Source organism: Caballeronia sordidicola, assembly GCF_000729995.1.
GTDB classification, from domain to species: Bacteria; Pseudomonadota; Gammaproteobacteria; order Burkholderiales; family Burkholderiaceae; genus Caballeronia; species Caballeronia sordidicola_A.
Genome location: NZ_JNFG01000011.1, coordinates 115343 through 173013, shown reverse-complemented (window position 1 = coordinate 173013; position 57671 = coordinate 115343). Strand labels below are relative to the sequence as shown.

Below are 57671 nucleotides of genomic sequence, written 5' to 3'. Positions count from 1 at the left end.
GTCTGAACGCTATACCAGTCGCCGAACTCCCAGGTTAAGTCATCGCAGGAAACAAAGCTCCCCAGACCAGGATGGAACGGCGCGACGTGGTAATCCTCGAGGTACACCTCGATAAAGCTCTTCCAGTTGTAATTGCACTCGTGCACTTCGACGTGATCGAACATGAAGCCCGAAAAGTCGAAATGTTTCGACGGACCCAGCCGGGCCAGATCGGCTGCAACGTCGCGACCGCTGGACTCGAACAACAGCCCTTGCCAGTTCTGCAACTGGGATTTGCCAAGGTTGAGGCAGGGGTTATCGGCGAAATGGGGCGCGCCCAGCAACTGGCCGTCGAGGTCGTAGGTCCACCGATGCAGCGGACACACGATGTTCTCCGCCGTGCCACGGCCGTTGAGCATGATGGCTTGGCGGTGGCGGCACACGTTCGAGAGCAACTCGATTTCGTCTTGCTTGTTACGGACGAGCACACGCCCTTCGCCTTCGCCGGGCAAAGCAAAATAACTTCCCGCCTCGGGCACCATGAGTTCATGCCCGATATAGCGGGGACCGCGTTTGAACAGCGTGTCGATTTCGCGCTTGAGAAGCGCTTCGTCAAAGTAAGCCGTGACTGGCAACTGACTGTGAATAGCGTTCAGTTGCAATGCATTGCTCAGATTGGACATTCCCACTCCCGTGAAGACGTGAAAGCAGTGAACAACCCAACCATCGAAAATTCGATTTAGGGAGCCCGCGATTATACCGAAAACCCTTTCAAAGGGGCGCTTGAGGCCTTGATTTGGGTCAATTCCCGGTGAGGAGTTCCGCGAGCCAACGCCCTTTCTCCCCTTTTCAGAGATAGGCAGTAATGGCCTGAGACGGGCCACAGGCATGGGTGAGAGCACGCTGAAGGTCGGAAAAGCCGCTTTTGCCGTAGAATGTCGGACTTGTTTCCCAAAATCCGACATTACACCCACGATTCATGGCGAAGACCGCAACGCAGGAAGGCTCGGCTGAAGGCTCGGCTAGCGCGGAAAACGCGCCGCTCCCGGACAATTACGAAACGGCGCTGGCCGAACTGGAGGGGCTCGTGGCGCGCATGGAGGGCGGCGCGCTGAGCCTTGAAGAATCGCTGGCGGCTTATCGGCGCGGCGCCGCGCTCGTCGGCTTTTGCCAACAACAACTAGAGAAGGTCGAGCAGCAAGTTCGCGTGCTCGACGGCGACACACTAAAACCGCTGCCCGCCGAGGTCCAGCGCGCCACTCAGGGCGCCGGCACAACGGCAGATAACGGGGACGACTTATGACTTTCGATCAATGGATGCGCGCGAGTCTTGACCGCGTGGAAACGGCGCTGGAGCATTATTTGCCGGGAACGGACGTCGCGCCCGCCAAACTGCATGAAGCCATGCGCTACGCGGTGCTCGGCGGCGGCAAACGGGTTCGCCCGCTGTTGTGCCACGCAGCCGGCGAGCTGACCGGCGCCGGTTCGCAGCAACTGGAAGCGGCGAGCGCGGCGCTCGAGATGATTCATGTGTATTCGCTGGTGCATGACGACATGCCGGCCATGGACGACGACGCCTTGCGTCGCGGAAAACCAACGGTACACGTGCAATATGACGAAGCCACGGCATTATTGGTGGGTGACGCTTTGCAATCGCAGGCTTTCGTTGCGCTGACGGCGGACAACGGCCTGAGCGCGGCGCAACAGGCGTCGCTCACGCGCGAACTGGCGCTCGCAAGCGGTTCGGTCGGCATGGCGGGCGGTCAGGCAATCGATCTGGAAAGCGTGGGTCGCAAGCTGTCGCGACCGGAACTTGAAACCATGCATCGCAAGAAAACCGGTGCATTGCTGCGCGCGGCCGTGCGAATGGGTGCACTCTGTGGCGAAGCCCCGGATGCAGCTGCCATGAACGCGCTGGACGCTTACGCCGCCGCAATCGGACTTGCGTTCCAGGTGGTGGACGACATTCTCGACGTCACGGCCGACTCGGCTACGCTGGGCAAAACGGCAGGCAAGGACGCGAAAGATGACAAGCCGACCTACGTGTCGATCATCGGACTCGATGCATCGCGCGAACTGGCGGCACAACTGGGCCGCGATGCGCACGCCGCGCTCGCGCCTTTCGGCCCGCGTGCCGGTCGGCTCGGGGAATTGGCTGACCTGGTTGTAAACCGGGTGCACTGAAACATACGATAAAACGCGGGACCGGCGGGCGTGCCTATGCAATTTATGCACCTTACGCATGCTGCCTCGAGCAGCGCCGGGTAACAACCGAACGGCTTCCGCCAGTTTTCCTAAATGGGACGACGATGTACGACTTGCTGAAAACCATCGACGATCCGGCCGCCTTGCGCGCCCTGGACCGCCACGAACTAAAACCGCTGGCCGAAGAGCTGCGTGCCTACGTGCTCGACAGCGTGTCGCAGACGGGCGGGCATTTGTCGTCGAATCTCGGAACGGTCGAACTGACGATCGCGCTCCATTACGTCTTCGATACCCCGCACGACCGCATTGTCTGGGACGTGGGTCATCAGACTTATCCGCACAAGATCCTGACCGGCCGTCGCGATCAGATGAAGACGCTGCGCCAGGCCGGCGGCATTTCCGGCTTCCCGCGCCGTAGCGAATCGAAATACGACACCTTCGGCACCGCGCATTCCAGCACGTCCATTTCGGCGGCGCTCGGCATGGCGATGGCCAGCAAACTGCAGGGCGACAACCGTTATTCGATCGCCGTGATCGGCGATGGCGCGATGACTGCCGGCATGGCGTTCGAGGCCATGAACAATGCAGGTGTGGCTGACGATGTGCCGCTGCTCGTGATCCTGAACGACAACGACATGTCGATCTCGCCGCCGGTCGGCGCGCTGAATCGCCATCTGGCGCGCCTGATGTCGGGGCGTTTCTACGCGGCAGCGCGTGCCGGTGTGGAACGCGTGCTGCGTGTCGCACCGCCCATGCTGGACCTCGCGCGCAAGCTCGAGGAACACGCGAAGGGCATGATTGTTCCGGCCACGTTGTTCGAGGAATTCGGCTTTAACTATATCGGTCCGATCGATGGGCATGATCTGGAATCGCTGATTCCCACGCTGCAAAACATCAAGGAATTGCGCGGCCCGCAGTTCCTGCACGTCGTGACGAAGAAGGGGCAGGGCTACAAGCTCGCTGAAGCCGATCCGGTCCTCTATCACGGTCCCGGCAAGTTCAATCCGGCAGAAGGAATCAAGCCGTCGACGGCACCATCGAAGAAGACTTACACGCAAGTATTCGGCGAATGGCTGTGCGACGCCGCCGAGCAGGATTCGCGGGTCGTCGGCATTACGCCGGCCATGCGCGAAGGCTCGGGCATGGTGGAGTTCGAGAAGCGTTTCCCGGATCGTTATTTCGATGTGGGTATTGCAGAACAACACGCAGTGACGTTCGCGGGCGGTCTCGCCGCCGACGGCATGCGCCCGGTGGTCGCAATCTATTCCACGTTCTTGCAGCGCGCCTACGACCAGTTGATCCATGACGTTGCGTTGCAGAACCTGCCGGTGGTATTCGCTATCGATCGTGCCGGTCTGGTGGGCGCGGACGGCGCGACGCACGCGGGCAACTACGATCTCGCGTTCCTGCGCTGCATTCCGAACATGACGGTGATGGCGGCTTCAGACGAAGACGAATGCCGTCAGATGCTGTACACCGGCTTGCAGCAGCCCAATCCGTCCGCTGTGCGTTATCCGCGTGGCGCCGGCACGGGCGTGAAAATCGTCAAGAAGATGACTGCAATTCCGCTTGGCAAGGGCGAAATCCGTCGCGAGTCGTCGCAGAAAGTGGGTTCGGGCAAGCGTATCGCGATCCTTGCATTCGGGACCATGGTCGCGCCTTCGCTGGCGGCTGCCGAGGAACTGGACGCCACCGTCGCGAACATGCGCTTCGTGAAGCCGATCGATGCCGAATTGCTGCGTGAACTTGCCGCCACGCACGACGCGCTCGTGACCGTGGAAGAAGGCGCGATCATGGGCGGCGCGGGCTCGGCATGCGTGGAAAGCCTGTTGGCGAACTCGGTCATCAAGCCCGTACTGCAACTGGGCTTGCCCGATGTATTCATCGATCACGGCGATCCGGTCAAGCTGCTGGCATCGTGCGGGCTGGATGGCGCAGGCATTGCCAAGTCGATACGCGAGCGCTTTCTGAGCAACGCCGTCGAAGCCGATGCGGGCAAGCTGACGAAACGCGTCGCCTGACGCGAAGAACGTGTGGTGAAAAAGGGCGTCGGGGACGCCCTTTTTGGTTTTATCCGTGGGCGCTCAAGGTTCGCGCGACGCGATTGACCCCATGGACAAGGAAAAAGAATGAATCAGATGAATCCCGCCTTTGCGATGCCCGATGTCCAGAGTTCGCTCGACGTCCGACAGATTCCAATTCAGCGCGTGGGCGTAAAAGCAGTTCGATATCCGCTGACCATCCGGACTTCGAACGGCGAATTGCAGCCGGGCGTGGGCGTCTGGAATCTCGACGTTCATCTTCCCGCCGATCAAAAAGGCACGCACATGTCGCGCTTCGTCGCTTTACTCGACGAACATCGCGCGCCGCTCGACCAGGCCGCATTCCGGACCATGCTTGCGTCGATGCTGGCGAAGCTTGAGGCGCATTCGGGGCGTATCGAAGTGTCGTTTCCGTACTTCATCATGAAGACGGCGCCAGTGTCTGGCGTGCAAAGTTTGATGGATTACGAGGTCACGCTAACCGGTGAAGTGCGTAATGGCGAGACTCGCATCTCGCTGAAAGTGCTCGTGCCGGTGACCAGCCTGTGCCCGTGCTCGAAGCAGATTTCGCAATACGGCGCGCATAACCAGCGCTCGCATGTGACTATCGCGGCGGAGTTGGAGGGTGATGTCGCGATCGAGGATTTGATCCGGATTGCTGAGGAAGAGGCGTCGTGCGAGTTGTGGGGTTTGCTGAAGCGGCCCGACGAGAAGTTCGTGACCGAGCGTGCTTACGAGAACCCGAAATTCGTTGAAGACCTGGTTCGCGATGTCGCCACGCGACTAAATGCCGACGAACGAATTGTGGCCTATGTGCTGGAAGCCGAGAACTTCGAGTCGATACACAATCACAGCGCGTATGCCGTGATCGAACGTGACAAGCGGGTTTCAGCCGCAGTTGCCTGAACATGCAGCAGCCACTTACGCAGCTGCCAGCGATGTCAAATCCCAGCGCGGTTTCACCGTGAACGCATAGTCGCGCACGGCCTGATCGGGCCAGCGCGCGAGGCGCAATGCTCCGGCGAGAGCGATCATGGCGCCGTTATCGGTACACAGCGATAAGTCCGGGTAATGCACTTCGAAGCGACGCTTTTTCGCGGCCGCGGACAGCGCCTCGCGCAATTGCCGGTTCGCGCCCACGCCACCCGCCACGACCAGCCGGTTCAGGCCTGTCTGCTTTAACGCAGCGATTGACTTCGTGGTCAGCACATCGACGGCTGCATCGACAAAACCCCGCGCCAGATCCGCTTTCGATTGCTCGCAGACGTTCGCGCCAAGCTTGCGGCTGTGCGTGAGTACCGCGGTTTTCAACCCGCTGAAACTGAAATCCAGGTCGCCGGAATGCAGCATCGGGCGCGGCAGTTTTACTGCGCCGGAGGTACCGAATTCGGCGAGCCGCGAGACTTCCGGGCCACCCGGATAACCGAGGCCGAGCAGTTTTGCGGTTTTATCGAAGGCTTCGCCGGCGGCGTCGTCCAGCGTCTCGCCGAGCGTTTCATACTCGCCGACATCGGTCACGCGCATCAATTGCGTATGGCCGCCCGACACCAATAACGCGACGAACGGAAACGGCGGCGGCTCGCTCACCAGCAGCGGCGACAGCAAATGCCCTTCCAGATGATGAATCCCGACAGTCGGCAAGTCCCACGCCATGGCGAGTGAATTGGCGATGCTCGCGCCAACCAGAAGCGCCCCGGCGAGACCAGGGCCTTGCGTGAACGCGATAGCGTCGATATCCGTTGGCACCGTGCCGGCTTCTGCCATGACTTGCTCGAGAAGAGGCAGTGCCCGGCGGATGTGATCGCGGGAGGCCAGTTCCGGCACGACACCGCCATATTCCCGATGCATGGCGATTTGCGAATGCAGCGCGTGCGAAAGCAGGCCTCGCTCGGTGTCGTAGAGCGCAACGCCGGTTTCGTCGCAGGAACTTTCGATGCCTAGAACAAGCATGGGATGGGGGTATTTGGAGTAACAAATGAGTATAGCAGTGGCCAGGTGTCGGTTCGTTCGTCCAAAGACGTTTGCTCATGGACGGTCACGGCAGGCCAATGCGAGTCACGGCCCTCGCACCGTCGTCCGCAGCCCAACCGCGCCTCGAACCCAGGCGCACCACCCGTTACAATGCGCGCCATGGAAACCTACGATATCGCAGTGATCGGCGCGGGCGCGGCGGGCATGATGTGCGCCGCGGTAGCCGCGCAAAACGGCCGCCGGGTGGTCCTGATCGACCATGCCGAACGGCTCGCGGAAAAAATCCGGATCTCGGGCGGCGGCCGCTGCAACTTCACGAATATCAATGCCGGGCCGGCCAACTTCCTCTCGGCGAATCCGCATTTTTGTCGCTCTGCGCTTGCTCGCTATACGCCGCAGGACTTCCTCGCACTGCTCAAGCGTTATCGCGTGGATTGGCATGAGAAACACAAAGGCCAGCTTTTCTGCGATGACTCCAGCGAATCCATCATCCAGCTCCTGAAAAGCGAATGCGATGCGGGCGGCGTGACCTGGCGCCGGCCCGTGACCGTCGAAACGATCCGCCACGACGGCACCCGGTTTTCACTCGACAGCAACGCCGGCACGATCTCGAGCGCGGCACTCGTCGTAGCAACCGGCGGCTTGTCGATCCCGAAAATCGGTGCGACGGATTTTGCGTATCGGCTGGCGAAGCAGTTCGGCCACAAGCTCATCGATACCCGTCCCGCCCTGGTGCCGTTGACCTTCGCTCCTGCCGACTGGGAACCGTTCGCGGCGTTATCCGGCTTGTCAGTGCCCGTGGAACTCAGTGCGGGTGCAGGCCGCGGCCGAGGAGAATTCAGCGAGGACCTGCTGCTCACGCATCGCGGGTTATCGGGGCCGGGCGTGCTGCAGATTTCGAGCTACTGGAATCCCTCGGAGCCGATTTGCATCGACTTGTTGCCCGGCGTCGATGCCACCAGCGAACTGATCGCGGCCAAGCGGGAAACGCGCAAACAAGTCGGCACGTTTCTCGCCGAGCGCGTGCCGGCACGGCTCGCTCAAACCTGGCTCGACGTGCAGCGCGTGCCCACCGACGCCCGTCTCGCCGATCTCCCCGACAAAACGCTGCGACAGATCGGCGAATCACTGTCGCGCTGGACGCTCACGCCGAACGGCACGGAAGGGTATCGGAAGGCCGAGGTCACGCGCGGCGGAGTGGACACGCGCGAGCTTTCATCGACCACGATGATGAGTTCGCGTGTCGCGGGTTTATATTTCATCGGCGAGGCGGTCGATGTCACTGGCTGGCTCGGCGGCTACAACTTCCAGTGGGCATGGGCGTCGGGCGTGGCGGCGGGCGAAGCGGCGGCTGAGTTGGTTCGGGCGTAGAGCCGCAAAGGCATGACCAGCATGGCTTTCACCCGTAAGGACCGGTATCCGCGTAGCGCTGCTAACCCCTGGGAAATCATGGTTTCGACCTGCTATACTGCTTTGTCGTAGCGGCAATCGGCACGAGCGGGCGCGAGCACATAATGAGTGAAAACCGGGGGTGATCCATGAAGATAGAAGACGATCCCTGCTGCGAGTGGCCACTCGACCTGTCTCGGGACCGTGCCTCGGCGTCGCTCCGGCCAGCTTCAAAGGTACCCGAATCACCCCGTTCATGATCCCGCTTGAGGAAACGTCCCAAGCGGGTTTTTGCTTTAGCGCCATGAACGGCTGACGTCTGCATTCTCATGTCTGCAATCTATTAACACAGCACCAGCAGAGTTCTTAAGCAATGAGCCTCAAAGATCAGATCACCGACGACATGAAAACTGCGATGCGCGCCCGCGAAACCGAGCGCCTCGGCACCATCCGGCTGCTGCTCTCGGCAATCAAGCAGCGCGAAGTCGACGAGCGCGTGACGCTGGACGATGCAGCCATCACGGCCGTCATCGACAAAATGATCAAGCAACGCAAGGACTCGATCAGCCAGTTCCAGACGGCCGGACGCGACGACCTCGTGGCGAAGGAGCAAGCCGAGCTGGGCGTCCTGGCGGCCTACATGCCCGAGCAACTGTCCGATGACGACATCAACGCCGAGATCCAGGCTGCTGTGGCGGCAACCGGTGCAGCCGGACCGCAGGACATGGGCAAGGTGATGGGCGTGCTGAAACCGAAGCTGGCGGGGCGTGCAGATATGACGGCGGTGTCGGGCCTGGTCAAAGCGGCGCTCGCCAAATAAGCTTGTTCAAGAGAAGTTAAGAGAAACGAGCTTGGCTTCAAGTGCTTAAGAAAGTCTGACCCAGAAAACTCACTAAGTGATTCCGCATTCGTTTCTTCAGGACTTGCTGAACCGCGTCGATATCGTCGACGTGGTGGGCAAGTTCGTCCAGTTGAAGAAGGGCGGCGCGAACTTCATGGGCCTGTGCCCATTCCATAACGAGAAGAGCCCGTCGTTCACGGTCAGCCCGACGAAGCAGTTCTATCACTGCTTCGGCTGCGGCGCGCACGGCACGGCGATCAGCTTTCTCATGGAGCACACCGGGCTCACATTCCCGGAAGCCGTCAAGGACCTCGCCCAGTCTTGCGGCTTGACCGTGCCGCAGGAACAGTCGATGCGCGTCGGCGGATCGGGTGGCGAAGGTTACGCACCCGCGCCGAGCAAAGCGGTCAGCGTCGCGTTGACCGAAGTCATGCAGACTGCTTGCGAGTTCTATCGCAAGCAATTGCGGGGCGCGCCCAACGCTATCGAATATTTGAAAAAGCGTGGCCTGACGGGCGAGATCGCGTTGCGCTTCGGACTCGGCTACGCGCCCGACGGCTGGCAGAGCCTGGAAACGGCATTCCCGGATTACAAGAACGACAATCTGGTGGAAGCGGGTCTGGTGATCGTCAGCGAGAAAAGCGACAACCAGGGCCAGTCTCGCCGATACGACCGCTTCCGCGAACGCGTCATGTTCCCCATCCGCAATGTGAAGGGCAACGTGATCGGCTTTGGCGGACGCGTGCTCGACGGCGGCGAACCGAAGTACCTGAATTCGCCCGAAACGCCGTTGTTCAGCAAAGGCAGCGAGTTATACGGCCTTTTCGAAGCGCGGCTGGCCATTCGCGAACTCGGGTACGCGCTGGTCGTCGAAGGGTACATGGACGTCGTCGCGCTGGCGCAACTGGGTTTTGCGAACGCCGTTGCGACGCTTGGCACGGCTTGCACGGCAATCCACGTCCAGAAGTTGTTTCGTCAGACAGATACCGTCGTTTTCAGTTTCGACGGCGATTCGGCCGGCCGCCGCGCCGCGCGCCGTGCACTGGACGCCTGCTTGCCGCACGCCGCCGACAACCGCACGATCCGTTTCCTGTTCTTGCCGAAGGAACACGACCCGGACAGCTACGTTCGGGAATTCGGCACCGATGGTTTCGGCGAGCAGGTCGATCGTGCGATGCCGCTGTCGCAGTTCCTGCTGAACGAGGTCCTGAACGACAAGGAACTCGACCAGCCGGAAGGCCGCGCCAAGGCGCTTTTCGATGCAAAGCCGCTGCTTCAGGCATTACCGGCGAACGCGTTGCGCGTGCAGATCCTGCACATGCTGGCCGATCGGCTGAATACACCTTTCGGCGAAATCGCGGCATTGTGTGACATCGATTCGCGCGCGGCGGCCGTCGCCCGCGCTGCGCTGCCGAAGAGCGAGCGTCGTCGCGTAAAGGGCCATGAGCAGCGCGCGCTGCGCAACCTGGTGATGTACCCGGGCATCTACGCCACGCTCGATCACGAGAGCGAGCAGACGCTGGTCACCATGACCGAGCACGGCGAGTTGTTCAGCGAGGTGATCGGGCACGCGCGGGAACTAGGTGAAACGGCGGAGTTCCAGATGTTGTCGGATCTGTTGCGCAACGCTGCAAACGCTCCGACCTACGAGGATATCTTCCAGGAAATTCTCGCCTATGATGAAAATGTACGGGATCTGTTGATGCGTGATCCGGATGACGAAAGCGCCAACGAACGCGTGCAGGAACAGAAAAAGCTGCTCGCGGAAGAGTTGCATGCGACGGTTGTCAAGTTGCGTCACGACAGCTATAGGAATCGGCTGGATCAACTGGCGCAGCAATCGAGCTTGACTGCGGAAGAAATTGCCGAATTTTCGGATTTATCGGTTAAAGCTGCTCAAATTAAGGCGTCGCGTGGGGTGAGTCGGGACATTTAAGACGCGCATGCTACAATTAAAGGTTTTCAGCAAGTTGTTTTTTTGACTTTTGTGCTCATTTGCGTTTGAGGTGAGGATTGAGATGGGGCAGGCATGGTTAAGACTGCTAGCGGGAAGAGAACGACGGTACGCGGCTCGATCGAGTCGAAACGGGCAGTGGCCCATAACCGGTCAGTTCCTTCCCCCGGAGTGTCGAAAGCCAGGGCGATCGCCATTCCCTCTCTGCCAGCGGGTGCAAAGAATAAAAACTCGGTTGGGTCGGTACTGAGTAGAGGGCTCAAAGCGGGGCCCAAATACAGGGTCCAAAGGGTCGGCCGGAACGGCGAAAGCCGCGAGGCCGGTGGGCAGGAAGAAGCCGGGTCAGTCGAAGGATCAGGTTGGCCTGGTGTCGGGCGAGACTGGCAGGAGTGGCAAGGCCGGAAATTCGGCCGGCAAGCAAGCGAGTGCAACGGAAGCGGCTGCCAATGCGGGCCGGAAACGCAACACGAAGCAGGGGTCGAAGCTGGCTCGCGTGCGCGTCGTGAAGCGGGGGCCGGCGCAGGACTCGGGGCGACGCACTGCCAAGGGGACGCAGGACAAGGCAGCGCGCGCATATTCTGTATCCACGGTTCCATCGGCTGTCGTCCAGCAGCCGCGAGTCGAGACTAATGCCGGTACGGCGAACTCCATGACGAAAAAGCTGAACGAAGTACCCGTCGATGACGACGCAACGCAAAACGCGCAAAACGTGCAGGCCGACCCGGCCGCGGCTCCCGGTACGGCTCCTGCTGCGGATGCTGTAGCCGCGCCTCCGGCCAAGGTCGAAAAGGTCAAGGCGCGCGACCGGCGTGCGAAGGAAAAAGCGCTGTTGAAGGACGCGTTCGCCTCGAGCGCGCCCGGCACGGTTGAAGAGCTCGAGGAGCGGCGTGCGAAGCTGCGCGCGCTGATCAAGCTCGGCAAGGAACGCGGCTTCCTGACCTACGCGGAAATCAACGACCATCTGCCCGATAACTTCACGGAAACGGAAGCTATCGAAGGGATCATCAGCACGTTCAACGACATGGGCGTGGCGGTCTACGAGCAAGCGCCCGACGCGGAAACGCTGCTGCTCAACGACAACGCCCCGGCGGCGTCCTCGGACGATGAAGTCGAAGAGGAAGCTGAAGTTGCGCTTTCTACTGTCGACTCAGAATTCGGCCGCACGACTGATCCGGTCCGCATGTACATGCGCGAAATGGGCACGGTCGAACTGCTGACGCGCGAAGGCGAAATCGAGATCGCGAAGCGGATTGAAGACGGCCTCAAGCACATGGTCATGGCCATTTCTGCTTGCCCGACGACTATCGCTGACATTCTGGCCATGGCCGAGCGCGTGCAGAACGAAGAAACGCGCGTGGACGAGCTGGTCGACGGCCTGATCGACCCGAACGCGGCCGACGCCGATGGTTTCTCCGAGCAGGAAGCGGAAGCTATCGAAAGCGAGGACGAAGAGGAAACCGAGGAAAGCAGCGAGGACGAGGAAGAAGTCGACGAAACCACCGCTCAGGCCAACGCCAACGCAGCGCAGCTGGAAGCGCTCAAGCGTGCGTCGCTCGAGAAGTTCTCGCTGATCAGCGAGTGGTTCGACAAGATGCGTCGCGCTTACGAGAAGGAAGGTTATAAGTCGAAGGCTTATCTGAAGGCGCAGGAAGCCATTCAGAGCGAGCTCATGACCATTCGCTTCACTGCGCGAACCGTCGAGCGCCTGTGCGACACGTTGCGCGCGCAAGTGGACGAAGTGCGTCAAGTGGAACGTCAGATCTTGCATACCGTCGTCGATAAATGCGGCATGCCGCGTGCCGAATTTATCGCGCGCTTTCCGGGTAGCGAAACGGATCTCGAGTGGTCGGAGAAGGTTGTTGCCGAGAACCACGGCTATAGCGTGATCCTGGCCCGTAACGTTCCGGCGATTCGCGAACAGCAGCAACGTCTGCTCGACTTGCAGGCGCGTGTTGTGTTGCCGTTGAAGGACCTGAAGGAAACCAACCGCCAGATGGCGGCCGGTGAACTGAAGGCGCGGCAAGCGAAGCGCGAAATGACGGAAGCGAACTTACGTCTCGTGATTTCGATTGCGAAGAAGTACACGAACCGCGGTCTGCAATTCCTGGATCTGATCCAGGAAGGCAACATCGGTTTGATGAAGGCGGTGGACAAGTTCGAATATCGTCGTGGTTATAAGTTCTCGACGTACGCCACGTGGTGGATTCGTCAGGCCATCACACGTTCGATCGCCGACCAGGCGCGCACTATCCGGATTCCGGTTCACATGATCGAAACGATCAACAAGATGAACCGTATTTCGAGGCAGATCCTGCAGGAAACCGGTCTTGAGCCGGATCCGGCAACGCTCGCTGAAAAGATGGAAATGCCGGAAGACAAGATCCGCAAGATCATGAAGATCGCGAAAGAGCCGATCTCCATGGAAACGCCGATCGGTGATGACGACGATTCGCATCTTGGCGACTTTATCGAAGATACGAACACGGTGGCCCCGGCCGATGCCGCACTGCACGCCAGCATGCGCGACGTGGTGAAGGACGTGCTCGATTCACTGACGCCGCGCGAGGCGAAGGTGTTGCGCATGCGCTTCGGTATTGAGATGAGCACGGACCACACGCTCGAGGAAGTGGGCAAGCAGTTCGACGTGACGCGCGAGCGGATTCGCCAGATCGAGGCGAAGGCGCTGCGTAAGCTTCGTCACCCGAGCCGCTCGGACAAGCTGAAGTCGTTCCTGGAAGGGAATTGATGTCGGGATGGTGATGTCAAAGCGCGGCGGGCCGAATGGGTCCGCCGCGCTTGTTTTATAGAGCGTTTCAAGGCAAACTCGCAGACCTTCGTGAGTGCAGCCGAATAGAATTCGATGCCGAATTCGTTGCGTGCGGGAAGCGTCGCTCGACGACTTCCACTGGCTTGGTTACTCGCGGCAGGGCGTTTTCCTGCAAAAGGGCCGGAAGCTTAATTGGTATAAGCTGTCGACTCATAATCGACCGATAGTGGGTTCGAATCCCACCCGGCCCACCACACTGCTGTTTCAGGAAGCCCGCGCTCAGTGTGCCGTTAAGCAAAAGGTGTCCGGGCGGACACTTCATGCTTTATCGCAGAACGGTGGTAGCTTAAAGGGTCTTGCTCAGGAAACCCAAAACAACAGGCCAAAGGAACCGACCATCGTGTCGGTTTTTTTGCGCCCGCAGAAAGCAGTCGATACGTCGGTCCTGCGTCAGCTTGTCCCTGAATTCCTGTAACAGATAGATGGCGCCCCTGAAAGCATTGGCTCCGGTAGGCGGTAGTTGGGTCGTCTCATGATGCGGTGGCTACCAGGTAGCAGAGTTGGACCTCGGTATAGCGTTGTCGCACATGCGTCTTGCACTCGGGGTCTCAAAACATTTTCCCGCTCAAACTACCAAAAATCATTACTTAATGAAGAAAAATGTGTGACCAATGCCAATATTTAAGACCTTTCCGGGGGATGGCTGTGGTATCTTTTTTCTCTATTAGCTCAATTATATGCGTACTTTTGAAAGTAAAAAGTGTCCGAAACCACTACTCCAAGGACCGCTGAAGAAGCGTTGGCCGAGCTGCAGAGTCGCGCCAGGTATGTCTTCGACGTGGAAACGTTCGCGGACCTGACGGGGCGCCAGGACAATGCTCATGGAATCCGCATCACCTTGAAAAGGTTTGAGAAGCGGGGCATCGTCACACCTCTGCACAAGCGGCCGATGGTCTATCTCATCGTGCCCGCGGAGTATCGCGCGTACGGCGCGCCGCCGCTCTCCTGGTGGCTGCACGACGCCATGCAGTTCATCGAGCCGGGGTACTACGCCTGTCTGCACTCTGCGGCACGCTACTGGGGCTCATCCCATTACGCCCTGCAGGCAGACCAGGTGATGGTCAGCGGCTACCGCGCACCCCTGACCGCAGGTAAGCGACAGATCGTGTTCACCGCTCGCACGGATATCGCAGCTGCGCCCACGGTGCGCACGCGAGGCGAAAAAGGCGCGTATGTGGTTTCGACCCGGGAAGCCACGCTTCTCGATTTGATGCGTCACCGCTCAAAGGTAGGCGGACTGGAATCCATCGCCCGGGTGGCGAGAGATTTCGGGCCACATCTGACACAATCTGACCTCGTGCGCGCGCTGGACGCCATGGGCCAAGTAGCCGTGGCCCAACGCATCGGGTTTCTCTTCGACGAGCTCAAGCTCGAGGAGATGGCGACGGTTGTCGAAAAGTGGCTGTCTCCGCGTACGCGAACGGCACGATTACTTGCTGAGCCGGTGCCCGACACCCTGGCAAGCATGACTACCTCAAAGTGGGGAATTATCTATTCCGCGCGGGATATCAACGAAATTACGGAGGGTCAATGATTGAGGCGCAGAAGCTTGCGACCTGGCAACCAAACGCCAACTGGTCGCAACAATGGATGGTCGAGCAGGATTACATCATCAGTCGCGCCGTGAAGCTTATATTTTCTGACAAGTTTCTTTCCGGTCAGGTGGCCATGCGCGGCGGCACCATCTTGCACAAAGGACACTTGGCGCCAGCGTCCCGCTACTCTGAGGACATTGATCTCGTGAAGGTCGGCACCCGCCCGCCCGGAGACATCAAGAAGGCCCTCAAGCGCGTGCTTAAGCCGCTGTTCCCGTCTGGCCCGTCCGAAAACATCCTGACAACGATGGTGCTGGCCGTCCGCAATGTCACCCAGAGCTCCAAAATCATCCGCCAGACCTACGTGTTCGACCCGGTCGACCAGCACAGCGCGCTCGGGAAGCTGAAGGTCGAGGTCAACGTTAATGAGGTCGAGCCATTTGCGCCCGTCGTCACGGTTCCCATGAAAATACCAGACGATAACGGCGGGGTTATCGTCATGGACGTGCCGTCCTACGACCTCAATGAGATGCTCGGTACGAAACTTCGCGCGCTGCTACAGCGCGAACATGGCCGGGACCTCTATGACCTCTGGCGTGCATGGGAAGTTGCGCAGGCCGGCGGTGCAGTTGTGGACCCGGTAAAGGTGGGCGAGGCATTCCGGTTCTATATGGACCGCGAGGGGTCTCCGATTCCACAAGGCTGGGTGGCCTCCGAAGTCGCGCGGCGCATGAAATCGTCCAAATTCCGGAACGACATGAACGGCTATCTGCCGCTCAACGTCAGCTATTCGCCAGATGAGGCTTACGACGTCTTCCAGAGCTTCTACTTTCCGCATCCGCCCTGAGCGATGGGCCGAACAGAGGCGCCGCACTGTGACAAGCTCGATGAGTGGCCCTCGCCGGGAATCTGGACACACTTTGGCTGTGTGCGGGACGCGGCTCCACGCCAAAGTGCTCTCGGGAAATCATCGGGTACGACATGCAGGTCCATGGTCACTGCCCTCTCGAATCGAGTACATCAGGGCACCCATGCTAGCGCTGGCAACACGCCCTCAGCATCACAAAAAATGGGGTTGTTGCACAGGGAGATTTTCTTTTGGACAGGTTATACTTTTTCAGTAGGTATCCTAACTGGCGCAAGGTCTTTTAATACGGATAGCTTATGCTTTATTTTGCGGACAGGATTTGCTTAACGGCACGCTCAGCGGGCTTTTTGCTATCTGCGTCACCCCCTTAATTCCAAACAGCTTGGTGGAGCAGCGTCTCGATCTCATCGGAAGAAACAGGCCGGCTAAAAAGATACCCCTGCGCTTCATCGCACTCGTTCTCGCGCAGGAAAGCAAGTTGCTGTTCAGTCTCAACCCCTTCCGCGATGACCTTCAGGTTAAGCATATGCCCCAGCGATATCACTGCCATCGCAATCGCCTTGTCGTCCGCGTTTGCCGGAACGTCACGAATGAAGGACTGATCAATCTTGAGCCGACATACAGGAAATTGCTTCAACGCGCTGAGGCTGGAATAGCCCGTTCCAAAGTCGTCGATGGACATCTGAACGCCCATGGTCTGCAGCGCCTCCATCTTTACAATCGCCTGCGGCACATCTTGCATGATGAGACTTTCGGTCAGTTCCAACTCCAGATAGCAAGCATCCAGACCGCTATCCGCCAGGGCTCTGGCGACACGATGAATCAGGTTTTTTTCGGCGAACTGACGCGCGGATACATTGACCGACAAGCGAATCAACGGCATCCCCGCGTCCTGCCAAGCCTTATTTTGCATACACGCCGTCCGAAGCACCCATTCGCCGATAGGCACGATCAGCCCGGTTTCTTCGGCTAACGGAATGAACCTGTTCGGCGAAATCACGCCTAGCTCGGGATGCTGCCAACGTAGCAACGCTTCCACGCCAATGATCCGGCCAGAGAGCAGATCGATCTGCGGCTGATACAGCAACAGGAACTCACTGTGCTCAATGGCTCTCCGCAATCCATCCTGCAGCACGAGCTTTTCCTGAACTTTCGCGTTCATCTCGCTCGCGTAGAACTGATAGTTGTTTCGCCCCATGTCCTTGGCGGAATACATCGCGGCATCCGCATTCATGAGCAATGTATCGATGTCGGTCCCATTTTCCGGGTATGTCGATACCCCCATGCTGCATGTCACCTGAAGTTTCTGAGCGCCGATCTGGAGGGGCTGCGCGATCACGTGCTGAATCCTCTGCAAGGTGTGCGCGATGCCTTCCATGTTGTCAGGCGCATCGAACAGAACGATCACAAATTCATCGCCTCCCAGGCGCGCGACCGTGTCGATACTTCGCACACACTGCACCATCCGGTCCGCCACCGTTTTAAGCAGCTCGTCGCCTGCGCTATGGCCCAGGCTGTCATTGATGAGTTTGAACTGGTCGAGATCGAGAAACACCACCGCTACCCAGCGGCCGTCGCGATCGCTGTGAAGCAAGGCTTGCTGGATACGCTCTTCCAGCAGTACGCGGTTTGGCAAGCCAGTCAGCGCATCATGAAGCGCCATGTGCCGAATGCTGTCTTCTGTGTTTTTACGCTCTATCGCTATGCCCGCAATGCGAGTGGCAATATCAATCATCTGGGTCTCGATTTGGGCCGGCTGGCGCACCTCCTTGGCATACAACGCAAACGTCCCCATGACCTTGCCGTGATGCGACAGAATGGGCGTCGACCAGCACGCACGAAACCCGTAAGTATCAGCCAGGGTCCGGTAATCCTCCCAAAGCGGATCCTGCGAAATATCCGCAACGATGACAGGCTCGCCTCGATATATTGCCGTACCGCAAGAGCCGACATTCGGGCCGACTGAGGCGCCATCGAGGATCTGCACATAAGCGTCTGGGAGGCTGGGTGCCGCACCATGGCGCATATGTACACCGTCCACGTCGAGAAGCAGAATGGACGCGGCCATTCCGGTCAATTGCGCTTCGACAAGCCGCGCCAGGCTGTCCAGGACCTTGTTGAGCGGCGTGCTCATCGCGATCATCTCAAGGACCCGGCCTTGTTCTTCGCGCAGGACCCCGGCCCTCTTGCGTTGATCGATATCGTGCACCACCCAGATTGCGCCTTTGGACAAGTTGGGACGATCGACCGAGATCAGGGTCCGCTCTACCCAGAAAACCGTCCCATCCCGGCGCTTGAGTTGTATGTCGCCGGCGTGTACGCCTTCGAGTTCGATCGCTGCATAGGCCGAATCGCCATTCTCCAGATAGTGCTTATTCGACGGATGCAATCGATCGGTCGAGACGCCCGTCAGATCATCGACTTCATAGCCGAACATGGTGGCAAACGAATGGTTGCACCGGACAATGCGACGATCCACGAGAAAAGCAATGCCGACGCCAATGTTGTCGAGAATGATCTTCTGTTCCGTCATCAAGGCAACAATTTCCTGCTCTGCTTGCGAGCGAACAATTGCCTCATGCTGCAAGTGAGTATTCTGTGTGCCCAGTCTTTCCTTGATAACGCTTAACTCAGTTGTTCTCTGCTTGAGCTGATTGCGGTCCTTCAGCAATTGCTCGACCGCGTTCGCCATCTCGTCTATTTCATCGACGCCGGTCAACTGCTCCGTCACGATCGTAGTTTCTTTCGACTCCTGACGAAGATGCCAGCTAATGCCGCGCAGCCGCGCAAGTACATGCCGCCCCATAAACAAGTACGCGATCAGCCATGCCAACGTCAGGCTGCAGGCGAGTATGGCCAGCACCCAGCGTTGATTGCGATCCGAGACGTCGACAAGCCCCTGCACGGCCTCCCGGTAGTCCAGCGTAAAGGAGCTCGATTGCCGGCGGGCAGCTAAAGCCAGTGCGATCGATTGCGTCTGCAGTTCATCGTGAAATCGCAGCAGCGTTTCGTACTCGTTGACAAGCTTCATACGCAGCGAGAATGGATCCTGCGGACCGGGGTCAATACCGTCTGCGGGTGTTGAAGGCAGACCATCCAGTTCGGCTCGCAAAGGTTCAGGCAAGCTGCCTGCCGTCCTGAGCTCCGTCTCGAACTGCCGCTGCAGTTGCTTCACGTCCTCTATGCGGTTTGCGCTGTCGAGACGGTAGAGCACGTTCGCCAGTGCATAAGCCTTTTTCGAGTGGGCCGCCTGAAGGCTCGCAATGCGAGCCTTCAGCGTCTGCGTGAAAACGACTTCGGTTCTCAAGGTGCTCTCGCGCAGTTGCGCCACAATATTGGCGGTACTGCGAAACAACTGACTCGATTGCTGCAAGTCGAGCACGCCCAAATCAACGCTTGATGCACCTACGCGCCCCACCAGGCGATCAAGCGTGTTCAACTGCTCGACGATATCGGCGTAATTCGAATGCACCGCTTCGAGCGATCCGGTGGTGAGCAACTGATAGGTCGAGCGTTCTATGAGTACCGTGTGCTCGAGGAGGTCCTGTACGTCCTGCATGCGCACAAGCCGTTCTTCTGTCAGCTGGCGCGCAATCCGGTTAGACGAACGCAGCGTGTAGACAGCCGTCATGGCGCCCGCAAGGATCAGCAGCGCCAACACTGAGAGCGCGAGGGCGAACTGGCCGCGTAGCGATCTCGGCATCACGCGGCGAAGTAGGCTTGCGACCCTTTCAGTCAAGGCCATCCCTAAGGTTTCCATATGCGCCGATAGATGTCCCTATAGCCATTCTCAGGATCGTACTGCAAGCGGTTGCCGCCATCGAATGCGATATTGCCGGCGTTCACAAGGTGAACCGGCGCCACGAAGCCGCTGACTGGCTGGCCTGCAAACAGGCGGTTCAACTCATCCACCAGTTGCCACCCTTGCTGGTTCAGCGGCTCGGCCACGGTAGCGGTTTGATAAGTGCCTGCCTGAATACGTAGAAATGCGGTGGCGCTGCCGTCCCCGGCCGACAACAAACTTAGCGCGCTGCTGGGTACGCCTGCCTTGGTCAGCTGCGGCGCGGCATAGTCGAAATAGATGTCGTTGATGGCAAGCGCGACGGTCCAGCGCTTCCCATATCGCGCAAGTAGCTCCTTTGTTATCGCCGGCACCTTCTCGCCGCTTTCCGAAATGGCCACGTCGCGCACCTCAAGCAAGGTGCATCCTTTACAGGCGTGGATGACGGCGGCCATGGCATTCGATTTGGTCATCGCTATTTCAAATCTGGAATCAGTCAAGATTACGACACCTGCATGACCGTTTGACTGAGCCACCGCCCCCAAGGCAGTCACGCGAGCGACCTCCACCGGGTCCGTCGTCACATTCATTGCGACGGGGGTGCCGGTGATAGGACCCGGCATTGACCCTGCATGCCACGCAACGATCGGAATTCCCCGGCTTGCGAACCGTGCCAGCTCCGCGTTGCTGTTTTGCGCATCGGCGCCGCACAGAATGAGCCCATCCGGGTTGGAAGCCATTGCTCGTTCGAACGCCATCAGGCGGCCCGCTGACGTACCGCCTGCATCGAATATCTTGAGCGTCCAGCCCATTGTCAGTACAGCCTCGCGCACCCCCTGGGCGACCCCGATGATCCCGCCGTTGCGCAAATCTTCCGCGATGAAAGCAATACGCTTTCCCGACTGAGCGGCCGGCCCCGATTCAGGCCCGGCCCACTTGACGCCGTGCAACGTCGCTTTGGCGATGATCTGCTGCGTTTGGGCGAAGGATAAGGGTGTGGCGGTAACGGGTTGTCCTGCAGGCGCCGGCGGCGTACTCCGGGCAAGCTGCGGTATGCACACGAACAGGCAAATGCCTGCGATTGCAAGTACGGGTAGAAGAGTCAGACTGCGTCGAGCGCGGTTGAACAGGCTTCGAAACGATATCAACCCATCGATATTTCTGCATGCTGGTTCAAATGGCATCAAACCACCTTTAGCTTGCTTCACCTATCAGGTCGCCGACCGTGGGGGCGGCTCCAAGCTTCTTATTCGAGAAAACTACTCCTGAAAGACTTAATCGATATCACCTGGGCATTCGAATTGACCGATACAAGCCAGCTTTCCGCCACGAAGCGCCAGGATCAGCTCAAGAACTCCAACATCCGCTAATCGTGTTTACGGCATCGCCGGCATTTACCTTAGAACCACTTTCGAATCGGAGTTGCTGAAAGAGATCTGCGGACGCCGCTGGGGAGTATCGGTCATATTGAAAATGAAAACCCTTGGTAGACCTGCGGCATTTCCATTTAACGTCGTTAATACGAGGATACCTAAGAAGAACCATACCTGGAGCGCTTAAGAGCTTCAAAGCATCAACAAGCTGATATCCGGCAAGTTGAGATTAACCCTTATTTGCATCGCGCGATTTTTATTTAAGTATTTTTCGCCATTATTCATTGCAGCAAGCAGTAAATAGAAAAGGTGTGCAGACAATGGCCGCCCTTAAAAAATTTCACAATTTCGGATTCGTTATGACTATCAGAAAACGGCTCATACTTACCCTGGGTGTCGCACTTCTCGCTTTGATTGTGGTGGGCGGCTTCGGTCTTTGGCGGCTCAGTCAGGCGCAGCAGCGCTTCGAGCTTGTCCAGACTAATATTATTCCCAGCACCAAAGAGCTCACCGACGCCAAGGATAACGTCAGCAATCTGCGCCGACTGGCTTACGGATATCTGGTAAGTGCGGATAACGCCACGCGCGCGGCGACAGCGCAGGAAATAGCCGAGATGGACAAGAGTGTCGACCGGCATCTCGCGACCTATGAACGGGACGACATCGCGGACGAAACCGACCGGAAATTCCTGCAGGCAGACAAGGCGGCATTCGCAGCTTACCAGTCGGTGCGGCAAGGTTTCTTCGACAAGATCAAGGCAGGCGATCAGGATGGTGCGAAGTCCATGCTTGCGAATGGAGGCACACAGTTCGAAGCGGCCAAAGCTCTCAAGGCGGCGTTCGATAATCATAACGTGTACAACGAGAAACTCAGTCACGATCTCCACGAAACGAACAATGCAGCCAGCTCGAACGCATTCTCGCTGATGCTTTCGTGCATTGTGATTGCGGTGGTGCTGAGTGCAGGTTTGGGCGTCCTGCTCCTGCGTACGTTGATGCGTGCTTTGGGGGCCGAGCCCGATGTCTTGAGCGAGGTGACGCAACGCGTCGCCAGCGGCGACTTGAGCCCTGTGCCGGGCGCGCACGAGGCACCTGCCGGCAGCGTGCTGGCTTCGATGGGTGAGATGCAAGGTAGTCTGGTCAAGCTGATCGGTCAGGTCCGCATTGCCGCTGAAAGCATTGCAAGCGGGTCGAGCCAGATCGCGGCGGGCAACGTGGATTTATCCTCGCGCACTGAAGAGCAAGCGGCTTCGCTGGAAGAAACGGCAGCCAGCATGGAAGAGCTGACATCAACAGTGAAGCAGAATTCCGACAGCGCGCAACAAGCGAGCGGGCTGGCGGCTACCGCTTCGAGCGTGGCTCAAAAAGGCCACGCAGTCGTCATGCAGGTCGTATCGACAATGGAGGACATCAGCCAAAGCTCGACCAAGATTGCTGATATCACCGGGCTTATCGAAGGGATCGCTTTTCAAACCAACATCCTGGCGTTGAATGCAGCGGTAGAAGCGGCACGCGCCGGTGAGCAGGGACGGGGTTTCGCCGTCGTGGCAAGCGAAGTACGCAGCCTGGCACAACGTTCGTCGAGCGCGGCCAAGGAAATCAAGGAGTTGATCGCGACGTCGGGGCAAAAGGTTCGGGATGGTTCCGTGCTGGCCGAGGACGCCGGCGAGACGATGGCGGAAGTGACGCAGGCAGTCGCACGCGTCACCGACATCATGCAAGAGATCGCGGCTGCCTCCGGGGAACAAAGCCGCGGAATCGAGCAGGTCAATCAGGCCATCACGCAGATGGACGAAGTGACGCAACAAAATGCAGCGCTCGTGGAAGAAGCGGCGGCTGCCTCGCAATCCCTGGAAGATCAGGGACGGCGGTTAAACGAATCGATATCCTTCTTTCGTCTTGACGCCGCAGCGTCGCTCGGGCGCGCTCCCAGCGTACCGGCACGCACGGCGCTAGCCAAACGCCCGGCCCCACGGAGCGCGCTCAAGCGGCCCGCAGCACCTGCACGCCTCGCTCTTGCCGCGAAAATCCACGCCTGAGACGGCCGCGTGGGAGACGCTTTGCACCCGGGTTTTGAACCCGGGTTTTGCACCCGGCCCACATAACGCACGCGGAGGATTTGACTACCAAATCCCAACCGTGGCGCCCCTCTCGCTCACAAGTATTCGCCAAGCGTTTCAGCTGTCTTTCCTGAACTCATCGGTGGAAATCCGCAGCTTGCGAAGCTTGTCGTACAAGGTTTGCTTGGGTAGCCCAAGCGTCGTGGCCGTACGCAGCACATCACCGTGATGGCGTCTTAGTTCTTCGGTGATCATGGTGCGCTCGAAGTGCTCGACCTGTTGCGGCAAGCCGGTCAGCATGTCGTGGCCGCCTGTTGCCGAAGTGAGGTTATCGCGGAACAGGCCCAGCACGAAGCGGTCGGCCACATTGCGCAATTCGCGCACATTGCCGGGCCACGCATGGGCCATCAGCTCGGCCAGTTGAGATCGGTTGAGCAAAGGGGCCGTGCGTTGGTGGCGGCTCGCTGCCAACAGCGTGAAGTGCTCGAACAGCAGCGGGATATCTTCCCGCCGCTCGCGCAAGGGGGGTAGTTCAATGAAGGCCACGCCGATGCGGTAATACAGGTCCGAACGGAATTTCTGCTGGTCGCTCAGCACCTTCAGGTCGTCCTTCGCGGCGGCGATCACGCGGCAATCGACGTGGATCGCCTTGTTCGATCCTATCCGCTCAATACTCCGTTCCTGCAGGGCCCGCAGGAACTTGATCTGCACGGCCATCGGCATGCTCTCTATTTCGTCGAGAAACAGTGTGCCTCCGTGCGCATGCTCGAATTTGCCGATGCGCACGCGCGAGGCGCCGGTGAACGAGCCCACTTCGTGGCCGAACAGTTCGCTCTCCGCCAGTGCCTCGGACAAGCCTCCGCAGTTCAGCGGCACGTAGTTGGCGTGGCGCCGGTCGCTGTGATCGTGCAGGCAACGCGCCACCAGGTCCTTGCCGGTACCGGTCTCGCCGTAGATCACGACGTCAGCCGAGGTGCCCGCCAACGTCAGGACCGTTTCGCGCACGTGCTGCATCTGCGCCGAGCGTCCAAGCATCATCGCCTGGATGCCGTGAGTGTTCTCGATCCGGTCGCGCAGTGCCTGCACCTGTAGCGTCAGATAACGTTTTTCGGCCGCGCGGCGAACGACAGCGACCAGATGTTCCGAGGGAAAAGGCTTTTCGATGAAATCGTAAGCACCCTGGCGCATGGCCTGCACGGCCATCGCAATGTCGCCATGGCCCGTGACCAGGATCACCGGCAGATCGGGGTCGATGGTGCGGATCTCGTTCAGCCATTGCGTGCCCGGCATGCCGGGCAGCTTGACATCGCATAGCACGACGGCCGGCACGCCGGCCTTGATGTGCGAACGGGCCTCCTCGACGCTGGCAAAGCCGTCGACCTCGAGCCCGGCCAGCTCCAAAGCCTGCGTACTGCCCATGCGTACATCGGGCTCGTCCTCGACGAAGATCACCCGGATGGCTTGTTGGTCACTCATTAGCTTCAACCTTCAGTGTGGCCGCAAGCGGCAATTCGATCACGAAACAGGCGCCGCCTCCATCGATGCCGCCTCCTTCAATATTCCGGGCGCGCAGGCTGCCGCCCAGCTCGCGCACGATGTGCGCCGAGATCATCAGGCCCAACCCCAGTCCGGCGCCGGCCGGTTTGCTGGTGGTGAAGGGCTCGAACAGGCGCGGCAGGATGTCGGCGCGTATGCCGGGACCGGTGTCACTGACCTGGATGACACAGCGCTCCCCGGCCGCGTCGGCCACGCTCGCGGCGACGAGCAAGCGGCGCTGCGGCGAGGCCGCCATGGCGTCAATGGCGTTGCCCAGCAGGTTGACCAGCACCTGCTCGAGCCGAGCCTCCTCGGCGAGCGCAGCGAGGCCGGCGGGCTCCACTTGCACCACCAGTTCCACGCGGTTGTCGCGCAGCCGTTCCGCCACCAGGAACTGCGCGTTGGCGATCATTTGCTGCAATGGCACGGGTACGCGCGTGGGACTGGTCTTATGCGCAAAGGCCTTGAGCTGATAGGTCAGGCGACCGAGGCGATCCACAAGATACGCGATGCGCTGCAGATTGCCGCGCACGTCGCCTAGCCGATCCTTCTCCAGCAGCACGCAGGCGTTGTCCGAGAGCGTGCGCAATGCGGCCAGCGGCTGATTCAGCTCGTGCACCATGCCGGCCGACATCTGGCCCAGCGCCGCCATCTTGCCCGTATGCACCAGCTCTCCCTGCATGACTCGCAGGTCGGCCTCGACGGCCTTGCGCACTTCCACCTCTTCGCCGAGTTGGGCGACCGCGCTGCGCAACTCGGCCGTGCGATCGACAATCTTCGCCTCGAGGCTGTCGTGGGCGGCTTGCAGCGCGGCCTGGCCGGCGAGCTTTTGGCGCAGCGCGCGCTGGCGTTGCGCGAACACCGTCGCCAGCAACAGCATTACCGCCGTGCCCAGCCCGGCGGTAATGCCCAGCACCCATGCACTCGTCCGTACGGGCGCCACGTTGTCGAGCACGACCAGATGCCAGCCGGCCTGCTGAGTCAGGGGCCGCGTCGTAGCCAAATAAGGGCTGCCATTCAAGCGGACCAGTGAGGCGCCCGCGTCAAGGCGCTGCGCCACACGCCAGTCGAGCGGCGTCAGCGCGGCATTCCCGTAGGGGCGCGTAATGGCGATATCCGCGAGCGCTTGCTGCGTCAACGGCGCGAGCGGCCGGAACTTCCACTCATCGCGGGAAGACAGGATCACCACGTCGCGTTCGTCGACCAGCATCACATTGCCGGGAAGTTTTCTCCATTCGAGCGCGGCGTCTTCCAGGTTGACCTTGACGGTGGCGATGCCGCGCAACTGGCCTTCGTGGTAGAGGGCATAGGACAGGTAATATCCGGCGCGCTTGCTGGTGAAGCCCATGCCGTAGAAACTGCCGCGTCCATGCGCCAGTGCGTCCCTCACATAGGGCCGAAACGAGAGATCCGCACCGACCGGCGTACCCGGCTGGTCCCAGTCGGAGGCAGCGATGCCTACGCCCGCCCGGTTCAGAACATAGAGGCTGGTCGCGCCGGCGGTTGCGCTGACTCCTTGCAGATAACGATCGACCTCGTCGCGCAGGGTCGGGTCGCCGGGGGTATCGAGCAGCGCGAACACGCTGGGCGTCATCTCCAGCAGCGACGGCAGGTAATCCAGACGCTTCAGATCGCCCTCGAGTCCCGCGCCCACCATGTCGAGACGGTGCTGGGCTGCGTCGCGCAGGTTGTCCAGCTCGGATTGCATGGCCACTGCATGTCCGATCAGCGCTGCGACCACGATGAGGACAAGCGCCGCGCACACGGCCAGCGCGCGCCTGACGCTTGTCCTGGGATGGCTTCGCGGTATCTGCACTTGATTCGCAGGCTGCTGGGTCACAGGCCGATGAGTCACAGGTTGATGAGTCACAGGCTGATGACTCACAGGCCGATGAAGCACAGACGGGTGACCCGGAACCCGTGTCTGATAGTGTGCGCGAGCCGCAGCGCAGCCCTGAACGTCGACCGGGTCATGTTGTGTCTCCTCTTGGGCCTGGCGCCCCATGCGACACGGCGCGTGACCCTTGGAATGGAGGCCTGAGCGCGGTTGCGGATGCCTGGGCGGCACCCGACCGCGATTTGAAGCGCCCGTCAGTCTGCTCGTCGTCGAGATCGCCGAGCGCGTATGACGCTTCCAGCCATAGTGCTTAGATGATATCAACGCACGCATGCCGGAATACCCCGGGAATTCCCGTGAAATACGCCATTCATTCGCTCTTTTATACAGACGTTTACGGTGGGCTGATGGAGGGTTTACACCTGCTCTGCGCTGGTCTTCCTGACGTAGCGCCCGGGCGCGGGCTCGATCGGCTTGTACTTCGCATTGCCGAGTCGCTTGGGAGCCGCTTTCGCCTTGCCGGCTTGCGGTTTTAGCCACTCCATCCAGTGTGTCCACCAGCTGCCTGGGTTCGACTTTGCGGACGAAAGCCAAGCTTCTGGGTCGACGCCTAGTTCACCGTCGGTCCAGAAGCTGCGCTTGTTCTTCGATGCGGGATTGATCACGCCCGCAATATGACCGCTCGCGCCAAGCACGAATTGAGTCTTCCCGCCGCCGACCAGTTGCGTCGTGCGATACGCGCCTTTCCACGGCACGATGTGGTCCTCCAGCGTGGCGAGCACATAGCTCGGCATGTCGATGCGCCCCAGGTCCACTGGCGTGCCGCATATCGTGAGATGCGCCGGCTTGCACAGGTTGTTCTCGAGGTACATGTTGCGCAGGTACCAGGCGTACATGGGCCCGGGCAGGTTGGTGCCGTCCGCATTCCAGTACAGCAGGTCGAACGCCTGCGGCGCGCCACCCTTGAGGTAGTTGTTGACGACGTAAGGCCATATCAGGTCGTTGGCGCGCAGCGTCTGGAACACGAAGCCGAGTTCCTGACCCGGGTAGATGCCGCCGCGACCGATGGACTGTTCGCGCTGCGACACCCCCTGTTCATCGATGAACACGCCCAGGTCGCCCGGGTCGCCGAAATCCAGCATGGTCGTGAGAAGCGTGAGGCTCGCCACTGACTCGTCACCGCGCGTGCGCAGCACTGCAATGGCCGATGACAGGATCGTGCCGCCCACGCACCAGCCGACCGCGTTGACTTGATCGGCGCCGCTGATCGCGAGCCCGACCTCGATCGCTTTCATCGCACCTTTTTCAACGTAGTCGTCCCAGGTGATGTGTGCCTGCTCGGCGCCGGGGTTGCGCCATGACACCAGGAACACGGTCTGGCCTTTTTCGCTCGCGAAACGCACGAACGAGTTTTCCGGTTGAAGATCCAGGATGTAGAACTTGTTGATGCACGGCGGCACGATCACGAGCGGTCGCGTGGCGACCTCCTCGGTAAGCGGCGCGTACTGGATCAGCTGGAACAGCTCGTTCTCGAACACGACCGAGCCTTTGGAGACGGCGACATTACGGCCCACTTCGAAAGCGCTTTCATCGGTGATGGAGATGCGGCCACGCTTCAGGTCTTCGAGCAGGTTGGCAAAACCGGCCCTGACGCTTTCTCCTTTCGATTCGAGCGCGGCTGTCATGACCTCGGGGTTAGTCGCCGCGAAGTTGGCCGGACTCATCGAGTCGATGAACTGGCGCATGTAGAAGCGCAGCTTGTGCTTTTCTTTCTCCTCGATACCGGCCGCTTCGACCATGTCGTCAAGCAGGCGCGCGTTGAGCAGATACGTCTGCTTGAGCAGGCTGTACCAGGGATTGTCCCGCCAGGCGTTCGCATTGAACCGGCGGTCGCCGCGCTCGGGAACTACCGTCGGCTCCGCAGGGTTGCCGGTGGTGCTCCCAACAATGCCCATATACAGCGCCATCTGCTGTTGCCAGTAGTGGGCCTGCGCCTGCGCGAGCGCGAGGGCCGGCGGCTGGGCCGCCTTGGCGGATGCATCACCGGGCACGCCTGGGAATGCCTGCATCAGCGTCTGTGCCGATTTGAAAAAACCCTGGACGAACTCGTCCGGCATGTTGAACGGCGAGGTCATGCTGTCTCCTGTAGGTTTGGAACTGAAGATTCGCAGCTTACTGTCTGCGTTGATCTGCCCGAACGCGTATGAGGTCTCCAGCCATAACGCGTTGATGATGGCGAAAGCCAGCGTCAGCCCTGGACCGAGGATCCAGGTGAAGTGCCACATAAGATAGCCGCTCCGTGTTTCAGTATAGTTTTGCGCCGTGACTTTGAATATCTTCCACGGTGAACGGACCGCACAGCAGGCGATAAACCCAGAAGGTGTAGAGCACGACCAACGCCACCACCATCAGCATGATCCTCCGCGTTTTGGGACTTGAACTGCCGTTCCACAATGTGATGCTGCTTGCCGGATCGATCGATGAAGCCGGCAGTGGAGATGCCCGGGCTAGTGTCGCCAGGGCCCCAAGCGAGTACGCACTGCGGCAGCCGCGCATGGCGGTTGGCCGCAGCCGCAGCCAAGTGCTCCCCGAGAGGGCGGAGGTGTCACTGCATATGCTGACCGCCGTTGATGGCAATGTTGGCGCCGGTTACGAAGGCGGCCTCCTCGGAGGCCAGGTAAATGATCAGCCCGGCGACTTCCTCGGGCTTGCCGAGCCGGCCGACCGGGATGTTCGGCAGGATCTTGGAGTCTAGTATTTCCTGCGGAATGGCCGTGACCATCTTCGTGCCGATGTAACCCGGCGAGATGGTGTTGACAGTGACTCCCTTCCGGGCCACTTCGAGCGCTAGTGCTTTCGTGAAACCGTGTACCCCGGACTTGGCTGCCGAGTAATTGGTCTGGCCGAATGCGCCTTTGGAACCGTTGACGGAAGACACGTTGATGACGCGGCCCCAGTTGCGCTCGACCATGCCGTCGGCGACCTGCTTGGTCATGTTGAACAGGCTGTCGAGGTTGGTACGCAGCACCGCGTCCCAGTTGACCTTGTCCATCTTCTTGAAAGTCATGTCGCGTGTGATGCCCGCATTGTTGACCAGTACGTCGATGGCTCCAAGCTTGTCCTGCACGAGAGCGACAGCGCTCGCGCAAGAGTCGATGTCGGTCACGTCGCAGGGCACGGCGAGAATGTCATAGCCATTCTCCTTCATCTGCGCCACCCATTCGCCGTGACGGTTGTTGCCGGGCGAGTAGGTCACGGCCACCTTGTAGCCGGCATCGACCATCTTGGTGGAAATCGTTTCGCCAAGGCCGCCCATGCCTCCCGTTACCAGTACCACGCGTGCTTGTGTCATGTTCCGTCTCCTTGTTGGTGCTACGTTCAGTTGTGCTCACGCACGTCAGGCCCATTCACGCGCGTTCATGCACGTTCGACGGCCAGCGCCACGCCCATGCCGCCGCCGATGCACAGCGACGCCAGCCCCTTGTTCGCGCCGCGGCGCTTCATTTCATGCAGCAGTGTCACGAGGATCCGGCAGCCGGACGCGCCGATCGGATGACCGATGGCAATGGCGCCGCCGTTGACGTTGATCTTGCTCGTGTCCCAGTCCATTTCCTTGTTCACCGCGCAGGCCTGCGCGGCGAAGGCTTCGTTGATCTCCATTAGGTCCAGGTCTTGCGCTGACCAGCCTGCGCGTTGCAGGCACAATCGCGAGGCCGGCACCGGACCCATGCCCATGATGGTCGGGTCCAGTCCCGCCGACGCATACCCGCGGATCACAGCCAGTGGACGCAGGCCAAGCGCCGCGGCGCGCTGTGCGCTCATCACCAGCACGGCGGCAGCGCCGTCGTTGAGCCCCGATGCATTGCCCGCTGTCACACTTCCCGTTTTGTCGAAGGCCGGACGCAAACCGGCCAGCACGTCGGCACTTGTCTTGCGGTTGACGAACTCGTCGGCGGAAAAGACGATCGGTTCGCCTTTCTTCTGCGCGATGGAAAACGGCAGGATCTCGTCGGCGAACCGGCCGGCGTCCTGCGCCGCGGCGGCCTTTTGCTGCGAGGCGAGCGCGAGCGCATCCTGCAGGTCGCGCGTGATGCCGTACTGCTTCGCGACGTTCTCGGCCGTGATGCCCATGTGGTACTGGTTAAAGACGTCCCACAGGCCGTCGACGATCATGCTGTCGATCAGCTTCGCGTCGCCCATGCGAAAGCCATCGCGTGAACCGGGCAGCACGTGGGGCGCCGCGCTCATGTTTTCCTGACCACCAGCGACGACGATTTCGGCATCGCCGCACTTGACCGCTTGCGCCGCGAGCATGACGGCCTTGAGGCCCGAACCGCACACCTTGTTGATGGTCATCCCCGGAACGCTTTGCGGCAACCCGGCCTTGATGACGGTCTGGCGCGCCGGGTTCTGTCCTGCACCAGCGGTCAACACCTGGCCCATGATGACTTCGCTGACCGCGTCGGCGGGCACGCCCGCTTGCGCCAGCAGGCCCTTGACGACATGGGCGCCAAGATCGACCGCGGAGGTCTTGGCGAGCGTGCCGCCGAACTTGCCCACGGCGGTGCGGGCGGCGGCGACGATGACGATATCGGACATGTTCACTCCTTCTCAGTGGATGATGCAAAAACCAAAAAATGGGCGGCTACACAACGTCTTTGCGCTGGCGTATGTCGTGGCCATGTTTGCAAGCGGGGCTCCGACGTCAATGCAGCTTCACGTGAGGCTCGGTGCGCCGCACGATCAGGCGTGCCAAGGTGTCGAGCGCCACCTTGGGGAAACCGTGCAAGGCCAGTTCATGCATCTTGTAGAGCGACAGGTACATCGCGCGTGCGAACAGGCCTTCGATCATCAGGTTGCCGCCGATCAATCCGCCCATCATGTTGCCGACAGTGCTGAACTCGCCCAGCGAAACCAGCGAGCCAAAATCCCGGTAGAGGTAGTCCTTGAGCGGTTTACCCGCCATCCGCCGCCTGATCTGCTGCATCAAATGGGAAGCCTGCTGATGGGCAGCCTGAGCGCGTGGCGGCACGAGGATGCCTTCCCCGGCTTGCGGCCACGCACAGGCTGCGCAGTCGCCGATAGCGAAGATGTCGTCGTCGCGGGTTGCCTGCAATGTGGGCCTCACCACCAACTGGTTGACCCGATTCGTCTCGAGGCCGGCCATGTCTTTCAGGAAGTCCGGCGCCTTGACGCCGGCTGCCCAGACCACGAGTTCGGCCGGCAGGAATTGGCCGTCGGCCAGGCGCACGCCGTCTGATAATACTTCGGCAACCTTAGCATTTATGCGTACCTCCACGCCAAGCTTGCCCAGCAGGATCTCGGTCGCTTGCGACAAACGCGGCGGCAAAGCAGGCAGTACACGCGGCGCGGCCTCGACGACCGTTACCCGGATGTCCTTGTTGGGATCGACGCGATCCAGCCCGAAGGCCACCACTTCACGCGTAGTGCGATGCAGTTCGGCCGCCAGCTCGACGCCCGTGGCTCCCGCACCAATGATCACCACCTGCAACTGTTCGGGCCTCAGCGGCGTGGTCTGCGCATGCGCGCGGATACAGGCATTGACCATGCGCGAATGGAAGCGCAGCGCGTCGACGGAGGACTCCAGCCGCATCGCGTATTCGCGCACGCCCGGCGTGCCGAAGTCGTTGCTCTGGCTGCCCACCGCCATGACCAGCGTGTCGTAACCGAATGCGCGCTGTGGCGTGACCAGCAGACCCTCGTCGTCGACATGCGCCGCCACCAGCACTTCGCGCCGTTCCCGATCAAGACCCGTCATCTCGCCTACGCGATAGCGGAAGTGATGCCAATGCGACTGCGCGAGATAGCCCACCTCATGAGCGCTCATGTCCATGCTGCCGGCGGCGATCTCATGCAGCTTGGGTTTCCAGACGTGGGTGCGCTTCTTTTCGATCAGCGTGATCTCGGCCTGCCTGCGCCGGCCGAGCGTGTTGCCCAGCCGGGTCGCCAGTTCGAGCCCGCCCGCACCGCCGCCGACAATCACGATGCGGTGGCGCGGGTGATCCGTTGCGGTGTTCATGGTTGTGTCCCGGTCCGGTGTTCGCGTCGAATGCTTAGGTTAGCTACTTAGTGTTTCGAGGCCACCGGCATGTGTTCTTCGACAGCGTCGAGTACCGCTTCGGGCTCGTCGGTTGCATCCCCGGATTTGTTGTTCAGCTGTTGATGCAGCCGATCGACATCCAGGTCGCCGAGCCACTTCCCGACCACCACGGTCGCCACCCCGTTGCCGATCAGGTTCGTCAGCGCGCGCGCCTCGGACATGAAGCGATCGATGCCCAGGATCAGCGCCAGCCCCGCGACCGGCACGCCGCCCACGGCCGAGAGCGTAGCCGCCAGCACGATGAAACCGCTGCCGGTCACCCCCGCTGCGCCTTTGGAGGTAAGCATCAGGACACCCAGCAGCGTGATCTGCTGCACCAGCGTCATCGGCGTGTTGGTCGCCTGGGCGATGAACACGGCGGCCATCGTGAGGTAGATCGAGGTGCCGTCCAGGTTGAACGAGTAGCCGGTGGGGATCACCAGGCCGACCACCGACTTGCGCACCCCGAGGTTTTCCATCTTGACCATCATGCGCGGCAACGCCGCTTCCGACGAACTGGTGCCGAACACGATCAGCAGTTCTTCCTTGATGTAGCGGACGAACTTCCAGATCGAGAAACCGTGCAGCCTGGCGATGGTCCCAAGGACGACGAAGATGAAGAAGAGGCAAGTGGCATAGAACGTCGCCATCAGCTTGCCGAGCGAGAGCAGCGAACCCAGCCCGTACTCGCCGATGGTGAAGGCCATCGCGCCGAACGCGCCAATTGGGGCGACCCGCATGATCATGCCGACGATCGCGAACAGCACATGCGAGCCCTTCTCGATGATGTCGAATATCAAGGTGCCGCGGCCGCCGAACTTATGCAGCGCGAAGCCGAACATCACGGAGAAGAGCAGGACTTGCAGGATCTCGCCTTTGGCGAAGGCGTCCACGACCGTGCTGGGAATGATGTTGAAGAAGAAATCGACCGTGCCCTGCATCTTGCCGGGCGCGGTGTAGGCGGCGATGGCCTTGGGGTCGAGCGAACCTGCATCGATGTTCATGCCCGCGCCGGGCCGCAAGACGTTGATGATCACGAGCCCGACCACCAGCGCGATCGCACTCACAATCTCGAAGTACATCAAAGCCAGGCCGCCCGTCTTGCCGACCTTTTTCATGTCCTCCATGCCGGCTATGCCGACCACGACAGTGCAGAAGATGATCGGTGCGATGATCATCTTGATCAGCCTGATGAAACCATCGCCGAATGGTTTCATCGCGGTGCCGGTGTGCGGGAAGAAATGGCCCACCAGCACACCAATGAGGATCGCCGTGATGACCTGGAAATACAGCGACTTGTAGAGCGGCCGGCTTTTGGGATCGTGGTCCATGGGGTGTCTCCGTCCATGCTTGTGGGGTGGTCCAGGCGTTCACATGCCCGCGGCTCGCGCCTGCCGCTCTAAGTGTCGATGGGACTGGGCGCGGTCTTGTCTGTGGTGATCATTCGGCGCTCCGTTGCGAGCCGGCATCGACAGTTGCGAGCGCGGTCATGTTGACGATGCGGCGCACGGTCGATGACGGCGTGAGGATATGCACCGGCTGCGCTGCGCCGAGCAGGATGCCGCCCACGGTGATGCCGCCGCCTGCCGCGAGCCGCAGCAGGTTGTAGGAGATGTTGGCCGCGTCGACGTTGGGCATGACCAGCACGTTCGCTTCTTCGCTCAGGCTCGAATCCGGAAACTCGTGTTCGAGGATGCTGCGCGACAACGCCGCGTCGCCTCGCATCTCGCCATCCACCGCGAGCTGCGGATCGAGCGCCTTGACCAGCGCCAGCGCTTCGCGCATCTTGACCGCGCTTTGGGCGTCCGAACTGCCGAAGCTCGAATGCGACAGCAGCGCCACGCTCGGCGTGATGCCGAAGCGGCGCACCTCCTCGGCGGCGAGCAGCGTGATTTCGGCAAGCTGCGCGGCGCTCGGATCGTGATTGACATGGGTATCGCAGATGAAGAGCTGGCGACCCGGGAGCATCAGCATCTGCATGGCCGCGAAGGTCTGGCTGCCATGCTTGAGCCCGATGACATCGCGCACATGGGCAAGGTGATCCTGGTAACGTCCGACAGTGCCGCACAGCATGGCGTCGGCGCGGCCCTCGCGCAGCATCATTGCGCCAAGCAGCGTGCCGCGGCTGCGCATCTCGGCCTGAGCCTGCACGCGCGATACGCCGCGGCGGCGCGCGAGCTGGTAGTAAGCCTCGGCCGCGTCACCATAGATCTCAGGGTCGAGCGGGTCGACACACTCGTAGTCGACTCCGGAGCGCAGGCGCAGGCCGTATTGCTCGATGCGCTCGGCGAGCGTCGCTGGGCGGCCCACGAGCAGCGGCCGGGCGATCCCTTCGTCGACTGCTACCTGTGCGGCGCGCAGCACGCGTTCGTCCTCGCCCTCCGCGAAGAGCACGCGCTTCGCGTTGAGCTTGGCGGCGGCGAACACCGGCTGCATCGCGTTGCCGGAATGGTAGACAAACTGGCCCAGGCGCTGCCGGTAGGCCGTCATGTCTTCAATAGGTCGTGTGGCGACGCCGCTGTCCATTGCCGCTTGTGCAACCGCCGGCGCCACTACTTCGATCAGGCGCGGATCGAACGGCTTCGGAATCAGGTATTGCGCGCCGAAGCGCAGGCCGGCCGCGCCATAAGCTTGCGCCACCACTTCCGGGATCTCAGCGTGCGCCAGCTCGGCGATCGCGCGCACGGTCGCCAGTTTCATCGCTTCGTTGATCGTGGTGGCGCCGACATCAAGCGCGCCACGGAAGATGAACGGGAAACACAAGACGTTGTTAACCTGGTTCGGATAGTCGGAGCGGCCCGTGCCGATGACTGCGTCGGGGCGCACTGCGAGCGCATCTTCGGGCATGATCTCCGGGTTCGGGTTGGCCATCGCCAGGATGATCGGCGCGCGCGCCATGAGCTTGACCATGTCGGCCGTGAGCACGCCGCCGGCCGACAGGCCCAGGAAGATGTCGGCTCCTTCGATGATCTCGCCGAGCTTGCGCGCCGGCGTGTCCTGCGCATAGCGCGCCTTGTTGGGATCCATCTGCTCCTTGCGGCCAACGTAGACGACACCGTTGCTGTCGGACACGAAGATCTTGTGCATGGGCAGCCCGAGGCTGACGATCAGGTCCAGGCACGCAAGCGCTGCAGCGCCCGCGCCCGAGGCCACCAGCGTGACCTCTGAGATGTCCTTGCCGACCAGGCGGAGCGCATTCAGGATGGCCGCGGCGGCTACGATCGCGGTGCCATGCTGGTCATCGTGGAAGACCGGGATCTTCATGCGCTCGCGCAGCTTCTTCTCGATGTAGAAACATTCGGGTGCCTTGATGTCCTCCAGGTTGATGCCGCCGAAGGTCGGCTCCATGCGCGCGATGGTGTCGATCAGCTTGTCGGGGTCGGCCTCGTCGAGTTCGATGTCGAATACGTCGATGCCGGCGAACTTCTTGAAGAGGCACGCCTTGCCTTCCATCACCGGCTTGCCCGCGAGCGCGCCTATGTTGCCGAGACCCAGCACCGCGGTGCCGTTGGTCACCACGGCGACCAGGTTGTTGCGCGCGGTCAGGTTGCCCGCCTCACGCGGATCCTCGACGATGGCAAGACACGCTTCAGCCACGCCCGGCGAATAGGCAAGACCCAGGTCGCGCTGGGTGGCCATGGCCTTGGTCGGCGTGACAGAAATCTTGCCCGGTGTCGGGTAGCGGTGATAGTCGAGCGCTGCTTCGCGCAGGGAGTCCGTCATGGTGTCTTGTCTCCAGGAGTTTGTTGGGGCAGCGTGGTGGAGCGAAGGCGCGTCTATTTCTTTTTCTGCGGCGGCAGGTCGGTGCAGTGACCTTCGAAGACTTCAGCGGCCATGCCGATCGACTCGCCCAGCGTTGGGTGCGGATGAATTGTCTTGCCGATGTCGGCAGGTTCACAGCCCATCTCGATTGCCAGGCACACCTCGCTGATCAAGTCGCCGGCATGGGTGCCGACAATCCCTCCGCCGATCACGCGATGCGTGGCTTCGTCGAAGATAAGCTTGGTGAAACCCTCGTCGCGGCCGTTGGCAATTGCACGTCCCGAGGCGGCCCACGGGAACACCGCGCGGCCGATCTTGATTCCCTCGGCCTTGCACTGCTCCTCGGTCTTGCCGGCCCATGCCACCTCGGGGTCGGTATAGGCCACCGAAGGGATCTGGCGTGCGTCGAAGAAGGAAGGCTCGCCATGCGCGACCTCGGCCGCTACATGCGCTTCGTGCACCGCCTTGTGCGCAAGCATCGGCTCACCGACAACGTCGCCGATCGCGAAGATGTGCGGCACATTGGTGCGCATCTGCTTGTCGACGTTGATGAAACCGCGCTCCGTGACTGCCACGCCGGCCTTGTCGGCATCGATTCTCTTGCCGTTCGGGCTGCGGCCGACTGCGACCAGCACGAGGTCGTAGACCTGCGGCTCAGCATGCGCCTTTTCCCCCTCGAAGCTGACTTCGATACCCGCGTCCGTCGCCTTCGCGCCCACGGCCCGGGTCTTCAGCATCACGTGATCAAAGCGATGGGCGTTCATCTTGTCCCACACCTTGACGAGGTCGCGGTCGGCGCCTTGCATCAGGCCGTCGAGCATCTCGACCACATCGATGCGCGTGCCGAGCGTCGAGTAGACCGTCGCCATTTCCAGCCCGATGATGCCGCCGCCCACCACCAGCATCCGCTTGGGGATGGACTTCAGTTTCAGCGCGCCGGTCGAGTCGACAACACGCTCGTCTTCGGGCATGAAGGGCAGCTTCACCGCCTGCGAACCCGCAGCGATGATCGCCTTGGCGAACTTCACGACACGCTTACCGCCGTCCGCTGTCGCAACCTCAATGTGATGTGCATCGACAAAGCTGCCGACGCCCGTAACGACCTCGACCTTGCGGGCGCGGGCCATGCCGGCGAGGCCGCCGGTAAGCTTGCCGACCACGCCGTCCTTGAACGCACGCAGCTTGTCGAGATCGATCTCGGGCGGCCCGTAGCGCACGCCGTGGTCGGGAAGGTGTTTCACCTCGTCGATCACCGACGCGGTATGCAACAACGCCTTCGACGGGATGCAACCCACGTTCAGGCACACGCCGCCCAGGGTGGGATAGCGCTCGACCAACACGGTCTTCATCCCGAGGTCGGCGCTTCGGAAGGCAGCAGAGTAGCCGCCTGGGCCTGCTCCTAACACCAGCACCTCGCATTCGACATCGGCTTTGCCGCCGTAGCTTGCGGCCACCGGTGCAGGGGTAGGGGCGGATGGCGGTGCCGCGACCGCGGGCTGCGCCGGTGGAGCAGCAGCGGCCTTGGCGGCCTCACTAGCCTCAATCACCAAAATCACCGAGCCTTCGCTAACCTGATCGTTGACCTTGACCTTGATCTCCTTGACCAAGCCAGCCTGACTCGATGGAATCTCCATGGAGGCTTTGTCGGACTCGACCATGATCAAACCGGTGTCGACGGCGATTACCTCACCGACCTTGACCATCACCTCGATCACGGCGACATCCTTGAAGTCGCCGATATCGGGCACTTTCACGTCCACAAGATTGGCCATTGCGACACATTCCTCAGAAGAGCACGCGCCGCAGATCGGCGAGCAGTTTGGCGAAATGGACGTTGAATCGCGCAGCGGCGGCGCCGTCTATTACGCGATGGTCCCAGGACAGCGACAGCGGCAGCGTCAGGCGCGACGTCCAGGTCTTGCCGTCGCCGGAGTGCTGTTTCCAGTAGCTCTTGCACACGCCCATGATGGCCACCTCGGGCGCGTTGATGATGGGCGTGAAGTAGATGCCGCCGATCCCGCCCAGCGAACTGATCGTGAACGTGCCGCCTTGCATCTGCTCGGGTTTGAGCTTGCCGTCGCGCGCCAGCTTGGCGAGTTCCCCCATCTCACGGGCGATCTCCGGCACGCTCTTTTTATCGGCATCGCGGATCACCGGCACCATCAGTCCGTTGGGCGTGTCGGCTGCAAATCCGATGTGGTAGTACTGCTTGAGGATCAGCACATCGCCGTCGGCGCTTTTCTCGAGACTTGAGTTGAACTCGGGAAACGCCTTGAGCGTGGCGACCGCCGCTTTCATCATGAACGGCAGCATGCTGAGCTTGACGCCCGATTTCTCCAGCTCCTTGTTCATCTGCACGCGGAATTGCTCGAGATCGGTAATGTCCGCCTCGTCGTGCGTGGTGACATGCGGGATAACGACCCAGTTGCGATGCAGGTTGGCCGCCGAGATCTTCTTGATCCGTGACAACTCGCGGCGTTCGACAGGACCGAATTTCGCGAAGTCTACCTTCGGCCAAGGCAGCAGATCGAGGCCTCCAATACCTGCACCGGGCGCCGCCGAGCCTTTCGCTGCCGTGCCGGAAGCGCCGGCGGATGCGCCGCCTTTGGCGAAAGCCTCCACGTCTTCACGCAGGATGCGGCCGTGATCGCCCGTGCCCTTGACCTGACCAAGATCGACACTGAGCTCGCGCGCCACCTTGCGCACTGCCGGACTCGCGTAGGCGAGGGCGAAGCGGGCTTCGTCTATGCCGCTACCCGTCGCCGTCGCGGCTGGGGATGTCGGACTCGCCGCCGGACTCGCCGCCGGCGCTGTGGCCGCTACGGGAACAGTAGCGGCAGGGCCTGCATCCGTCACGAGAGACATGATGATGCTGCCCTCGTTGACCGTATCGCCGAGTTTGATGCGTATCTCCTCGACCACGCCGCCGAGCGGCGCGGGCACGTCCATGGTGGCCTTGTCGGATTCGAGCGAGATGAGCGGATCTTCCGCTTTGACGGTGTCTCCAACCTTGACGTAGATCTCGATCACCGGCACGTCCTTGAAGTCGCCGATGTCGGGCACGCGCACCTCAGCCCGTCCAGCGGGCGCGCTCACCGGCGAAGGCGGCGCGCTGACGCTGGGCTTGACCGCCTCCGCGGGGGACGCGGCAGCATCGTCGGCGAACTGCATGATCACGCTGCCTTCGCTGACCGTGTCACCGATCTTCGCGACGATCGCCTTGACCACGCCGCCGCGCGGGGCGGGCACGTCCATGGTGGCCTTGTCGGACTCGAGCGAGACCAGCGGGTCTTCGGCCTTGACGGTGTCCCCGACATTGACGTAGATCTCGATCACCGGCACGTCCTTGAAATCGCCGATGTCGGGTACCTTGATATCGATTGCCTGGCTCATTACGGTATCCTCATCGTCTCAAACGGTCCACGGCGCGGCGCGCTCGGTGTCCAGGCCATACTTTGTAATAGCCTCGGCTACGATTTGTGGTTTGATCACGCCGTCGTCGGCCAGGGACTTAAGCGCCGCCACCGTCACGTAATAGCGATCCACCTCGAAAAAGCGCCGCAGCTTGGCGCGGTAGTCGCTGCGCCCGAAACCGTCGGTGCCTAGCACGGTGTACCGACGCCCGCCGTTCTGGACCTGCTCGCGCACCTGGTCGGCGTAGGCGCGCATGTAGTCAGTCGAGGCAACAAGGGGTCCCTCGTGGCCTTCGAGCTTGCTTTCAAGCCAGCTCTTGCGTGGCGGTTCGGTCGGATGCAGCAGGTTCCAGCGCTGCGTCGCCATGCCGTCGCGACGCAGCTCGTTGAAGCTCGTCGCACTCCAGACATCGGCTGTGATCTTGAAGTCGTTCTTGAGCAGGTCGGCTGCAGCGATCACCTCGCGCAGGATGGTGCCGCTGCCCATGAGCTGCACCCTGTGCCCTTTCTTGATGCTCTCACCACCGTCCTGCAGCTTGTACAAGCCCTTGAGGATGCCTTCCTCCGCGCCCGCGCCGGAATCGGCGAGACCGGGGTGGGGATAGTTTTCGTTCATCAGGGTGATGTAATAGAAAACATCCTCCTGTTGCTCGAACATGCGCCGCAGGCCTTCGCGCACGATGGTCACCACTTCGTAGGCGAACGTCGGGTCGTACGAGATGCAGTTCGGGATGGTGCCGGCAATGATGTGGCTATGACCGTCCTCGTGCTGCAGGCCTTCGCCATTGAGCGTGGTGCGCCCGGCGGTGCCGCCCAGCAGGAAGCCGCGCGCGCGGATATCGCCGGCCAGCCACGCAAGATCGCCCACGCGCTGGAGCCCGAACATGGAGTAGTAGATGTAGAACGGAATCATCGGCACGTTGCTCGTGCTGTACGAAGTAGCCGCGACAATCCAGCTCGACATCGCACCGCCTTCGTTGATGCCTTCCTGCAGCACCTGGCCGTCCTTCGACTCACGGTAATACATCAACTGGTCCGCATCCTGCGGCTTGTAGAGCTGTCCCACCGACGAATAAATGCCGAGCTGGCGGAACATCCCTTCCATGCCGAAGGTGCGCGATTCGTCGGGCACGATGGGCACCACGTGTTTGCCAATAGCCTTGTCGCGTACGAGGGTGCCCAGCATCTGCACGAAGGCCATGGTGGTGGATATCTCGCGCGCGCCGGTGGGTTCGAGCAGGCGCTTGAAGGTGTCGAGCGGCGGGATCTCGAGCGCGGTGGAGCGGCGCCGGCGCTGCGGCAGGTACCCGCCCAGCGCTTCGCGATGCGCGCGCAGGTACTTCATCTCGGGGCTGTCCTCCGGCAGCTTGATGAAGGGCATGTTGGCAAGATCTTCATCGGCGACCGGAATCTGGAAACGGTCGCGGAAACTGCGCAGCGCGTCCTGGGTCATCTTCTTGGCCTGGTGGGCGATCATCTGCCCCTCTCCCGATTCACCCATGCCGTAGCCCTTGACGGTCTTGGGCAGGATCAGCGTCGGCTGGCCCGTGTGCTTGACCGCTGCCGCGTAGGCGGCGAACACCTTGTCGGGATCGTGGCCGCCGCGCGTCAGGCTCCATATCTCGTCGTCACTCATGTCGGCGACCAGTGCCGTGAGTTCCTCGTACTTGCCGAAGAAATGCTCGCGAACATAGGCGCCGCTCTTGCTCTTGAAGTCCTGGTATTCGCCGTCGACGCACTCTTCCATGCGCTTGAGCAACAGGCCGCTCGTGTCTTTCGCGAGCAGCTTGTCCCAGCCGCCGCCCCACAGTACCTTGATGACGTTCCAGCCGGCGCCGCGAAAGACGGACTCGAGTTCCTGCACGATCTTGCCGTTGCCGCGCACCGGGCCGTCGAGCCGCTGCAGGTTGCAGTTGATGACGAAGATCAGGTTGTCCAGCCGCTCGCGGCCGGCCAGCGAAATCGCGCCCAGCGACTCGGGCTCGTCCATCTCGCCGTCGCCCATGAAGGCCCAGACCTTGCGCGGTGCGGTGTCGGCAAGGCTGCGGCCCTGCAGGTATTTGAGGAAGCGCGCCTGGTAGATCGCCATGAGCGGACCCAGGCCCATCGACACGGTCGGGAACTGCCAGAAGTCCGGCATCAGCCACGGATGCGGGTAAGAGGGGATGCCCTTGCCACCGGTTTCCTGACGGTAGCCGAGCAGTTGCTCTTCGCTCAGGCGCCCTTCGACAAAGGCGCGTGAATAAATGCCCGGCGCGCTGTGCCCCTGGATGTAGATCAGGTCGCCGCCATGCGTCTCTGTCGGCGCATGCCAGAAGTGGCCGAAGCCGATGTCATACAGCGTGGCCGCGGACTGGAAACTGGCGATGTGGCCGCCGAGTTCCGAGCTATCCTTGTTGGCGCGCAGGATGATGGCCATTGCGTTCCAGCGGATGATGGAGCGCAGCCGATGCTCGATCGCGCGATCCCCCGGCGAGCGCTCTTCCTCCTCGGGCGCGATGGTGTTCTTGTAGGCCGTGTTCAGCGACTGGGGCGCGTAGGTCCCTTCACGCTGCGCCTGCTCCACTACACGGGTGACGAGGTAGCGGGCTCGCGGGATTCCGCGATGCGCCTGAACCGCGCGCAGGGCATCCATCCACTCGCTGGTCTCGAGCGGGTCGAGGTCATCGTTAGCGTTCATCTTGTCTCCACTTGTCGTGTCGTGTCGCGTCCGTGGTCGCGCGGCACATTGTCCCGTCGATAATGCAATGGCCATGCCATGTGCCGCGTCAATCAAACAGGTAAATCAAGTCGTTGATTAAACTGGGGTTGCTACAAGAGAAATTGAGGCGCCAGAACGATGCATCGGAATCGCAGCACGGGTGTGGTCTGGTTTTCCGTGCAGCCGGATAAGGGTAATTGCGAAGCCTCGAAAGCTGGGGTCACCACTCAAGACGCAGCTAACCCAGGCGCGCGTAAACAATCTGCTTTCATTTCACACGAAAACGGCTCTTGAGAGCATCGACGATTAAAAACTCACGAATGCGTTTGGATGAACTCCTCAATCCTTGGACAAACCATCTCGCGCCAGCGGCGCCCCGAAAAAATGCCGAAATGCCCGCATTGCGCAGCGGTGAATTGCAGCCGCTTCGCATCGGGAATCGCAGTGCACAAATCGTGCGCCGCATGCGTCTGGCCAGAACCGGAAATATCGTCGAGCTCTCCTTCAATGGTGAACAGGGCGACCCCTTCGATGTCCTGCGGACGTACCAGTTTCCCGCCGACCCACCAGGTTCCCATCGGCAGGCTGAACTCCTGGAACACGGTTCGAATTGTTTCCAGGTAATACTCGGCCGGCATATCCAGCACCGCGTTATATTCGTTGTAGAACTTGCGATGTTCTTCGGCAAGTTCGTCCTCTCCTCTGATCAAATGCTCGTGAAATTCCCGATGACTTTGCGCATGGCGCTCGGGATTCATCGCAACGAAACCCGCATGCTGCAGGAAGCCCGGATACACCTTGCGCCCAGATCCCGGATGACTGGCCGGGACGCGATAGATCACGCTGTTTTCAAACCATGAGTAGGTTTTTTCCGTTGCCAGCGCGTTCACCTGCGTAGGCGATTTGCGCGGGTCGATAGGGCCGCCCATCATGGTCATTGTCTTCGGCAGTTTCGTGTCGCCGGCGCTCGCCATCAGCGCGATCGCCGCGAGCACCGGAACCGTCGGCTGGCAGACCGAGATGACATGCAGGTCAGGGCCGAGCAGCCGAATGAAATCCTGCACGTAATACACGTAGTCATGCAAATGGAACAAACCCTCGGACAAGGGCACCCTGCGTGCGTCGGTCCAGTCGGTAATGTAGACATCGTGGTTCGGCAGCAAGCCATGTACGGTGTCACGCAGCAAGGTCGAATGATGACCGGACAGAGGTGCCACGAGCAGCACCTTGGGGTGGTTCAGTCGAGCCAATTCCTCATCGCTTAGATCTTTCCGGAAATGCAGCAGCGCACAAAACGGCTTGTTGAGGGTCACCTCTTCTGAAATGCCGACGGTCTTGCCGCCGACCACGGTCGTGTGAATCGCGAATGGCGGTTTTTCATATGCCTTGCCGAGCCGGTACATCAACTCGTATCCAGCCGCGATGTGGCGCACAAACGGTATGCGCGCCACGGGCGAGACCGGATGGATCAGCAATTTGGCCCATGCATTCGCCCATTGCAAGAAGGGTGCTACGAGAGAGCGATTCTGTTCATGCAATTGATAAAGCATAGTTATCCAGATAAATTGCTCAGGGAGCTTATAGAAATACGAGCCGCATAAAATTCCTGGCGATCACGCCGTCAGCGACAACTGCTCCCGCTTGGCGACCGCGCTGCGCCGGTAAAGCACCAGGGTGCCAATCAGGCCGCACACCGCAGCAAAGCTCATCCACAAGCCGGGCGCGCCTTTGTTGTTCGTTACCTGGATCAGGAAGGTCAGGATGACGGGCGTGAAGCCCCCGAAGATCGCAGTCGCCAGGCTGTAGGCCAGCGAGAACCCCGAGGTCCGCACGTCGACCGGCATCACCTCGGTGAGCGCCACGACCATCGCGCCGTTATAACTGCCGTATAGGAACGACAGCCACAACTCGGCAATCAGCATCTTCGGGAAGGTCGGCCCGTCGACCAGCCAGACCATCACCGGATAAGCGGTCAGGATGGTCAGCAACGTGAAGCCGATCAGTAGCGGCTTGCGTCCAACGCGGTCGGACAAAGCGCCCATGACCGGCAACCAGAACAGGTTGGATACGCCGATGCAGAACGTGACAATCAGGCTGTCTTCCGCCGAGAGCTTCAGCACACTGCGCCCGAATGTCGGCGTGTAGATTGTGATCAGGTAGAACGACACCGTCGTCATCACAACCAGCATCATCCCGGCCAGTACGATGCCCCAGTTGCGCATCATCGAGCGGAAAATTTCGCTCGCGTTCGGCCTGTGCTTGCGAGCGGTGAACTCCTCGGTTTCCTGTAGCGAACGACGGATCACGAAGAGAAACGGCACGATCATGCAACCGATAAAGAACGGAATGCGCCAGCCCCATGCGGCAATCGCAGCCTGTCCCATGGTGGCGCTCAGCGTATAGCCAATCACGGCGGCCACGATGATCGCGGCCTGCTGGCTGGCCGACTGCCAGCTCACATAGAAGCCCTTGTGACCGGGCGTCGCCATTTCAGCGAGATAGACCGACACACCGCCCAGTTCCACGCCGGCAGAGAAACCCTGCAGCAAGCGGCCGATCAGCACCAGCAGCGGTGCGAACAGACCGATGGTCATGTAACCCGGCACGAAGGCCACCAGCACGGTGCCCATCGCCATGATCGCGAGCGTCGTGATCAGCCCCTGCCGCCGGCCTACCTTATCGATGTAAGCACCCAAAACAATCGCGCCGACAGGCCGCATGATGAAACCCGCGCCAAACGTGCCGAACGTCAGCATCAGCGAGGCGAACTCACTGTCGGCCGGGAAATAGGTCTTGGCGATATAGGTTGCGTAAAAGCCAAACAGGAAGAAATCGAACATCTCCAGGAAATTGCCGCTGGTTACCCGGACAACCATTCCGAACTTGGATTGTGTTGCGTTAGCGTTCGACATTTTCGCCGTCTCCAGAATCTGATTCTTGTGTTGGGCCGGCATGACCCGCCGCGGGCCATGCCGATCCGGACATACGGTCACGCGGTGTCAAGCGACGAACTGGCACTGCGATGCCGGCGTGCGGGTGTCCATGTTGCGGCCGCGGTTCATGTGGTCGTCGACTTCCGCTGCACAGCCAAGCATGCGCGGGTATAGGAAGATCGTAAAGGCCGCCGTCTCCAGCGCCGCGCCTGAATACTCGCCGTTACGGTAGGGCTGCCACAGCATCTTCAGCAGCAACGCTGCAATCACCGCATCGACATTGACGCAATAAACATTGCGCGACACGCCTGCGTCGAACAAGGTCTGCACCAGCGTGCCGTAGAACTCGTGGAAGACGTTATATTCCTGACGCTCGACCATGAGGTCGCGAATGAAGACCTCGCGCGGATCGTGGTTGACGGGCTTGTCCTTGAACACGGGGTGATTGACGCCGGGAATCTTCTGGATATCCAGGCTGCCGGTGTTCTTCTTGTTCGATTTGTAGCGTGCATAGGCTTCGACATATTTCAGGGCCAGCGCCTTCAGGTCCACGCCATGATCCGGGTTGCCCGGATCGACCAGCCCCGAGTCCCTGAACTGCTCGATCAGGAACGCAATGCCCTCGTAGCCGTTGCCGCCATGGGTGTAACCGGTGTGGGTCAGGAAGCCGATCAGACCTTTGTTGAGTTGCACGCGTTCGGGGTCCTCGGGGCCATCGGCGGAGACCGCGCCTTTGGCGCCCTGGGCCGAGATCGTGCCGGGTCCGTTTGACAACAGCAGCCCCACGAGCACCTGGAATGCGAACAAGTCGGCCGGCTGCGGCGTGAGGCCGAGCAGCGCGACGAAGGCCACCTCGCTGATCGGCCGCTGCTGCAGGATCTCGGCCGTTGCGATGCCGCAAAAACTGCCGGGCTGGTGCTGGTCTGCTTGCACCGAGGCGCCGATCAGCGCGCCGAACAGGCGCATCCACCATGGCAGGCTCTCGGCGGTCAGGCGCGAGACGCGCTTGCGCATCAACGGACCCCAGGCGAGGGTGGTCGTGATTGCGGCGAGCACGGCGTCGGCTGTGGGGTGGCCCGGCAATGTCTCCAGGTAATGCACGAACACTGATTTGGCGCCGCGTGCGTGCAGGCCCGCGAGCATTGCTTGTGCGTGGGCGTTGGGTTCTGTGCTGACAAATAAACCGGGGTCGTCGATGGCGATCGCGCTGGTATCAAAGCTTTCGTCCAGTGCGTCGCTCATGCCGGCCGCCGCGAAAGCGTCGATCAGAACCCGCGCTATCTGCCGCGCCTGACCCTGGCAGCGCGGCCCGAGAATGCTGGCGGCAGCGGCCAGCACGGTGTTGGGTGCGTTGCCGGCTTCGCGCGCGGCCTGTGCTGCGGCCAGCGCCGGATGACCGTGCAGGTTGAGGCCCGCACCTATCGCGACATTGATCAGGCGCCGGTCGTTCTCGCCGCCGGGTTCGTGCAGCAGCGCCAGGCTGACGTTGGCCTCCAGCGGGTACTGGGCGGCGTCGAGCATCGACACACCATACAGGCTGGTGACCTGGGTCTTCGCGTCCATCTGCGAGGCGCCTGAGGCGTCCTTCATCGTCTGGCGCGGCGATACTGCTCCGATCTGCTGGTTCAGCGCCGCGACCTGTTCGTTGTAGGGGGCGGTGGCTTCGACCACGGGCAGGTCGAGATCGGCCGGCAGGTCCAGCCCATGGCTCGCGCCGAACCAGGGTTTGAGTGCGAGATTGCCCTCGGACGCGAAGTCGGGGCGGCAGGCGTTCTCGCCCATCACCGCAGTCAGTGCAGCCGGGATGTGGGCGATATTAGTCACGAGCGCACCCTTGGCCGAGAACACGGGATTCTCCGGCGTGAAGATGCCGTCCACGCCGAATTTGTCCATGAACCAGCCTTCCTTGCTGAGCGCGTCGTCGGCGCCACCGGCCATGGCGCCGGCATGCCCGACCGAGCGGGTCAGCTGGGACTTCCAGCGCCCGACCACGCAAGCGACCACGGGCTTGGTGAAGGTCGCGTCGAGCTCGTAGTAGCCGCCGGGTTCGACGTAGAGCACAGCAGCTTTACTACGGGCGTCGTTTGACAGGGCGAACGCAAACTCGGGCGCCGCGAAGTGGACATAGACATCCTTGCCGCTGGAGATGGAAGTGGTAGTGCCCCAGCCGGCCATGCGCAGATAGGTTGCAATCGTGGTAGTGAAATTCCCTGAGTTGGAGAAGATCGCGATGGATCCTTTACGCAGCGCTTCCTCCGGATGGTCCCCACCCAGTGCACCGCCGATACGAACCTGATTCCACGCATCGGCTACACCCAGGCTGTTGCCACCGAAGATGTCGATGCCATTGGCCTGACCCATCGCGCGGATCTCGCGCGAGTCGTGCACGGCGAGCTTCTCGGTGACGATGAAGATCTTCTTCAACTCCGGATTAACCCGGATCAGTTCAGCCACACCATCACGCGCCGCTGCCGGCGGCAGGTAGATCACGCCGCAGTTGAAGCGATGGCCGGCGTTGATGCCTTCAAGTACGTTGTTGTAAACGGGCACTGCGCCAAGCGCCGTTTCCAGCACCTGGCCTCGTTTGCCCGGGGCCGTGCCGAACACGACGTTGCCGCCTGAATACACATGACCGACCGGCGTCACGTCGCTCGACTCGCCGCCAAGGATGTTGAGCACGCAGACCCGATCTTCGCGCGTGGCCACGTGGGCCAGCGAACTGGTACCGACGAAATACTTGAAATCGCCTACACCTTGCTTGTACATGACACTCTCCTTATGCGAGGGGCTAAGCTTCAGGCTGCCTGGCTGGACGCTATGCCGAGCCGGGCCGCTACCTGCTCGCGGCCGCCGGACTTCATCCATGCATCGACTTTCTTCGCGTGCAGCACGACCTCGCTCATGTCCGAGTCGAAACCGAAGAATCGATAGGGCAGTCCGAGTGCATCGAGCGTGTCGCGCATCGCGCCCATGCCGCGCACCAAGTTCGGGCCGCCGCGGCCGATCACCACGTACAGCGGCGTGGCGCCGTGCCGGCTGAAGTGCTCGCGCAGCGCATCGGCCATCGCACGGAAGGTCTCGAAGATGTCGGTGTTGTTCGACTTGCCGCCGATGATGAACAGCACGTTGCTCTGCTTGATCCAGTGTTTGAAGCAGATACGTGCTACCTCTTTCATCTTTTCGTAAGGCGGGTTGCCGCCGAAATCCGAGGAGATGATGGCGTCGTCGCCGAGCATCTGGGTGACGAGTGAATTGGCGCCGCCGCCGAAGGTCGGCGCGAGGATGGTGCCGCCCGCGTTGATCACATAGACGTCGCTTTGGCCCTGGTATGTGCGCAGTTGATTGATCTCTTGCTCGAAGTCGGAGTAGTCGACCGCGAACAGGCTTGCGGGCAAATTCAGCCGCCGCCAGCGCGGATCGTCGCGGTCGAAGCCGCATTTGAAATCGCAGGCCACGGGTGTCATGCGCCCCTTCTTGTCCACGCGCATGCGGATAGGGTTCAACTCGAGCGTGGACATGCCGTAGTCGTGATACAGCTCCCACAGCTTGGGCAGATGCTGCACCAACGGCGAGATGATCTGCTTGGGCGCGCCTAGCGCGGACAGCGCGTTGGCGACCACAAAAGCCTTCAACCCGGTGAGCGGGTCAAAAGGTATTTGCGCGACCTGGCTCCTGTCGAGCTCTTCGATGTCCATGCCGCCGTGATGGGTGAGCGTCATCGTCGGCGCGCGGTAATGCGTCGAGTCAGTGATCGAAAAGTAGACTTCGTGCTCGGCGGGCACGCCGGCTTCGAAGGTCACGCCGTTGGCCTTGGCCACCGTGTGTCCGACCCGGTGCTCGACAAAGTACAAACGTTCCTTTTCTTTCAGCGCGGTCTTCAGGTCGGTCGCCTTGCCGATCAGGCCGGCCTTGCCCTTCTTGCCAACGCCGCCCTTGAACACGGGCTTGATGAAGATCAGGCCATGTCTGTCGATCAGCGCCTTGATCTCTTCCTCGCTGGCGTCGGGTCCCAATACCTCGGTAGTGGGGAAATCGACGAACTGGAGCATCTTGGCTCCGTGCAGCATACCGGTGACTTGCATGGTGAGCCCCTTTCAGAAAGGCATTGCGGTGTCTTCTAGGCGTGATGGTGCGAGTCCGGCCGGCGATGCCCTCGTGAGTGGCAGCGTCAGGTGTGGTGTTCCTTTGAATCCGGCCGTGGCCGCGCTTGTCAGCCGATGCATGCGAGAAGTGGTCGACGCCGATGTCGCCGCCGTTAGCGAGTCTGGCGCGTACGCACGCTCGCGCTGTGACGGGTCCGCTGGACGGTTGCCAAGATCGGGGGGGAGCTGAATGCAGTTATGCGCCTGAACCGGAGTTAGGGCATGCAAGAACTCAGCGGTCTCGAGCGGATCGAGGTCGGCGTTGGCGTTCATCGTGTCTCCTCTTGTTGTTTCGCGACCGTGGCCGGCGCGCAACATTGTGGTTTCATCATTGCAATGGCTATGCCAACCGGCATGGCGATGAAACCAGAGGGTCAAGTCGTTGATTTAATTAAAGGAGCGACAGGAAATGCGGGGATGCGCAAACGAAATGCCGGAATAGCCGCACAGACGTCGTATGGGTTTCCGTGCGTGCTTATTGGGGTAATCGCGGAGTAATCGAGGGGTAGTCGCTGATCTTGTTGGATCTGATCAATAGCTGAGGCGCGCCCCAGCCAGGGCGCCGTTGTGTCTGAAGTGTGTCTCGGTTGATTCGGCCGGCAAGGTCGTCAAGCCCGTCACGATGGTGCCGGGCCGATGATCATCTGCGGCGACGTCGGCCCGGAGAAGACAGCGAATATTCTTTCTCAAACGGCTCGTCCAAGCGCGTCTCTACAGGCCCCAGATAATGTCTGCATCCTCTTTTCGAGCTTCACGAAGCATGCCCAAAAAAGGATACGCGCGCTGTGCGAGTCCTGCACTGCGCTCATGTACACCCGTTTGTGTTCCGTAGTGCATCTCATCGTGTGCATCAGACGTTCTCTGGTCTTCCGCGATGGCGTTTTCCATCCGGCCAATGACATTTGATAACTCATCGCGTGCGATAACTCCACGCGGGCTAAGTCGTTTGCCAACAATACCAAGAAGGTAAGTTGCGAGGTCGGCAAGCATCAACACGTCGGGTGATGCTCGCGATTTGAATGTGATCAACATGGCAGACCACCTCCTGTTCACTGAAGCCCTTCGCGTGAAATAACGCGACATCAATATTATATCACGATGTGATATAGAATGAATCGGACCAGGAGGTATTAGTCACGCGGAAGCGGCATTACACACCGCATGGCGCCATCGACGAAAAGCCGAGTTTCCTACGCCGGAAATAGTCCCGTCGACAGATACCGGTCACCGCGATCGCACACTACAAAGACAATCGTCGCATTTTCAACCTGACGGGCGATCCGTAAAGCGACTTCGCACGCGCCCGCTGCCGAGACGCCGCAAAAGATGCCTTCTTCGGCAGCCAGGCGTTGCACCATGGCTTCTGACGCCGCCTGACTGACGGTCTCGATCCGATCTATGCGGCTTCGCTCGAAAATCCTTGGCGTATGCGATTCCGGCCACCTACGGATGCCGGGAATGCGCGAACCATCCTCCGGCTGCACGCCGACAATTTCCACGCTCCCGCTCTGTTCCTTCAGAAAGCGCGATACACCCATGATTGTGCCGGTGGTCCCCATCGCGGAGACGAAATGGGTAATGCGTCCCGCCGTGTCACGCCAGATCTCGGGTCCGGTGGTCTCGTAGTGAGCCAACGGATTGTCGGGATTGGCGAACTGGTCGAGGATCACGCCCTGGCCCTCCTGTTGCATTTTTTCGGCCAGATCGCGAGCGTATTCCATACCACCGGTTGCCGGCGTCAGGATTATTTGCGCGCCGAAGGCCGCCATGCTCTGGCGGCGTTCTACCGAGATATCTTCCGGCGTGATCAGGACCATCCTGTAGCCACGGATTGCCGCCACCATCGCGAGCGCGATCCCGGTATTGCCGCTCGTGGATTCGATCAACGTGTCGCCCGGCTTGATGTGCCCACGGGCTTCCGCGTGCTTGATCATCGACAGCGCAGGCCGGTCCTTCACCGAGCCCGCGGGGTTGTGTCCCTCGAGCTTGCCGAGGATCACGGTGCCCCGCTTGACTGTGCCGTCATCAGGGATGCGCTGGAGCTGGACCAGCGGCGTGTTGCCGATGGTGTCTTCGATCGTTTTGTAAGACATGACGTTTTCCAATCGGTCGACGCGATGAGCCGCCAGGCGTCGGACGCTACAGCCTTGGGAGCGGCCTACGGGCGCTCGCGGGTTGCTTAGTCTTTATGCCTGGGCACCGGTGAAAACCGCTTTTTCAAATGGTGCAGGGGAGAGCGCCGGAACATCTCGCGATGTTCCTCTTCCTCGAAGAAAGCGAGCGACGGTTTCACCAGATCGCTACGGCTTATCAAGCCCACGAGATGACGCGACTGCGGATCAGAGACCACGGGCAAGCGCTCGAGCCCATGCACGGCCAACCGGTTGGACGCGATCCGGCAGGTTTCGCCGGGCAACGCCATGATGGGTGTGTTTGCGCCGAACAGGTTGCTCATGACCTGGATGGCTGGATTGCCGGTTCGCGCGATAAATCCGTCACGCTCGATCATCCCTACCAGGGCGCCGTCTCGCGTCACCGGAAACGCGCGATGGATTTGCTTCTCACCAAAGTATTTTGCGAGCACCTCGGCGACCGGCATATCCGCATCGATCGTCTCGACCTTGCGCGTCATCACCTCTTCGACGAAATGGCGTTCAAGAGGATCGATGCCGTATTCCCGATAGATGTGATAACCGCGGCGCGCGATCTTCTCGGTCAGGATGGAGCGCCGCATCAGCAGCACCGTGAATCCGTACGCAACAGCCGACGCCATGAGGAGAGGCAGCAGCACGTTGGCGTCATGGGTAAGTTCGAACGCGAACACGGTTGCCATGATCGGTGCGCGCATCATTCCGCCGAGCGTCGCCGCCATGAATACCAGCGGCCATACTGCGGGTTCCCCGCCAGGCAGGAACGGTCCGAAGATGGTTCCCATGGCCGCGCCCATCATCAGCAGCGGCGCGAGTACGCCTCCGGATGTGCCGGAACCGAGGGCGATGACCCACATGATCGCCTTCACCAGTATCAGACCGGCCACGACGCTGATCGCAAGATGGTTATGCAGCAGATCACCGATGACGTCATAGCCCACGCCGAGCGCACGCGGCTCAAAATATCCGCCGATGCCGACCGCAATGCCGCCCAGCGCCGGCCACCACATCCAGTGAATCGGCAATTTGCCGAAGAGGTCCTCGACCTTGTATAAGGCCGATGACAAACCCCAGGACATGGCGCCCGCCACGAGTCCCGCGACCACGCATGAAATGAGGCCGAGCGGACCCAGTGGGAGGGTTTGCAACGGGAACAGGGCGCCGCTGCCGATCAGAAGGGGCCGCGTGAACCCAGCCACCGCGCACGCCACCGCAACGGGCAGCAGGCTACGCGGGCGCAGTTCGAACAGCAGCAACTCGACCGCGAGCAGGACCGCCGCGACAGGTGTACCGAACACCGCCGTCATCCCGGCTACGGCACCGGCGACGAGCAGCGTCTTGCGTTCACCGGCGGTCAGGTGGAAATACTGTGCGATCAGCGACCCGATGGCGCCACCCGTCATGATGATTGGCCCTTCCGCACCGAACGGGCCGCCGCTGCCGATGGCTATTGCGGAGGACAGGGGCTTGAGCACCGCGACCTTCGGCGACATCTTGCTCTTGCCGAACAGGATGGCTTCGATCGCTTCAGGAATGCCGTGTCCGCGGATGGCTTCGCTGCCATAGCGCGCGATCAGTCCGATCACCAGGCCACCGATCACGGGAATTACGATCACCCAAAGACCGAGGGTATTTCCCGCGGGCGAGTGATTCTCAAACGACAGGGACTGGAAGAAGAAAAGGTTGGTGAAGAAATTGATCAGGTGGAGCAGGACATAGGCCGTGACCGTGCTCAACGCGCCGATTACTACCGCAATGGCCGTGATGCGCGGCAGATGAGCATTCGCTGCAAAATCACCTCGTGAAGCGTTTTCGTGCACATTAACTCCTGAACAATTCGGATTTGTTTATTGCATCCGCATGCATCGATCTAAAGATCGACCTGCGGAACGCGGAAGGTCCCCGCGAGCGACTTCAGTTCTGCCCGATGCAATTCGGCTAGCCGCGAGAGGATTTTTTCTCCGGGTTTCAGCAGATGAACCTCGACCTGGCGGCGATCAGTTTCGCTAGGCTTTCTCTTGACCAGATCCAACGCTTCACACCGCGACACGAGCGCAACTACGCCATGGTGATGTGCCTGAAGACGCTCAGCGAGTTCGCCCACCGTTGCCCAATCGCGGTCCGGATACCCCTTGATATGCAACAACAGCAAATACTGCAGCGGCGTAATGCCTTCATCCTGAGCGGCTTGCTCGGAGAACCGCTCGAATCGCCGCATCTGGTAGCGGAACTCGGACAGCTGTTCAAAGTTTTCTTTGCTGAGTGTGCGGGAAGCTTCTTTCATGGGGGGAAAAGTCCTGTCACGAACCTACATTTAAATTATATCACATGGTGATATATATGGAAGAGTCCTGCATGCGCAGGACCGGGAAGCTTGGTGTGACGCGCACTTGGGCTGATGGAACTGTAAAGAGCACAGACGACCGGTCAAGCGCGCGAGAGCCCGGTGCAACGCTAGACGAGGAAGTCCCATCGCTGCGACCAGTCGGCGTCCTCCTTCACTACTTGTCGCAAGATGGTCAGCGCCGCTTGCAAGCCGGTTCTGCTCGACGATCGCGGATAGACCACGTACACGGGATAGGAGAACTCAGGTGCCTCGACGATTCGTTCGAGGACGCCATGATCGAGGTAAGACTTGACGACGCGGGTTCTGAAATAGCCCGAGCCTCCAAACTGAAGGATGTATTGCAGAGCCAGCGGGCCGAGGTTGAAATACAGCGACGACTTCGCGTGCTCGGGCAGCGATATGTCGTGCTGTCGCCTGTATTCGGGACCCCAGTCGACGTAGACATACGGTCCCGCTTTTTGTGATGTCCGGATCAGCACCAGCTTTTCCTCCACTATCTCCTCGACCTGAATGCCCGCGACATACTCCGGTCCGTATACGAGCGCCGCATCGAGTACGCCACCGCGCACTTTTTGCTGGAGCACAGCACCGTCTCCCAACTCCGCGCGCACTGCATGGGTAGATAGATCCTGGCGCAACCGGGCGGCCCAATGCAGCACGAGTGGATTCGCGAGACTCGCGTCCGCACCGAACGTGAACATGTCGTCGTAGCCGCTTGGCAATGGCAGATCGCGGCACGCCGCCTCCCACGTCTGGACGAGCTGGCTGGCGTAGCCGAGAAATTTTTCACCATCTGTGGTGAGCCGCGCGCCCGCTTTGTTGCGTTCGAACAGGCGGCACTTCAGTTGCGCTTCGAGGTTTTTGATTCGTGCGGTCACCGCGGTCTGGGTGACGTGCAGGTGTGCGGCTGCCGAGACCAGACTTCCCGATCTGACCACCTGAAGAAACGTGCGCGCGAGTTCGACGTCCATGGGGCCTGCATGCAAATAGTTTGATTTGAAAGGGCGGGAGTTCTGCACCGTGGATCAACTGCAACCATCAGCCACCTGCCTGACTATCGCTTCAAGCGCTTTTTATATTCAAAATTATTGCATGTAAACAGCAATATATTTAACTTGTTGCCATGCGATACGGATGCTTAAATGAAATCGGATTGAGATATTTTCGATGTCGCGCCCATGAAGGCCCGACAGATGCTGAAGAGATCCAACAACGAACGATCAAGCGAAGGAGTCGAAAATGGGCATCGCACTATGGATAGCCGGCACAATCGCCTTGATGGCGGCAGGAGCCGGCGTGACGTTCGTGTTGGCGTCGCTGATTCCGCAGGACGTGCTGCAGCACGCGCAGGCCAATGGACGATTTGCAGGACTAAGCGCCGACAGCCATGACGAAATTACCGGTAAGCCAGTCAAGGCGGCGGCGTCGAGATTGGCCCACCTGCGTAGTCAGGCCGGATAGCAGTAAGCCGTGCCGGCGGCTGTGTCCCCAAGTGCCAGCTTCGCGTTTCTCGCCTCGGCTAGGTGTGCGTTTGCCGGTAGAGGCCCAGTATCAGGTCGGCCTGCGTGATCATGCCGGCGAGTTTTTCCTGCGTATCGAGCACCGGAATATGGTGGTGGCCATAGGCGGCGAATAGTGGCACGAGCTTGGCAATCGATGTCGTGGCGCTGACTGTGGACACGTGGGTCGTCATGATGGACGCGACCGTGAGTGCTGAACCGGGCCCGGCGAACCATCTGTCGATCAATGTCGCCAACACCCTGAGCTTTCCGGCCGCCATGTTTCTCGCGACGTCGGCCTGAGTGACGATGCCGACCACGAACGCGCGGTCATCAATGACAGGAAGCGCTTTGATGCCATGACGCTTGAGCATGGCGGCGGCAGTGGTAATCGTCGTGCCGGATGCGATCGAAACGACGGGGCTGGACATGATGTCCGCGCAGCTCAGTCCGCTGAAACTGCGCGCATACGATTGCAGCTGTATTTCCAGCAGCAGCGATTCGAGATCCGATGGGTCGATGTCCAGCAATTCGTTGCGACGGCCGAGCACCGCCTCGAGGTCTTCTCGTGTGAAGCCAGGACTGGCCGCCGGCGCACGGACGCCGGTCTCCTTCGCTGAGCGCGCTGCATGAGGATAGCGATGCCCTGTCGACGCGTGGAACACGATCGCGACCGCCAGCAGTGCAAACGACTGCGCTGCTATTGGCGCAATGACAAATCCGAATCCGAGCGCATGCACGGCTGGCCCGCCGAGCACGGCAGTGAGCGCGACCGCGCCCGAGGGAGGATGCACGCACCTGAACGCGAACATCGCACCAATCGACAGTGCCACTGCAATCGGCGCGGCGTCGATCGGGTTCGTGATCCAGGTTGCACACGCCACGCCGATAATCGCGGAAACGATATTGCCGCCGACGATCGACCAGGGTTGCGCGAGAGGGCTCGCGGGCACAGCGAACAGCAGCACTGCGGAGGCCCCCATTGGCGCAACCAGCAGAGGGATGAACGCGTTGTCGCCCAGGAAAACGTGCATCACCCCTGCGGTGAAGGATATGCCGAGCAGGGCGCCGAGACAGGACCTGAATCGTTCGGGCCACGCAAGTGCGACGGGTGAAGGGGAGAAGCTGAGAAGCCAACGTGCGAGAGCGGATCGGACCATAAGCTTGGAAGATAGTGTGAGCGACCTTATGTCGGGCGTCCTCACCGTCAGGCAGTGTCTCCTGCCAAACATAGTGTAAAAAAGTATGTGATTATGACATATATCAAGGTGTTCGTCGGAGCGGCTTCGGGCCGTCATGGCAGCTCGGTTGTGAGTCAGGCCATCGTGTAAATTGTCGTTTTATATATCACAAAGTGATATAAACTTAGAGCAAGGAACTGCTAAGGGTGCGTGCCTGCAACGAGCTTACCGGCGCTTACACGGAACCACGCTGGACGGACGGCCTTCGGCTGGATCCCCGCCGGACTTTCCGTAAAGGAAACGATGATGTCCCCGTTCAATCGGTTTCTGCTGTGTTACGACGCAACGCCGGAGGGCAGGACCGCGTTACGCTGCGGTGCAATGCTTGCGAAGCAACTGCATGCCGAGACTCACCTGCTTTCTATTCCCGACTGCTCGTATTGGACGCGCGGGTTCGATGTCTTGTCCGCGATCAGCTTCGACCTCGACGAACAGGTTGCCCGCGAGATTCTCCAGGAGGGCGTGGACAAGCTCCGGGAGTGGGACGTCGACGCAACGGGCCATTTTGCGACTGGCAATCCCGTTGATCAGATTCCGCGCCTCGCCAATTCTTTGAAGGTGGACTTGATTGTCATCGGGCATCACCCTGAAGGATTTTTTGCGCGCTGGTGGACCGGGGAAAACCATGCGTTGCTGCTGGACCGCGTGTCGTGCGGGGTTCTCTTCGAGGTGGCCTGAAGGGAGTGTTGACTCCATTGGTCGATGATCAGGCATGCTTCGTTGGGATTAGTAGATTCCCTAATCGCCTCAAGTTTGACCAATTCGTGCCGTTAGTACTCTCACGTATCGGAGCATCCAAGTTTCCACTGTAATGGCTTCAATTCACTTATTGGGGCGCCGTCGGCATTTGGGGCCGGTGCGAGAGAGACCAAAAACAATAACCAGATTCACTCAGATTCACTTTAAGGCACCCTCGGGTGCCTTTTTTTTGTGTGCGCCCGGCAGGGCGCACTTGCTTGAAGGTGAAAGTCCTTTACTCGCCCGGCAACGGGAAAAGATAGGTTGGCTCGATCGCCGGCTGGCCGCTTCCGCACTGGCAGTACTACCCTCCTTTCGCGGGGCTCCGGTCCCTCCAAAAAATCCGGGCTTATCCTCCATGTGTACGGTTTCGGCCAGGCCGGTTGGCGACGACACTACGTTGACCGATCGATAGCAGTCCCTCGCCAAGACAATGCTGAAGCCAGA

39 protein-coding genes and 1 tRNA gene (1 of these 40 cut by a window edge) are annotated in these 57671 nt (G+C 60.6%); 15 read left to right on the top strand and 25 right to left on the bottom strand.

Going from position 1 to position 57671, the window contains the following annotated elements; all coding sequences use genetic code 11:
- Positions 1-662: the 5' portion of an aromatic ring-hydroxylating oxygenase subunit alpha gene (locus FH08_RS0112520; protein ID WP_031358649.1), read on the bottom strand. The gene continues 445 nt to the left of window position 1, outside the view; the window shows 662 of its 1107 coding nt (coding positions 1-662); it begins with the start codon at positions 660-662; its stop codon lies off the left edge, out of view.
- Positions 663-958: 296 nt separating this feature from the next.
- Here FH08_RS0112520 and FH08_RS0112515 point away from each other — a divergent pair, with 296 nt between their 5' ends.
- From FH08_RS0112515 to folE2, 4 genes are all read left to right on the top strand, one after another.
- Entirely contained in the window at positions 959-1282 is a 324-nt protein-coding gene (locus FH08_RS0112515; protein WP_031358648.1) for an exodeoxyribonuclease VII small subunit, read from the top strand.
- Positions 1279-2163: a polyprenyl synthetase family protein gene (locus FH08_RS0112510; RefSeq protein WP_031358647.1), complete on the top strand. Its 885-nt coding sequence runs from the start codon at positions 1279-1281 to the stop codon at positions 2161-2163. Before FH08_RS0112515 ends, FH08_RS0112510 begins: the two co-directional genes overlap by 4 nt.
- A 125-nt stretch (positions 2164-2288) precedes the next feature.
- Complete coding sequence (dxs, locus tag FH08_RS0112505) at positions 2289-4205, top strand: 1-deoxy-D-xylulose-5-phosphate synthase (RefSeq protein WP_031358646.1); 1917 nt, start codon at positions 2289-2291, stop codon at positions 4203-4205.
- A 108-nt stretch (positions 4206-4313) separates the two neighbouring features.
- Positions 4314-5132 (top strand): GTP cyclohydrolase FolE2, encoded by an 819-nt coding sequence (folE2, locus tag FH08_RS0112500; RefSeq protein ID WP_031358645.1) that lies wholly within the window; start codon positions 4314-4316, stop codon positions 5130-5132.
- Positions 5133-5147: 15 nt separating this feature from the next.
- Here folE2 and tsaD read toward each other — a convergent pair whose 3' ends face one another.
- Complete coding sequence (gene tsaD, locus FH08_RS0112495; RefSeq protein ID WP_031358644.1) at positions 5148-6176, bottom strand: tRNA (adenosine(37)-N6)-threonylcarbamoyltransferase complex transferase subunit TsaD; 1029 nt, start codon at positions 6174-6176, stop codon at positions 5148-5150.
- Between the two features lie 180 nt (positions 6177-6356).
- Here tsaD and FH08_RS0112490 point away from each other — a divergent pair, with 180 nt between their 5' ends.
- The 7 genes from FH08_RS0112490 (at position 6357) to FH08_RS48370 (ending at position 15590) form a co-directional block, all read left to right on the top strand.
- On the top strand, positions 6357-7568 hold the full coding sequence (locus FH08_RS0112490) for an NAD(P)/FAD-dependent oxidoreductase (protein ID WP_031358643.1): 1212 nt from the start codon (positions 6357-6359) through the stop codon (positions 7566-7568).
- A gap of 391 nt (positions 7569-7959) precedes the next feature.
- Positions 7960-8406: a GatB/YqeY domain-containing protein gene (locus tag FH08_RS0112485; RefSeq protein ID WP_031358642.1), complete on the top strand. Its 447-nt coding sequence runs from the start codon at positions 7960-7962 to the stop codon at positions 8404-8406.
- A gap of 76 nt (positions 8407-8482) precedes the next feature.
- A complete protein-coding gene (gene dnaG / locus FH08_RS0112480; RefSeq protein WP_031358641.1) occupies positions 8483-10363 on the top strand; it encodes a DNA primase in 1881 nt (626 codons plus the stop codon).
- Positions 10364-10883: 520 nt separating this feature from the next.
- A complete protein-coding gene (gene rpoD / locus FH08_RS0112475; protein ID WP_419177999.1) occupies positions 10884-13127 on the top strand; it encodes an RNA polymerase sigma factor RpoD in 2244 nt (747 codons plus the stop codon).
- 198 nt (positions 13128-13325) lie between these two features.
- A tRNA-Ile gene (locus tag FH08_RS0112470) sits at positions 13326-13402 on the top strand.
- A gap of 506 nt (positions 13403-13908) precedes the next feature.
- Positions 13909-14742: a type IV toxin-antitoxin system AbiEi family antitoxin domain-containing protein gene (locus FH08_RS0112465; RefSeq protein WP_051888195.1), complete on the top strand. Its 834-nt coding sequence runs from the start codon at positions 13909-13911 to the stop codon at positions 14740-14742.
- Positions 14739-15590 (top strand): nucleotidyl transferase AbiEii/AbiGii toxin family protein, encoded by an 852-nt coding sequence (locus tag FH08_RS48370; RefSeq protein WP_235210347.1) that lies wholly within the window; start codon positions 14739-14741, stop codon positions 15588-15590. Before FH08_RS0112465 ends, FH08_RS48370 begins: the two co-directional genes overlap by 4 nt.
- Before the next feature lie 388 nt (positions 15591-15978).
- On the opposite strand, the gene FH08_RS49445 is transcribed toward FH08_RS48370, so the two are convergent.
- A complete protein-coding gene (locus tag FH08_RS49445; protein ID WP_051888193.1) occupies positions 15979-19356 on the bottom strand; it encodes an EAL domain-containing protein in 3378 nt (1125 codons plus the stop codon).
- 2 nt (positions 19357-19358) lie between these two features.
- The gene (locus FH08_RS0112445) at positions 19359-20576 is read right to left on the bottom strand and encodes a substrate-binding domain-containing protein (RefSeq protein WP_081889456.1); all 1218 of its coding nucleotides are present in this window, start codon (positions 20574-20576) and stop codon (positions 19359-19361) included.
- Positions 20577-21085: 509 nt separating this feature from the next.
- Here FH08_RS0112445 and FH08_RS0112440 point away from each other — a divergent pair.
- Positions 21086-22804, top strand: coding sequence for a methyl-accepting chemotaxis protein (locus FH08_RS0112440; protein WP_419177995.1), 1719 nt, complete (start codon positions 21086-21088; stop codon positions 22802-22804).
- A 138-nt stretch (positions 22805-22942) separates the two neighbouring features.
- Here FH08_RS0112440 and FH08_RS0112435 read toward each other — a convergent pair whose 3' ends face one another.
- The 15 genes from FH08_RS0112435 to FH08_RS0112360 form a co-directional block, all read right to left on the bottom strand.
- Positions 22943-24301 (bottom strand): sigma-54-dependent transcriptional regulator, encoded by a 1359-nt coding sequence (locus tag FH08_RS0112435; RefSeq protein ID WP_031358635.1) that lies wholly within the window; start codon positions 24299-24301, stop codon positions 22943-22945.
- Positions 24294-26177, bottom strand: a complete 1884-nt coding sequence (locus FH08_RS0112430) for a sensor histidine kinase (protein ID WP_235210346.1) — start codon at positions 26175-26177, stop codon at positions 24294-24296. Before FH08_RS0112430 ends, FH08_RS0112435 begins: the two co-directional genes overlap by 8 nt.
- A gap of 437 nt (positions 26178-26614) precedes the next feature.
- The gene (gene cydX / locus FH08_RS0112425; protein WP_081889454.1) at positions 26615-28483 is read right to left on the bottom strand and encodes a cytochrome bd-I oxidase subunit CydX; all 1869 of its coding nucleotides are present in this window, start codon (positions 28481-28483) and stop codon (positions 26615-26617) included.
- A 320-nt stretch (positions 28484-28803) separates the two neighbouring features.
- The gene (gene phbB / locus FH08_RS0112415) at positions 28804-29550 is read right to left on the bottom strand and encodes an acetoacetyl-CoA reductase (protein WP_031358632.1); all 747 of its coding nucleotides are present in this window, start codon (positions 29548-29550) and stop codon (positions 28804-28806) included.
- 65 nt (positions 29551-29615) lie between these two features.
- Positions 29616-30797, bottom strand: a complete 1182-nt coding sequence (locus FH08_RS0112410) for an acetyl-CoA C-acetyltransferase (RefSeq protein WP_031358631.1) — start codon at positions 30795-30797, stop codon at positions 29616-29618.
- Positions 30798-30903: 106 nt separating this feature from the next.
- Positions 30904-32238 (bottom strand): NAD(P)/FAD-dependent oxidoreductase, encoded by a 1335-nt coding sequence (locus tag FH08_RS0112405; protein WP_031358630.1) that lies wholly within the window; start codon positions 32236-32238, stop codon positions 30904-30906.
- 47 nt (positions 32239-32285) lie between these two features.
- Positions 32286-33629, bottom strand: coding sequence for a dicarboxylate/amino acid:cation symporter (locus FH08_RS0112400; protein ID WP_031358629.1), 1344 nt, complete (start codon positions 33627-33629; stop codon positions 32286-32288).
- A 109-nt stretch (positions 33630-33738) separates the two neighbouring features.
- Positions 33739-36021, bottom strand: coding sequence for an NADP-dependent malic enzyme (locus tag FH08_RS0112395; protein ID WP_031358628.1), 2283 nt, complete (start codon positions 36019-36021; stop codon positions 33739-33741).
- 53 nt (positions 36022-36074) lie between these two features.
- On the bottom strand, positions 36075-37832 hold the full coding sequence (lpdA, locus tag FH08_RS0112390) for a dihydrolipoyl dehydrogenase (RefSeq protein ID WP_031358627.1): 1758 nt from the start codon (positions 37830-37832) through the stop codon (positions 36075-36077).
- Between the two features lie 13 nt (positions 37833-37845).
- Complete coding sequence (gene aceF / locus FH08_RS0112385) at positions 37846-39453, bottom strand: dihydrolipoyllysine-residue acetyltransferase (protein WP_031358626.1); 1608 nt, start codon at positions 39451-39453, stop codon at positions 37846-37848.
- An 18-nt stretch (positions 39454-39471) separates the two neighbouring features.
- A complete protein-coding gene (gene aceE / locus FH08_RS0112380) occupies positions 39472-42153 on the bottom strand; it encodes a pyruvate dehydrogenase (acetyl-transferring), homodimeric type (protein ID WP_031358625.1) in 2682 nt (893 codons plus the stop codon).
- Between the two features lie 335 nt (positions 42154-42488).
- Entirely contained in the window at positions 42489-43724 is a 1236-nt protein-coding gene (locus FH08_RS0112375) for a polyhydroxyalkanoate depolymerase (protein WP_031358624.1), read from the bottom strand.
- A 63-nt stretch (positions 43725-43787) separates the two neighbouring features.
- Positions 43788-45086 (bottom strand): MFS transporter, encoded by a 1299-nt coding sequence (locus FH08_RS0112370; protein ID WP_031358623.1) that lies wholly within the window; start codon positions 45084-45086, stop codon positions 43788-43790.
- Between the two features lie 87 nt (positions 45087-45173).
- Complete coding sequence (locus tag FH08_RS0112365) at positions 45174-47873, bottom strand: CoA-binding protein (RefSeq protein WP_031358622.1); 2700 nt, start codon at positions 47871-47873, stop codon at positions 45174-45176.
- Positions 47874-47902: 29 nt separating this feature from the next.
- Positions 47903-49189: an ATP citrate lyase citrate-binding domain-containing protein gene (locus FH08_RS0112360; protein WP_031358621.1), complete on the bottom strand. Its 1287-nt coding sequence runs from the start codon at positions 49187-49189 to the stop codon at positions 47903-47905.
- A 282-nt stretch (positions 49190-49471) separates the two neighbouring features.
- Between FH08_RS0112360 and FH08_RS0112355 the strand changes: the two genes are divergently transcribed.
- Positions 49472-49747: a hypothetical protein gene (locus FH08_RS0112355; RefSeq protein ID WP_031358620.1), complete on the top strand. Its 276-nt coding sequence runs from the start codon at positions 49472-49474 to the stop codon at positions 49745-49747.
- Positions 49748-49960: 213 nt separating this feature from the next.
- Here FH08_RS0112355 and FH08_RS0112350 read toward each other — a convergent pair whose 3' ends face one another.
- The 5 genes from FH08_RS0112350 to FH08_RS0112330 form a co-directional block, all read right to left on the bottom strand.
- Positions 49961-50281 (bottom strand): DUF1840 domain-containing protein, encoded by a 321-nt coding sequence (locus tag FH08_RS0112350; protein WP_031358619.1) that lies wholly within the window; start codon positions 50279-50281, stop codon positions 49961-49963.
- Positions 50282-50439: 158 nt separating this feature from the next.
- Positions 50440-51342, bottom strand: coding sequence for a cysteine synthase CysM (cysM, locus tag FH08_RS0112345; protein WP_031358618.1), 903 nt, complete (start codon positions 51340-51342; stop codon positions 50440-50442).
- Positions 51343-51428: 86 nt separating this feature from the next.
- Positions 51429-53219 (bottom strand): chloride channel protein, encoded by a 1791-nt coding sequence (locus FH08_RS0112340; protein ID WP_031358617.1) that lies wholly within the window; start codon positions 53217-53219, stop codon positions 51429-51431.
- Between the two features lie 50 nt (positions 53220-53269).
- Complete coding sequence (locus FH08_RS0112335) at positions 53270-53683, bottom strand: MarR family winged helix-turn-helix transcriptional regulator (RefSeq protein ID WP_031358616.1); 414 nt, start codon at positions 53681-53683, stop codon at positions 53270-53272.
- A gap of 170 nt (positions 53684-53853) precedes the next feature.
- A complete protein-coding gene (locus FH08_RS0112330) occupies positions 53854-54717 on the bottom strand; it encodes a LysR family transcriptional regulator (RefSeq protein ID WP_031358615.1) in 864 nt (287 codons plus the stop codon).
- A gap of 268 nt (positions 54718-54985) precedes the next feature.
- Here FH08_RS0112330 and FH08_RS0112325 point away from each other — a divergent pair, with 268 nt between their 5' ends.
- The gene (locus FH08_RS0112325; RefSeq protein WP_031358614.1) at positions 54986-55207 is read left to right on the top strand and encodes a hypothetical protein; all 222 of its coding nucleotides are present in this window, start codon (positions 54986-54988) and stop codon (positions 55205-55207) included.
- A gap of 58 nt (positions 55208-55265) precedes the next feature.
- Here FH08_RS0112325 and FH08_RS0112320 read toward each other — a convergent pair whose 3' ends face one another.
- Entirely contained in the window at positions 55266-56405 is a 1140-nt protein-coding gene (locus tag FH08_RS0112320) for an HPP family protein (protein ID WP_031358613.1), read from the bottom strand.
- A 327-nt stretch (positions 56406-56732) separates the two neighbouring features.
- Between FH08_RS0112320 and FH08_RS0112315 the strand changes: the two genes are divergently transcribed.
- On the top strand, positions 56733-57164 hold the full coding sequence (locus tag FH08_RS0112315; RefSeq protein ID WP_031358612.1) for a universal stress protein: 432 nt from the start codon (positions 56733-56735) through the stop codon (positions 57162-57164).
- Positions 57165-57671 lie beyond the last annotated feature (507 nt).

Excerpts from the sequence above, each read along its gene's own strand:
- FH08_RS0112350 (WP_031358619.1), bottom strand. The coding sequence starts at position 50,281 with ATGTTGATCACATTCAAATCGCGAGCATCACCCGACGTGTTGATGCTT.
- FH08_RS0112510 (WP_031358647.1), top strand. The coding sequence starts at position 1,279 with ATGACTTTCGATCAATGGATGCGCGCGAGTCTTGACCGCGTGGAAACG.
- phbB (WP_031358632.1), bottom strand. The coding sequence starts at position 29,550 with ATGACACAAGCACGCGTGGTACTGGTAACGGGAGGCATGGGCGGCCTT.
- FH08_RS0112335 (WP_031358616.1), bottom strand. The coding sequence starts at position 53,683 with ATGAAAGAAGCTTCCCGCACACTCAGCAAAGAAAACTTTGAACAGCTG.
- FH08_RS0112395 (WP_031358628.1), bottom strand. The coding sequence starts at position 36,021 with ATGACGGACTCCCTGCGCGAAGCAGCGCTCGACTATCACCGCTACCCG.
- dxs (WP_031358646.1), top strand. The coding sequence starts at position 2,289 with ATGTACGACTTGCTGAAAACCATCGACGATCCGGCCGCCTTGCGCGCC.
- cysM (WP_031358618.1), bottom strand. The coding sequence starts at position 51,342 with ATGTCTTACAAAACGATCGAAGACACCATCGGCAACACGCCGCTGGTC.
- FH08_RS0112355 (WP_031358620.1), top strand. The coding sequence starts at position 49,472 with ATGCAAGAACTCAGCGGTCTCGAGCGGATCGAGGTCGGCGTTGGCGTT.
- aceF (WP_031358626.1), bottom strand. The coding sequence starts at position 39,453 with ATGAGCCAGGCAATCGATATCAAGGTACCCGACATCGGCGATTTCAAG.
- FH08_RS48370 (WP_235210347.1), top strand. The coding sequence starts at position 14,739 with ATGATTGAGGCGCAGAAGCTTGCGACCTGGCAACCAAACGCCAACTGG.
- FH08_RS0112400 (WP_031358629.1), bottom strand. The coding sequence starts at position 33,629 with ATGGACCACGATCCCAAAAGCCGGCCGCTCTACAAGTCGCTGTATTTC.
- FH08_RS0112370 (WP_031358623.1), bottom strand. The coding sequence starts at position 45,086 with ATGTCGAACGCTAACGCAACACAATCCAAGTTCGGAATGGTTGTCCGG.
- tsaD (WP_031358644.1), bottom strand. The coding sequence starts at position 6,176 with ATGCTTGTTCTAGGCATCGAAAGTTCCTGCGACGAAACCGGCGTTGCG.
- FH08_RS0112325 (WP_031358614.1), top strand. The coding sequence starts at position 54,986 with ATGGGCATCGCACTATGGATAGCCGGCACAATCGCCTTGATGGCGGCA.
- FH08_RS0112360 (WP_031358621.1), bottom strand. The coding sequence starts at position 49,189 with ATGCAAGTCACCGGTATGCTGCACGGAGCCAAGATGCTCCAGTTCGTC.
- FH08_RS0112445 (WP_081889456.1), bottom strand. The coding sequence starts at position 20,576 with ATGCCATTTGAACCAGCATGCAGAAATATCGATGGGTTGATATCGTTT.
- FH08_RS0112410 (WP_031358631.1), bottom strand. The coding sequence starts at position 30,797 with ATGTCCGATATCGTCATCGTCGCCGCCGCCCGCACCGCCGTGGGCAAG.
- FH08_RS0112515 (WP_031358648.1), top strand. The coding sequence starts at position 959 with ATGGCGAAGACCGCAACGCAGGAAGGCTCGGCTGAAGGCTCGGCTAGC.
- FH08_RS0112435 (WP_031358635.1), bottom strand. The coding sequence starts at position 24,301 with ATGAGTGACCAACAAGCCATCCGGGTGATCTTCGTCGAGGACGAGCCC.
- cydX (WP_081889454.1), bottom strand. The coding sequence starts at position 28,483 with ATGTGGCACTTCACCTGGATCCTCGGTCCAGGGCTGACGCTGGCTTTC.
- FH08_RS0112365 (WP_031358622.1), bottom strand. The coding sequence starts at position 47,873 with ATGTACAAGCAAGGTGTAGGCGATTTCAAGTATTTCGTCGGTACCAGT.
- aceE (WP_031358625.1), bottom strand. The coding sequence starts at position 42,153 with ATGAACGCTAACGATGACCTCGACCCGCTCGAGACCAGCGAGTGGATG.
- FH08_RS0112490 (WP_031358643.1), top strand. The coding sequence starts at position 6,357 with ATGGAAACCTACGATATCGCAGTGATCGGCGCGGGCGCGGCGGGCATG.
- FH08_RS0112485 (WP_031358642.1), top strand. The coding sequence starts at position 7,960 with ATGAGCCTCAAAGATCAGATCACCGACGACATGAAAACTGCGATGCGC.
- FH08_RS49445 (WP_051888193.1), bottom strand. The coding sequence starts at position 19,356 with ATGGCCTTGACTGAAAGGGTCGCAAGCCTACTTCGCCGCGTGATGCCG.
- lpdA (WP_031358627.1), bottom strand. The coding sequence starts at position 37,832 with ATGGCCAATCTTGTGGACGTGAAAGTGCCCGATATCGGCGACTTCAAG.
- FH08_RS0112330 (WP_031358615.1), bottom strand. The coding sequence starts at position 54,717 with ATGGACGTCGAACTCGCGCGCACGTTTCTTCAGGTGGTCAGATCGGGA.
- folE2 (WP_031358645.1), top strand. The coding sequence starts at position 4,314 with ATGAATCAGATGAATCCCGCCTTTGCGATGCCCGATGTCCAGAGTTCG.
- FH08_RS0112405 (WP_031358630.1), bottom strand. The coding sequence starts at position 32,238 with ATGAACACCGCAACGGATCACCCGCGCCACCGCATCGTGATTGTCGGC.
- FH08_RS0112315 (WP_031358612.1), top strand. The coding sequence starts at position 56,733 with ATGTCCCCGTTCAATCGGTTTCTGCTGTGTTACGACGCAACGCCGGAG.
- FH08_RS0112375 (WP_031358624.1), bottom strand. The coding sequence starts at position 43,724 with ATGCTTTATCAATTGCATGAACAGAATCGCTCTCTCGTAGCACCCTTC.
- FH08_RS0112440 (WP_419177995.1), top strand. The coding sequence starts at position 21,086 with ATGGCCGCCCTTAAAAAATTTCACAATTTCGGATTCGTTATGACTATC.
- FH08_RS0112320 (WP_031358613.1), bottom strand. The coding sequence starts at position 56,405 with ATGGTCCGATCCGCTCTCGCACGTTGGCTTCTCAGCTTCTCCCCTTCA.